The 57,671-nt window shown below is 69.4% G+C and carries 47 protein-coding genes (1 of these 47 running past the window's edge); 15 read left to right on the plus strand and 32 right to left on the minus strand.

The window, feature by feature from the left end:
* Positions 1 to 499: 499 nt before the first annotated feature.
* From H293_RS0135765 to thyX, 3 genes are all read right to left on the minus strand, one after another.
* Positions 500 to 2,185 (minus strand): ribonuclease J, encoded by a 1,686-nt coding sequence (locus tag H293_RS0135765; RefSeq protein ID WP_020122620.1) that lies wholly within the window; start codon positions 2,183 to 2,185, stop codon positions 500 to 502.
* Positions 2,186 to 2,338: 153 nt separating this feature from the next.
* Positions 2,339 to 3,238, minus strand: a complete 900-nt coding sequence (gene dapA, locus H293_RS0135770) for a 4-hydroxy-tetrahydrodipicolinate synthase (protein ID WP_020122621.1) — start codon at positions 3,236 to 3,238, stop codon at positions 2,339 to 2,341.
* Positions 3,239 to 3,450: 212 nt separating this feature from the next.
* Entirely contained in the window at positions 3,451 to 4,191 is a 741-nt protein-coding gene (gene thyX / locus H293_RS0135775; protein WP_020122622.1) for an FAD-dependent thymidylate synthase, read from the minus strand.
* A 193-nt stretch (positions 4,192 to 4,384) separates the two neighbouring features.
* Between thyX and H293_RS0135780 the strand changes: the two genes are divergently transcribed.
* Both H293_RS0135780 and H293_RS0135785 read left to right on the plus strand, forming a co-directional pair.
* Complete coding sequence (locus H293_RS0135780) at positions 4,385 to 4,624, plus strand: hypothetical protein (protein WP_028808489.1); 240 nt, start codon at positions 4,385 to 4,387, stop codon at positions 4,622 to 4,624.
* Positions 4,625 to 4,760: 136 nt separating this feature from the next.
* Positions 4,761 to 5,315 carry a phage holin family protein gene (locus H293_RS0135785; protein ID WP_020122624.1) on the plus strand — a complete coding sequence of 185 codons (555 nt, stop codon included), beginning with the start codon at positions 4,761 to 4,763 and terminating at the stop codon, positions 5,313 to 5,315.
* Between the two features lie 69 nt (positions 5,316 to 5,384).
* Here H293_RS0135785 and H293_RS0135790 read toward each other — a convergent pair whose 3' ends face one another.
* The 6 genes from H293_RS0135790 to eccD all read right to left on the minus strand — a co-directional run bounded on the left by H293_RS0135790 (position 5,385) and on the right by eccD (position 12,545).
* Positions 5,385 to 5,840 (minus strand): tetratricopeptide repeat protein, encoded by a 456-nt coding sequence (locus H293_RS0135790; RefSeq protein WP_020122625.1) that lies wholly within the window; start codon positions 5,838 to 5,840, stop codon positions 5,385 to 5,387.
* Complete coding sequence (gene dapB, locus H293_RS0135795; RefSeq protein ID WP_020122626.1) at positions 5,840 to 6,592, minus strand: 4-hydroxy-tetrahydrodipicolinate reductase; 753 nt, start codon at positions 6,590 to 6,592, stop codon at positions 5,840 to 5,842. Before dapB ends, H293_RS0135790 begins: the two co-directional genes overlap by 1 nt.
* Positions 6,593 to 6,617: 25 nt before the next feature.
* Entirely contained in the window at positions 6,618 to 7,997 is a 1,380-nt protein-coding gene (locus H293_RS0135800; protein WP_020122627.1) for a M16 family metallopeptidase, read from the minus strand.
* Positions 7,994 to 10,216 carry a polyribonucleotide nucleotidyltransferase gene (locus H293_RS0135805; protein WP_020122628.1) on the minus strand — a complete coding sequence of 741 codons (2,223 nt, stop codon included), beginning with the start codon at positions 10,214 to 10,216 and terminating at the stop codon, positions 7,994 to 7,996. The genes H293_RS0135800 and H293_RS0135805 overlap by 4 nt, the downstream gene beginning before the upstream one ends.
* 324 nt (positions 10,217 to 10,540) lie before the next feature.
* A complete protein-coding gene (rpsO, locus tag H293_RS0135810; protein ID WP_007385095.1) occupies positions 10,541 to 10,828 on the minus strand; it encodes a 30S ribosomal protein S15 in 288 nt (95 codons plus the stop codon).
* A gap of 253 nt (positions 10,829 to 11,081) precedes the next feature.
* Entirely contained in the window at positions 11,082 to 12,545 is a 1,464-nt protein-coding gene (gene eccD / locus H293_RS0135815; RefSeq protein WP_028808490.1) for a type VII secretion integral membrane protein EccD, read from the minus strand.
* Between the two features lie 260 nt (positions 12,546 to 12,805).
* Here eccD and H293_RS0135820 point away from each other — a divergent pair, with 260 nt between their 5' ends.
* Both H293_RS0135820 and H293_RS50630 read left to right on the plus strand, forming a co-directional pair.
* Entirely contained in the window at positions 12,806 to 16,744 is a 3,939-nt protein-coding gene (locus tag H293_RS0135820; RefSeq protein WP_020122630.1) for a type VII secretion protein EccC, read from the plus strand.
* Positions 16,745 to 16,754: 10 nt separating this feature from the next.
* On the plus strand, positions 16,755 to 17,093 hold the full coding sequence (locus H293_RS50630) for a hypothetical protein (protein WP_020122631.1): 339 nt from the start codon (positions 16,755 to 16,757) through the stop codon (positions 17,091 to 17,093).
* Between the two features lie 78 nt (positions 17,094 to 17,171).
* Here H293_RS50630 and H293_RS0135830 read toward each other — a convergent pair whose 3' ends face one another.
* From H293_RS0135830 to H293_RS0135855, 6 genes are all read right to left on the minus strand, one after another.
* Positions 17,172 to 18,041 carry a hypothetical protein gene (locus H293_RS0135830; RefSeq protein ID WP_020122632.1) on the minus strand — a complete coding sequence of 290 codons (870 nt, stop codon included), beginning with the start codon at positions 18,039 to 18,041 and terminating at the stop codon, positions 17,172 to 17,174.
* 16 nt (positions 18,042 to 18,057) lie between these two features.
* Complete coding sequence (locus H293_RS0135835; protein WP_020122633.1) at positions 18,058 to 19,173, minus strand: hypothetical protein; 1,116 nt, start codon at positions 19,171 to 19,173, stop codon at positions 18,058 to 18,060.
* 5 nt (positions 19,174 to 19,178) lie between these two features.
* Positions 19,179 to 20,432, minus strand: a complete 1,254-nt coding sequence (locus H293_RS0135840) for a putative T7SS-secreted protein (RefSeq protein WP_020122634.1) — start codon at positions 20,430 to 20,432, stop codon at positions 19,179 to 19,181.
* A gap of 71 nt (positions 20,433 to 20,503) precedes the next feature.
* Positions 20,504 to 20,791, minus strand: a complete 288-nt coding sequence (locus H293_RS0135845; protein ID WP_020122635.1) for a hypothetical protein — start codon at positions 20,789 to 20,791, stop codon at positions 20,504 to 20,506.
* 111 nt (positions 20,792 to 20,902) lie between these two features.
* Positions 20,903 to 21,640, minus strand: a complete 738-nt coding sequence (locus H293_RS0135850) for a hypothetical protein (protein WP_020122636.1) — start codon at positions 21,638 to 21,640, stop codon at positions 20,903 to 20,905.
* 153 nt (positions 21,641 to 21,793) lie between these two features.
* Positions 21,794 to 22,516 (minus strand): DinB family protein, encoded by a 723-nt coding sequence (locus H293_RS0135855; RefSeq protein ID WP_020122637.1) that lies wholly within the window; start codon positions 22,514 to 22,516, stop codon positions 21,794 to 21,796.
* Positions 22,517 to 22,733: 217 nt separating this feature from the next.
* Between H293_RS0135855 and H293_RS54335 the strand changes: the two genes are divergently transcribed.
* From H293_RS54335 to H293_RS0135890, 7 genes are all read left to right on the plus strand, one after another.
* Positions 22,734 to 24,464: a nucleic acid/nucleotide deaminase domain-containing protein gene (locus H293_RS54335; RefSeq protein WP_063746958.1), complete on the plus strand. Its 1,731-nt coding sequence runs from the start codon at positions 22,734 to 22,736 to the stop codon at positions 24,462 to 24,464.
* Positions 24,465 to 24,473: 9 nt separating this feature from the next.
* A complete protein-coding gene (locus tag H293_RS0135865) occupies positions 24,474 to 25,106 on the plus strand; it encodes an SUKH-4 family immunity protein (protein ID WP_020122638.1) in 633 nt (210 codons plus the stop codon).
* A gap of 12 nt (positions 25,107 to 25,118) precedes the next feature.
* Positions 25,119 to 25,601, plus strand: coding sequence for an SUKH-4 family immunity protein (locus H293_RS0135870; protein ID WP_020122639.1), 483 nt, complete (start codon positions 25,119 to 25,121; stop codon positions 25,599 to 25,601).
* A gap of 5 nt (positions 25,602 to 25,606) precedes the next feature.
* Entirely contained in the window at positions 25,607 to 26,383 is a 777-nt protein-coding gene (locus tag H293_RS0135875) for a nucleic acid/nucleotide deaminase domain-containing protein (RefSeq protein WP_158694483.1), read from the plus strand.
* A 17-nt stretch (positions 26,384 to 26,400) separates the two neighbouring features.
* A complete protein-coding gene (locus H293_RS0135880; protein WP_259294597.1) occupies positions 26,401 to 28,227 on the plus strand; it encodes a WD40 repeat domain-containing protein in 1,827 nt (608 codons plus the stop codon).
* A gap of 389 nt (positions 28,228 to 28,616) precedes the next feature.
* The gene (locus H293_RS0135885; protein WP_020122641.1) at positions 28,617 to 30,143 is read left to right on the plus strand and encodes a hypothetical protein; all 1,527 of its coding nucleotides are present in this window, start codon (positions 28,617 to 28,619) and stop codon (positions 30,141 to 30,143) included.
* Positions 30,143 to 31,840 carry an outer membrane protein assembly factor BamB family protein gene (locus H293_RS0135890; protein WP_158694484.1) on the plus strand — a complete coding sequence of 566 codons (1,698 nt, stop codon included), beginning with the start codon at positions 30,143 to 30,145 and terminating at the stop codon, positions 31,838 to 31,840. The genes H293_RS0135885 and H293_RS0135890 overlap by 1 nt, the downstream gene beginning before the upstream one ends.
* Positions 31,841 to 32,048: 208 nt before the next feature.
* On the opposite strand, the gene H293_RS0135895 is transcribed toward H293_RS0135890, so the two are convergent.
* From H293_RS0135895 to eccB, 15 genes are all read right to left on the minus strand, one after another.
* Positions 32,049 to 33,401 carry a hypothetical protein gene (locus H293_RS0135895; protein ID WP_259294598.1) on the minus strand — a complete coding sequence of 451 codons (1,353 nt, stop codon included), beginning with the start codon at positions 33,399 to 33,401 and terminating at the stop codon, positions 32,049 to 32,051.
* Positions 33,402 to 33,511: 110 nt separating this feature from the next.
* Positions 33,512 to 33,829, minus strand: coding sequence for a hypothetical protein (locus tag H293_RS60560; RefSeq protein WP_259294599.1), 318 nt, complete (start codon positions 33,827 to 33,829; stop codon positions 33,512 to 33,514).
* Positions 33,830 to 34,642: a WXG100 family type VII secretion target gene (locus H293_RS53040; RefSeq protein WP_020122644.1), complete on the minus strand. Its 813-nt coding sequence runs from the start codon at positions 34,640 to 34,642 to the stop codon at positions 33,830 to 33,832.
* Positions 34,639 to 34,962: a hypothetical protein gene (locus H293_RS0135905; protein ID WP_020122645.1), complete on the minus strand. Its 324-nt coding sequence runs from the start codon at positions 34,960 to 34,962 to the stop codon at positions 34,639 to 34,641. The genes H293_RS53040 and H293_RS0135905 overlap by 4 nt, the downstream gene beginning before the upstream one ends.
* A 973-nt stretch (positions 34,963 to 35,935) precedes the next feature.
* Complete coding sequence (locus H293_RS0135915) at positions 35,936 to 36,865, minus strand: hypothetical protein (RefSeq protein WP_259294600.1); 930 nt, start codon at positions 36,863 to 36,865, stop codon at positions 35,936 to 35,938.
* A 140-nt stretch (positions 36,866 to 37,005) separates the two neighbouring features.
* Complete coding sequence (locus H293_RS0135920; RefSeq protein WP_158694485.1) at positions 37,006 to 37,680, minus strand: hypothetical protein; 675 nt, start codon at positions 37,678 to 37,680, stop codon at positions 37,006 to 37,008.
* A gap of 11 nt (positions 37,681 to 37,691) precedes the next feature.
* Positions 37,692 to 39,950, minus strand: coding sequence for a hypothetical protein (locus tag H293_RS0135925; protein WP_020122649.1), 2,259 nt, complete (start codon positions 39,948 to 39,950; stop codon positions 37,692 to 37,694).
* A 96-nt stretch (positions 39,951 to 40,046) separates the two neighbouring features.
* Positions 40,047 to 40,487 (minus strand): hypothetical protein, encoded by a 441-nt coding sequence (locus tag H293_RS0135930; protein WP_199790238.1) that lies wholly within the window; start codon positions 40,485 to 40,487, stop codon positions 40,047 to 40,049.
* Between the two features lie 719 nt (positions 40,488 to 41,206).
* Entirely contained in the window at positions 41,207 to 42,544 is a 1,338-nt protein-coding gene (locus H293_RS50645) for a S8 family serine peptidase (protein WP_078612766.1), read from the minus strand.
* A 94-nt stretch (positions 42,545 to 42,638) separates the two neighbouring features.
* Positions 42,639 to 44,048: a hypothetical protein gene (locus H293_RS0135950; RefSeq protein ID WP_028808493.1), complete on the minus strand. Its 1,410-nt coding sequence runs from the start codon at positions 44,046 to 44,048 to the stop codon at positions 42,639 to 42,641.
* Between the two features lie 39 nt (positions 44,049 to 44,087).
* Positions 44,088 to 44,402 carry a WXG100 family type VII secretion target gene (locus tag H293_RS0135955; protein WP_020122655.1) on the minus strand — a complete coding sequence of 105 codons (315 nt, stop codon included), beginning with the start codon at positions 44,400 to 44,402 and terminating at the stop codon, positions 44,088 to 44,090.
* Between the two features lie 5 nt (positions 44,403 to 44,407).
* Positions 44,408 to 45,703, minus strand: a complete 1,296-nt coding sequence (gene mycP, locus H293_RS0135960) for a type VII secretion-associated serine protease mycosin (RefSeq protein ID WP_028808494.1) — start codon at positions 45,701 to 45,703, stop codon at positions 44,408 to 44,410.
* A gap of 133 nt (positions 45,704 to 45,836) precedes the next feature.
* Positions 45,837 to 46,130: a WXG100 family type VII secretion target gene (locus H293_RS0135965; RefSeq protein WP_007385065.1), complete on the minus strand. Its 294-nt coding sequence runs from the start codon at positions 46,128 to 46,130 to the stop codon at positions 45,837 to 45,839.
* A gap of 67 nt (positions 46,131 to 46,197) precedes the next feature.
* Entirely contained in the window at positions 46,198 to 46,518 is a 321-nt protein-coding gene (locus H293_RS0135970; RefSeq protein WP_007385064.1) for a WXG100 family type VII secretion target, read from the minus strand.
* Between the two features lie 303 nt (positions 46,519 to 46,821).
* Entirely contained in the window at positions 46,822 to 48,387 is a 1,566-nt protein-coding gene (gene eccB / locus H293_RS0135975; RefSeq protein WP_020122657.1) for a type VII secretion protein EccB, read from the minus strand.
* Positions 48,388 to 48,582: 195 nt separating this feature from the next.
* On the opposite strand from eccB, the gene eccE reads away from it, so the two are divergent.
* From eccE to H293_RS0135995, 4 genes are all read left to right on the plus strand, one after another.
* A complete protein-coding gene (gene eccE / locus H293_RS0135980) occupies positions 48,583 to 49,914 on the plus strand; it encodes a type VII secretion protein EccE (RefSeq protein WP_028808495.1) in 1,332 nt (443 codons plus the stop codon).
* The gene (locus tag H293_RS0135985) at positions 49,914 to 50,741 is read left to right on the plus strand and encodes a hypothetical protein (RefSeq protein ID WP_020122659.1); all 828 of its coding nucleotides are present in this window, start codon (positions 49,914 to 49,916) and stop codon (positions 50,739 to 50,741) included. Before eccE ends, H293_RS0135985 begins: the two co-directional genes overlap by 1 nt.
* Positions 50,742 to 50,878: 137 nt before the next feature.
* On the plus strand, positions 50,879 to 51,172 hold the full coding sequence (locus H293_RS0135990) for a DUF397 domain-containing protein (protein ID WP_020122660.1): 294 nt from the start codon (positions 50,879 to 50,881) through the stop codon (positions 51,170 to 51,172).
* Positions 51,173 to 51,475: 303 nt separating this feature from the next.
* Positions 51,476 to 54,532 (plus strand): SCO5717 family growth-regulating ATPase, encoded by a 3,057-nt coding sequence (locus tag H293_RS0135995; RefSeq protein ID WP_020122661.1) that lies wholly within the window; start codon positions 51,476 to 51,478, stop codon positions 54,530 to 54,532.
* Positions 54,533 to 54,594: 62 nt separating this feature from the next.
* Here the strand turns inward: H293_RS0135995 and H293_RS0136000 are convergent, their stop codons facing one another.
* Positions 54,595 to 55,545, minus strand: a complete 951-nt coding sequence (locus H293_RS0136000; protein ID WP_020122662.1) for a bifunctional riboflavin kinase/FAD synthetase — start codon at positions 55,543 to 55,545, stop codon at positions 54,595 to 54,597.
* A 158-nt stretch (positions 55,546 to 55,703) separates the two neighbouring features.
* A protein-coding gene (locus H293_RS0136005; RefSeq protein ID WP_028808496.1) for a trypsin-like peptidase domain-containing protein crosses the window boundary here: on the minus strand, positions 55,704 to 57,671 show its 3' portion. The gene runs 1,383 nt beyond the window's last position; only the last 1,968 of its 3,351 coding nucleotides appear in the window; its start codon lies off the right edge, out of view; its stop codon occupies positions 55,704 to 55,706.

Below are 57,671 nucleotides of genomic sequence, written 5' to 3' on the forward strand. Positions count from 1 at the left end.
GTTTACCCGTAATCGGGTGCACACACACGAGAGCGGAACAACCACCGGAATAAGGCGGTCGTTCACAGCGTCCTCGCTGTGTTTATTTCAAAGGAACCTCGTCCCAGCAGATGCTGGAGACGGGGTATCAACATATCTGGCGTTGATTTTTGGCACGCTGTTGAGTTCTCAAGGAACGGACGCTTCCTTTGTACTCACCCTCTCGGGCTTTCCTCCGGGCAGTTTCCCTTCGGTCTTGCGTTTCCGACTCTATCAGACCGTTTCCGGTTCCGATTTCCTCGGTGCTTTCCAGGTTCCCGCTCTCGCGTTTCCCTTTCCGGCGGTTCCGACTTTATCAGAAGTTCTGAGCCGGAATTCCCGCCCCCTGGAGGCTGGCCCCGGAGCACGAAGCTGCCGGGTTCCCCCTCAGGCGGAGCCGTAAACGTACTGGAGCGGGGCGCCTCGATGCAAATCGAGGCGCCCCGCTCCAGGTTCGCTCGGACGGATGTCCGACGGTCCGTCAGACCTCCACCACCACAGGCAGGATCATCGGCCTGCGGCGATACGTGTCGGAGACCCACTTGCCCAGGGTCCGACGCACCAGCTGTTGCAGCTGGTGGGGTTCGACCACGCCGTCCTGCGCCGAGCGCTCGAGTACCTCGGTGACCCGCGGGATCACGTCGGCGAAGGCCGAGTCCTCGATGCCGGAGCCGCGCGCCTGGATGTGCGGGCCGCCCGTGATCTTGCCGGTGGACGAGTCCACGACCAGGAAGACCGAGATGATGCCCTCGTCGCCGAGGATCTTGCGGTCCTTGAGGGCCGGCTCGCCGACATCGCCGACCGAGAGGCCGTCGACGTAGACGTAACCCGCCTGGACCTTGCCCGCGATCTTCGCCTTGCCCTCGACTAGGTCGACGACCACGCCGTCCTCGGCGATGACGATGCGGTCGTGCGGGACGCCGGTCAGGGCACCGAGTTCGGCGTTGGCGCGAAGGTGGCGCCATTCGCCGTGGACCGGCATCAGGTTCTTCGGCCGGCAGATGTTGTAGAAGTACAGGAGCTCGCCCGCGGACGCGTGGCCCGAGACGTGCACCTTGGCGTTGCCCTTGTGGACGACGTTGGCGCCCCAGCGGGTCAGGCCGTTGATCACGCGGTAGACGGCGTTCTCGTTCCCGGGGATCAGCGAGGACGCGAGGATGACGGTGTCGCCCTGGACGATCCGGATCTGGTGGTCACGGTTGGCCATGCGGGACAGGGCGGCCATCGGTTCGCCCTGCGAGCCCGTGCAGACCAGGACGACCTCGTGGTCCGGGAGGTCGTCGAGCGTCTTGACGTCGACCACCAGGCCCGGGGGGACCTTCAGGTAGCCGAGGTCTCTCGCGATGCCCATGTTGCGGACCATCGAGCGGCCGACGAAGGCGACCCGGCGGCCGTACTCGTGGGCCGCGTCCAGGATCTGCTGGATGCGGTGGATGTGGCTGGCGAAGCTCGCCACGATGATCCGCTTGCGGGCGTTGCCGAAGACCTGCCGCAGGACGTTCGAGATGTCCTTCTCGGGCGGGACGAAGCCCGGTACCTCGGCGTTCGTCGAGTCGGAGAGGAGAAGGTCGATGCCCTCCTCGCTCAGCCGCGCGAACGCGTGCAGGTCGGTGAGCCGGCCGTCCAGCGGGAGCTGGTCCATCTTGAAGTCGCCCGTGTGGACCACCATGCCGGCGGGCGTGCGGATGGCGACCGCGAGGGCGTCGGGGATGGAGTGGTTGACCGCGACGAACTCGCAGTCGAAGGGGCCGATGCGCTCGCGGTGTCCCTCCGCCACCTCAAGGGTGTACGGACGGATGCGGTGCTCCTGGAGCTTGGCCTCGATGAGCGCGAGGGTCAGCTTGGAGCCGATCAGCGGAATGTCCGGCTTCTCGCGGAGGAGGTAGGGGACGCCACCGATGTGGTCCTCGTGGCCATGGGTGAGGACGATGCCCTCGATGTCGTCGAGGCGGTCCCTGACGGACGAGAAATCCGGCAGGATCAGGTCGATTCCGGGCTGTTCCTCCTCGGGGAACAGCACTCCGCAGTCGACGATCAGCAGGCGGCCGCCGTATTCGAAGACCGTCATGTTTCGGCCGATCTCACCGAGACCGCCGAGTGGGGTGACCCGCAGGGCGCCCTCGGCAAGCGGCGGGGGCGGGGCCAGTTCGGGATGCGGATGACTCAAAAGACTCTCCTCACCACGCACGCCACGTACCGGTGGGGCACGTGGCGTGCGTGACGTTCGTGCGTGTAGCAGTTGTCGTTGTGGTGCGGGCACCGGTGGCCCGCCTATTCAGTTGTTGAGTCCATTTGCGCGCCGGGCGCGCGAAGTCTGGTGCTAGAGCTGTACCCCGCCGGCTGCAAGATCGATCTTGAGCTGCCGGATCTCTTCGGGCGAGAGCTCGACCATGGGGGCGCGCAGGGGTCCCGCGGGGAGCCCCTGGAGGGTGAGCGCCGCCTTGGTGGTCATCACGCCCTGGGTACGGAACATGCCCGTGTAGACGGGAAGCAGCTTCTGGTGGATCTCGGTGGCCTTCTGTACGTCACCCGACACGAACGCCTCGACCAGGGCGCGCAGGTCCGGGGTGACGACGTGGCCGACGACCGAGACGAAGCCGACCGCGCCCACGGAGAGCAGCGGGAGGTTCAGCATGTCGTCGCCGGAGTACCAGGCGAGGCCGGAGCGGGCGATGGCCCAGCTGGCGCGGCCGAGGTCGCCCTTGGCGTCCTTGTTGGCGACGATCCGCGGGTGCTCGGCGAGCCGGACCAGCGTCTCGGTGCTGATCGGGACGCCGCTGCGGCCCGGGATGTCGTAGAGCATGACGGGCAGCTCCGCGGCGTCGGCGACGGCCTTGAAGTGCCGGTACAGGCCCTCCTGCGGGGGCTTGTTGTAGTACGGCGTCACGATCAGGAGGCCGTGTGCGCCGACCTTCTCCGCGGCCTGGGCCAGCTCGATGCTGTGGCGGGTGTCGTTGGTGCCGACGCCGGCGATGACGTGGGCGCGGTCGCCGACCGCCTCCAGCACGGCTCGTACCAGGTCCGATTTCTCCGCGTTACCGGTGGTGGGCGACTCGCCGGTGGTGCCGTTGATGATCAGGCCGTCGTTGCCTGCGTCCACCAGGTGGGTGGCGAGCCGCTGTGCGCCGTCGAGGTCGAGTGCGCCGTCCGCCGTGAAGGGCGTGACCATGGCGGTGAGGACCCGCCCGAAGGGGGTCTGCGGAGTGGAGGTCGGAGCCATGGGGAACACGCTACTCGTTGCGCAGGGCGGGGTCTGCCCTAGGGGGGCCGGGAAAAGTCAGGACAAATGCGGAGCCCGGCACTGCCTGCTCGGGGGTTCAAGCAGTGCCGGGTCCGTTTGATCAGGCTAGATGAACTTCTCTAAATGCCGCAATACGGACACTTCGCGAGGCGGACCCGCACATGTGTGCCCTGCGGGGAAACAGGCGTCCGTTACGGCGCCACACGGCCGTTCGCGTTGAAGGCCGCGTAGGTGAGCGGCATGAGCTTGGCCCACTCCGCCTCCATCTTCTCGCCGACCATCTCGATCTCCCGCTGCGGGAAGGACGGCACCTTCGCCTGCTCGTGCTGGGTGCGCAGACCGAGGAAGTGCATGAGCGAGCGGGCATTGCAGGTGGCGTACATCGAGGAGAACAGTCCGACGGGCAGGACCGAACGGGCGACCTCGCGGGCGACGCCCTGCGCGAGCATGTCCTGGTAGGCCCGGTACGCCTGGCGGTACGACTCGTTCATGGCGTTCGCGACGGACTCGTGCTGCTCCGGGGTGCCCTCGACGAAGACGTACTTGCCCGGGCGGCCCTGCTGGACGAGCTTGCGGTCGGGGCCGGGGATGTAGAAGACGGGCTGGAGCTCCCGGTAGCGGCCGGACTCCTCGTTGTACGACCAGCCCACGCGGTGCCGCATGAACTCGCGGAAGACGAGGATCGGGGCGCTGATGAAGAAGGTCATGGAGTTGTGCTCGAACGGGCTGCCGTGCCGGTCCCGCATGAGGTAGTTGATCAGGCCCTTGGAGCGCTCCGGGTCCTTGTTCAGCTCGTCCAGGGACTGCTCTCCGACGGTCGACACCCTGGCGGCGAACAGCACGTCGGAGTCGGCCGCGCTGTGCTTGACCAGTTCGACGGTGACGTCGTCGCGCAGCTCGATCTTGAAATCGTCGTCGGGGGTGGGGGTCACGGTTCGGGGGGTCCTTCCCAGCTCGTTCGGTGGCGACGCCACTCTACGGCCCGCCAAACAGGACTTTCAGTGGCGTGACCGAGTTAAGTCGGCGAAACCGGGCACCTTCTGCGGCAACCGCTCGTCTGTACAGACAGCAGCGATTCGTTCGATCCCCGAAGTTCCATCCCCTGAAGGGAGAAGTACCCCCATGCTGTTGCGTCGGCGCGAACCCGTTCCGTTCGCCTTTGTCGCCGAAGCCGACAGGTTCCGCAGCAATGTCACTCCTCCGCCCCGTGAGCGGGCGTCCGCCGGTGAGGTGGCCGGGCGCTGGCTGGTGGGGCTCACCATCGTCGCCGGACTCGTGGGATCCCTGGTCCTCGGGATGCCGGCCCTGTCGCAGGATCAGGCGCCCTCGCAGACACAGCAGTCCCAGGCATCTCAGGGACACTGACGCGGACACTGACTCCCCCCCCACTGCCCGAATGGCGTGGGAGGCTCCCCCCATTGGCCCCCGAAGGTGGCTCGCGGGGACAGCTGCGGATAGCCTCACCGGCACAGCCCACGCATGGATCGAGTGAGGACCCGCCGTGCCCCTGCCCTTCCTGACGGCCGACCGCGCATTCGAGACGACGGACGACGTCGCTCTGCCGTTCGACAACCGTGACCACTGGCGGCGCCCCTACCGGCCCGGTCCGTGGCGGGTGGGCGTGGCGGCGGTCCTTCTTCTGCTCGCCTCGTACGTGCTGTTCGCCGCGGTGATCATCGCGCTGACCGACTCGCCGTCCGAGGCCGCGGTGGTGTTCGGCATCGCGGTGCTCGTCATCGTCGGCGCGCTGCGGCTGCTGCGCATGGGCGTGTGGGTGTGCGGCCGCGGAGTGCGCCGGGTGGGCTTCCTGTTCACTCGTACGGTGCTCTGGGAGCAGGTCGTCGCCGTGCGGACGGCACAGCAGCCGGTGCGCTGGCTCGGACTGCCGCGCACGGTCCAGGGCCAGGCCCTGACCCTCGTACGGCAGGGCCGGGGACCGCAGGACCCGCAGCCGCTGCTCACCACGCACAACGCGGACTTCCTCGCGCGCGGCCAGGCGTTCGACCGGGCCGCGGACGCGGTGGAGGCCTGGGCCGCGGAGTACGCGCGGGGCTGACCCGACAGGGGCACACGAAGAAGGGGGCCGGTCCGCACCAGGACCGGCCCCCTTCGACGTGCCGGGATCTCAGAGCTGCTGGACGGGCCTGCCGTCGTGCAGTGCTATCGCGCGCTGCATGGCCTTGCGGGCGCGTGGGGTGTCGCGGGCGTCGTGGTAGGCCACGGCGAGCCGGAACCAGCTGCGCCAGTCGTCGGGGGCCGTCTCCGTCTCGGCCTTGCGCTGGGCGAAGACCTCGTCGGCGGAGTCGCGGTCGATCCGGCCGGCGGGCGTGCGCTTGAGCTCGTCGACGGGCAGGCCGCCCTCGGCGTCGAGCTCGGCGGCCAGCGCGTTGGCCCTGCGGACGAACTGGGTGTTCTTCCACAGGAACCACAGGCCGATCACCGGCAGGATCAGCACCGCGACGCCGAACGTGACGGTGATGAGCGTGCCGGACTGGATCAGCATGACGCCACGGCTGCCGACCAGGACGAAGTAGAAGACCAGGACGGCGGCCGTGACGGCGTAGGACAGCTTGGCGCGCATCAGCCCAGGTCCAGGAAGTTCTCCAGGCCGAAGGTCAGGCCCGGGGTCGTGACCACTCGGCGGGCGCCGAGCAGGATGCCCGGCATGAAGCTGCTGTGGTGCAGGGAGTCGTGGCGGATGGTCAGCGTCTCGCCCTCGCCGCCCAGCAGGACTTCCTGATGGGCCAGCAGACCGCGCAGACGGACGGAGTGCACGGGGATGCCGTCGACGTCCGCGCCGCGCGCGCCGTCCAGGGCCGTCTCGGTGGCGTCCGGCGCCGGGGTCGTGCCCGCCGCGCGCCGGGCCTCGGCGATGAGCTGGGCGGTGCGCGTGGCGGTGCCGGACGGGGCGTCCACCTTCTTCGGGTGGTGAAGCTCGACGACCTCGACCGACTCGAAGTAGGGCGCGGCGATCTGCGCGAACTTCATGTTCAGAACGGCCCCGATGGAGAAGTTGGGCGCGATGAGGACGCCGGTCTCCGGGGACTTCGACAGCCAGTCCTTCAGCTGCGCGAGACGCTCGTCGGTCCAGCCGGTGGTGCCGACGACCGCGTGGATGCCGTGACTCAGGCAGTAATCCAGGTTCTCCATCACGGAGGCAGGCGTGGTCAGTTCGACCGCGACCTGGGCGCCCGTCTCGGCGAGGGTCTCCAGCTTGTCGCCCCGGCCGAGAGCGGCGACCAGTTCCATGTCCTCGGCGGCCTCGACGGCCTTGACCGCCTCGGAACCGATGCGGCCCTTGGCACCGAGGACCGCCACGCGCAGCTTGCTCATCTTCTTGCTTCCTTAAGGGGAGGGCTTACGCGACCGCTTCGTGCAGTCGGGCCGCCTGCTTGTCCTTCAGCGGGCCGATGACCGACAGCGACGGGCGCCGTCCCAGGATCTCGCGGGCGACCGCGCGGACGTCGTCCGGGGTGACCGACGCGATGCGGGCCAGCATGTCGTCGACGGACATCTGCTCGCCCCAGCACAGCTCGCTCTTGCCGATGCGGTTCATCAGCGCGCCGGTGTCCTCCAGACCCAGGACCGTGGAGCCCCTCAGCTGGCCGATGGCGCGGCCGATCTCATCGTCCGAGAGACCGTGTTCGGCGACCTGGTCGAGCTCGTCCCGGCAGATCTTCAGCACGTCGTGGACCTGCGAGGGCCGGCAGCCGGCGTACACCCCGAACAGGCCGCAGTCGGCGAAGCCTGAGGTGTACGAGTAGACGCTGTACGCCAGTCCGCGCTTCTCCCTGACCTCCTGGAAGAGGCGGGAGGACATGCCGCCGCCGAGCGCGGTGTTCAGCACGCCGAGGGCCCAGCGGCGGTCGTCCGTGCGGGCGAGGCCGGGCATGCCGAGGACGACGTGGGCCTGCTCGGTCTTGCGGCCGATCAGCTCGACGCGGCCCGCGGTGCGCAGGGCGCGCCGACCGTCGCGCGGGGCGATGGGCGTGGCGTCCGGGCTCTTGAGGGCGCCGGCCTTCTCGAAGGCGGCGCGGACCTGTCGTACGACCTTGTCGTGGTCGACGTTGCCCGCGGCCGCGACGACGAGATGCGTCGGGTCGTAGTGCTTCTTGTAGAAGCGGCGGATGCGGTCGGCGGTCAGGGCGTTGACGGTGTCGACGGTGCCGAGGACCGGGCGGCCGAGGGGGTTGTCGCCGAACATGGTGTGCGCGAACAGGTCGTGCACGCAGTCGCCCGGGTCGTCCTCGGTCATCGCGATCTCTTCGAGGATCGCGCCGCGCTCGACGTTGACGTCCTCTTCGAGGATGAGGGAGCCGGTGAGCATGTCGCAGACCACGTCGATGGCGAGCGGCAGGTCGGCGTCGAGCACGCGCGCGTAGTAGCACGTGTACTCCTTCGCGGTGAACGCGTTCATCTCGCCGCCGACCGCGTCGATGGCGGAGGAGATGTCCAGCGCGCTGCGCTTGGAGGTGCCCTTGAAGAGGAGGTGCTCCAGGTAGTGCGTGGCGCCGTTCAGTGACGGTGTCTCGTCGCGGGAGCCGACGTGCGCCCAGATGCCGAAGGTCGCGGAGCGGACCGAGGGGAGGGTCTCGGTGACGATGCGCAGGCCACCGGGGAGGGTGGTCTTGCGGACGGTGCCGATGCCGTTCTCGCCCTTGATCAGGGTTTGGGTACGGGCGACGGCCCGCGCCTCCGAAGAGGTGCGGGCCGTCGCCTTGGAGCTAGGGGACGTCACTGGTCGGCGTCGTCCTTCTTCTCGTCGGAGGAGCCTTCCTCGCCCTCGATCACGGGGATCAGGGAGAGCTTGCCGCGGGAGTCGATCTCGGCGATCTCGACCTGGACCTTGGCGCCCACGCCGAGCACGTCCTCGACGTTCTCGACGCGCTTGCCGCCGGCCAGCTTGCGGATCTGCGAGATGTGCAGCAGACCGTCCTTGCCCGGGAGCAGGGACACGAACGCACCGAAGGTGGTGGTCTTGACGACCGTACCCAGGTAGCGCTCGCCGACCTCCGGCATGGTCGGGTTGGCGATCGAGTTGATCGTGGTGCGGGCCGCCTCGGCGGAGGGGCCGTCGACCGCACCGATGTAGATGGTGCCGTCGTCCTCGATCGTGATGTCGGCGCCGGTGTCCTCCTGGATCTGGTTGATCATCTTGCCCTTGGGGCCGATGACCTCACCGATCTTGTCCACGGGGATCTTCACGGTGATGATCCGCGGGGCGTTCGGGGACATCTCGTCCGGCGTGTCGATCGCTTCCATCATCACGTCGAGGATGTGGAGGCGGGCGTCACGGGCCTGCTTGAGAGCGGCGGCCAGGACGGAGGCGGGGATGCCGTCCAGCTTGGTGTCGAGCTGGAGGGCGGTGACGAACTCCTTGGTGCCGGCGACCTTGAAGTCCATGTCGCCGAAGGCGTCCTCCGCACCGAGGATGTCGGTGAGGGTGACGTAGTGCGTCTCGCCTTCGATGTCCTGGGAGATCAGGCCCATGGCGATACCGGCGACGGGGGCCTTGAGCGGCACACCGGCGTTCAGCAGCGACATGGTGGAGGCGCAGACCGAGCCCATGGACGTCGAGCCGTTGGAGCTCAGCGCCTCGGAGACCTGGCGGATCGCGTAGGGGAATTCCTCGCGGGTCGGCAGGACCGGGACGAGGGCGCGCTCGGCGAGGGCGCCGTGGCCGATCTCGCGGCGCTTCGGGGAGCCGACGCGGCCGGTCTCGCCGGTGGAGTACGGCGGGAAGTTGTAGTTGTGCATGTAGCGCTTGCGGGTCACCGGGGAGAGGGTGTCCAGCTGCTGCTCCATGCGGAGCATGTTGAGGGTGGTGACGCCCAGGATCTGGGTCTCGCCACGCTCGAACACCGCGGAGCCGTGCACGCGCGGGATGGCCTCGACCTCGGCGGCGAGCGTACGGATGTCCGTGACGCCCCGGCCGTCGATGCGCTTCTTCTCCTTGATCACGCGCTCGCGGACGAGCTGCTTGGTCAGGGAGCGGTACGCGGCGGAGATCTCCTTCTCGCGGCCCTCGAACTCCGGCAGGAGCTTCTCGGCGGCGAGCGCCTTGACGCGGTCCAGCTCGGACTCGCGCTCCTGCTTGCCGGCGATGGTCAGCGCGGAGGCGAGCTCCGGGCGGACGGCGGCGGAGAGCGCCTCCAGGATGTCGTCCTGGTAGTCGAGGAAGATCGGGAACTCGCCGGTCGGCTTGGCGGCCTTCGAGGCGAGGTCGGCCTGGGCCCGGCAGAGCACCTTGATAAAGGGCTTCGCGGCTTCCAGACCGGCGGCGACGACCTCCTCGGTCGGGGCCTCGGCGCCGCCCTTGACCAGCTGGATGGTCTTCTCGGTGGCCTCGGCCTCGACCATCATGATCGCGACGTCGCCGTCCTCCAGGGTGCGGCCCGCGACGACCATGTCGAAGACGGCGTCCTCGAGCTCGGAGTGCGTCGGGAAGGCCACCCACTGGCCGTTGATCAGCGCGACGCGGACGCCGCCGATCGGGCCGGAGAAGGGCAGGCCGGCCAGCTGCGTGGACGCGGAGGCCGCGTTGATCGCGACGACGTCGTACAGGTGGTCGGGGTTGAGGGCCATGATCGTGGCGACGACCTGGATCTCGTTGCGCAGGCCCTTCTTGAAGGAGGGGCGCAGCGGGCGGTCGATCAGCCGGCAGGTGAGGATCGCGTCCTCGGAGGGGCGGCCCTCACGGCGGAAGAAGCTGCCGGGGATCTTGCCGGCGGCGTACATCCGCTCCTCGACGTCCACCGTCAGGGGGAAGAAGTCGAGCTGGTCCTTGGGGTTCTTGGAGGCGGTGGTGGCCGACAGCACCATGGTGTCGTCGTCCAGGTACGCCACGGCGGAGCCGGCGGCCTGCTTGGCGAGGCGGCCCGTCTCGAAGCGGATGGTGCGGGTGCCGAAGGAGCCGTTGTCGATGACGGCCTCGGCGTAGTGGGTCTCGTTCTCCACTAGCGTGTTCTCCGTTACTTTCGTCTGCGTATCGTCTTTTGTCCCGATCCGCCCGTGTGGCGGGGGGACGTGCGCGGAGAAGCGCTCCGTCTGGTGCGGGCCGGTCTTCGATCGAAGCACCCGGGTTCGCAAGGCCCGGGGGCCACTACCGAGGACCGGCGGCGGCGAGGTGCACTTCTCCTCGTGGTACTGCGTTGTGCTACCACACTACAAAGCGGGTGTGACACCGCGCACGTTTCCGCATGCGGTGAGCACGTCGCTGAGCACGTACGGCAAAGGGGAGCGGCCCCCGATCGCTTCGGGAACCGCTCCCCTCACGGCGTCCTACTTGGCGCCCGCCGCACCGCGGCGGATGCCGAGGCGGTCGACCAGCGCACGGAAGCGCTGGATGTCCTTCTTCGCCAGGTACTGGAGAAGGCGACGGCGCTGACCGACCAGGATCAGCAGACCACGACGGGAGTGGTGGTCGTGCTTGTGGGTCTTGAGGTGCTCGGTCAGGTCCGAGATACGGCGCGAGAGCATCGCGACCTGGACCTCGGGGGAGCCGGTGTCGCCCTCCTTCTGGCCGAACTCGGTCATGATCTGCTTCTTCGTAGCGGCGTCGAGCGACACGCGTACTCCTCGTAGTCTCTTGGGTAGCCACCGAGTGCCCCTGGTCCACTTCTCAGGGGAGCTTCCGTAACTCGGGAGGCGGGGATCCGCTGGGCGCGGCCTCCAGGGCGATCAGCTCCGGGGGTGCGTACACAAACGGCCGTCAGCCAGGGTATCAGCCCGACGGCAGTGCCCCGGCCCCCGCCCCTGTCGTACAGATGACGCGGCGGCTGCCACCCGAGTGGGTGACAGCCGCCGCGAGGTGTGAGGACGGTCAGCTGGTCATGCCGCGGGCCGCCGCGTACAGGTCGAGGACCGCGAGGCACAGCGGGACGAGGGAGAGAAGCACCGCGCCCTCGCTCAGGTCGAGCATCCGGCCCCAGAACGGGGTGACACCCTTGCGCGGCACGATCAGGGCGAGGGCCACGAGGAGGGTGGCGCCCAGGGCGACCGCGGCGGAGAGCCAGACGGTGCGGATGTCGAGCGGGGCGCTGTTGTGGTCGTAGACGAGCTCCTTGATGATGTCGGCCGGCGGGTTCAGGGCGAGGCCGAGGACCAGCAGGCTGACGGTGATGATGCCCGAGATCATCAGGGTCACGACCTGGGACGTGTACAGGAAGAGCCGGGCGCGCATCATCATGGAGAGGCCGGCCGCCAGCGACAGCAGCTGGGCCCAGCCGCTGCTGGAGAAGCCGAGCACCGCACCGGCCGAGGCGACGCCGGTGACGGCGCAGCCGCCGACGAGACCGAGCAGCAGTTCGTGGCCGCGGCGGGCCTGGTCGGTGATGAGCCGGTAGTCGACCGGCTCCTGCTCCTGCTGGTCCTCGGCGCGGCCGCGCTTGGCGATCTGGTCGGGCGAGCGGAACCCGATGGGCAGCCGGGAGAAGCGGGCGGACCAGCCGGGCAGGAAGCCGATGACGGCGATCATGACGACGGCGGTGACGGCGGCCGTCTCGCGCGGCTCGGCCTCGGAGACGATCGCGGCGAAGGTGGCGAGGACTCCGATGCCGGCGCCGAACGCGGCGGCGATGAAGGGCGCGTCCTTCTGCGGGAGCAGCAGCACGAGCAGCACCGCGGCGACGAGGACGACGGCGAAGCCGACGAGCAGGTTCAGCCGGCCGGGGCCCTCGCCCGCGTCGAGGGCCATGACGCCCGAGCCGCCCACCATCAGGTGCGGCAGCGAGGCGAGACCCAGGGCGACGGCCGCGTGGTGGTCGTCGTAGACCCGCGCGCGTACGGAGGCGAGCGCGACGAGGACGACACCGGTGACACCGGCGATGACGCCGGGCAGGCCGTGCATGTCGTGGCGCAGCGGCTCGGAGAACCACAGCGCCAGCGCCATCATGGTCAGCAGCAGCGCGCCGGCGGTGAGGCCGACGACCCGCATCATGCCGTCGTTCCAGCTGCGCCGGTCGGCCTCGACGGCGGCGGCCACGGCGTCGACGACGTCGTCGAAGACGGCGGGCGGCAGCGAGTCCGCGAACGGCCGCAGGAGCAGCAATTCGCCATCGCGTATCTGCTGTTCGGAGAGCGAACGGCCGTCGTCGAGGACGGAGCCGTCCCTGCGCACGAGGTTGTACCCGGTGGGCGCGGCCTCTTCGGGTGTCTGGCCCGACAGCCGCAGGATCTCCGGGTAGACGTCAGAGAGCGGCACGTCCTCGGGAAGTGCCACATCGATCCGGCTGTTCGGTGCCGCCACCGTGACCCGGCAGAATCCGGTTGCTGAGACCGTACTCACCTGACGGTTCCCCCTAGTCCAGTACTCGGTGATTCGTCGCGGTTTGCCAGGGCGATTCCCGCTCCGCGCTTCGTTTGGAGCGTCACCCTACCGTCCCCTTGCGGCATCTCCCCATCCCCTCCCGGCTCAACGGGCCCGCAGAACAGTAGGATCAACGCCCGACTCATGAGTGGGCTGAGCCCCATGAGCCGACGAACATACGGGGGCCGTCACGACGGGGGCGGTTCGACATTGCGATTGCGTGAAGGACTGGTGGATCGGTGAGCGTTGTCATCGTCAAGCGCCCGCCGCGGGTTTACCCGCCGGAGGTGCCGAGTGAGGAGGTCAAGCTCGAGTCCCCTCCCGAACTTCCTCGCACCGAGGACGACAGCCTGATGATGAACCTGCTGCCCATGCTGGGCATGGGTTCGTCGGCGGCCTTCTTCTTCATGCCAGGCGCCCAGGGCTTCATGAAGATCATGGGCGGCCTGATGATGGTCTCCACGGTCGCGATGCTCGTCGCGCAGATCACGCGGGCCAGGAAGGGGCCGTCCGGCCAGATGGCCGAGGCCCGGCGCGACTACCTCAAGTACCTGGCGCAGAAGCGGCGCGAGGTGCGGCGCACGGTGCACAAGCAGCGTGACGCGCAGTACTACCTGCACCCGGCGCCGGAGCAGCTGTGGGCGCTGATCGCCGAGGGTTCCCGGCTGTGGGAGCGGCGTTCGACGGACCAGGACTTCGTCCAGGTGCGGATCGGCCTGGGCCCGCAGCAGTTGGCGACGCCGCTGGTGGCGCCCGACACCGCGCCGGTGGACGAGCTGGAGCCGCTGACCGCGCACTCGATGCAGCAGTTCATCGCGAGCTACGGCACGCTCGGTGACCTCCCGCTGGCCATCGGGCTGCGCTCCTTCTACCACGTGACGATCTCCGGCGACCCGGAGACGGTCTACGGCCAGACCCGCGCCGTGATCGGACAGTTGGCCTCGCTGCACTCCCCCGAGGACGTGGTGATCGCGGTCGTGGCCGCGCCCGGTGCCGCGGTGGACTGGGAGTGGACCAAGTGGCTGCCGCACATGCAGCACAAGGAGTCCGACGGCGCCGGTTCGCGCCGGCTGCTCTGCTACGACCTCGGCGAGCTGGAGGAGATGATCACCCACCAGCTGGAGGGCCGCCCACGCTGGAGCCGGGACGGCTCACCGGTGCTCGACCAGCCGCACGTGGTCGTCGTCCTCGACGGCGGCGGGGTGCCTCCGGACTCGGTCCTCGCCTCGGCGGAGGGCCTTCAGGGCGTGACCATCCTCGAGGTGGTGCCCGGTGAACTCGACGAGGCGCGCGGCTCGTTGTCGGTGCGGGTGTGGCCCGACGCCATGGAGCTGGAAGCGGGCACGGGTGTCTTCACCGGTGTCCCCGACGTGCTGTCGCAGGCGCAGGCCGAGTCGCTCGGCCGGCAGCTCGCGCCGCTGCGTCTCGGTGCCGCCGACGCGGACGAACCGCTGCTCGCGAACCTGGACTTCACGGATCTCATGCAGATCGGTGACGCGGCGAGCGTGGACGTCTCGCGCACCTGGCGGCCGCGCACGCTGCACGAGCGGCTGCGGGTGCCGATCGGTCTCGGCGAGAGCGGCGACCCGGTCATGCTGGACCTCAAGGAGGCCTCGCAGGAGGGCATGGGCCCGCACGGCCTGTGCGTCGGCGCCACCGGTTCCGGAAAGTCGGAGCTGCTGCGCACCCTGGTGCTCGGCCTCGCGGTCACGCACTCCTCCGAGACGCTCAACTTCGTCCTCGCGGACTTCAAGGGTGGTGCGACCTTCACCGGCATGGGTTCGATGCCGCACGTCTCCGCGGTCATCACCAACCTGGCCGACGAGCTCACCCTCGTCGACCGCATGCGCGACTCCATCACCGGTGAGCTGACCCGCCGCCAGGAACTCCTGCGCACGGCGGGCAACTACGCCAACATCACCGACTACGAGAAGGCGCGCGCCGCCGGTGCCGCGCTCGACCCGCTGCCCTCACTCGTCCTGATCATCGACGAGTTCAGCGAACTCCTCGCCGCCAAGCCGGACTTCATCGAGATGTTCATCCAGATCGGCCGGATCGGCCGTTCGCTGGGTGTGCACATGCTGCTCGCCTCGCAGCGCCTGGAGGAGGGCAAGCTGCGCGGCCTCGACACCTTCCTGTCGTACCGCATCGGTCTGCGCACGTTCTCGGCGGCCGAGTCCCGCACGGCGATCGGTGTGCCCGACGCCTACCACCTGCCGAACGTCCCCGGCGCGGGCATCCTCAAGTACGACACCGAGACGATGGTGCAGTTCAAGGCCGCGTACGTGTCGGGCACCTACCGGGCGAACGGGCCGATGGCGCAGGGCGGCGGACGGATCGACCGCTCCCCCGTGCTGTTCACCGCGGCGCCGGTGCCGGTGCGCATCCTCGCCGATCCGGAGCCGGAGACGCGGACCCACCAGGTCGACGACGCGCTCGCCGACACCGTCCTCGACGTCATCGTCAGCCGCCTGGACGGTCAGGGTCCGCCCGCCCACCAGGTGTGGCTGCCGCCGCTGGACGAGCCGTTCAGTCTCGACCAGGTGCTGCCGGCGCTGGGCATCAGTCCGGAGCGCGGTCTGCACGCCGAGGGCTACCACCTGCAGAGCAAGCTGACCGTGCCGGTCGGCCTGGTCGACAAGCCCTTCGAGCAGCGCCGTGACGTGATGTACGCGGACCTGTCGGGTGCCGCCGGTCACGCCCTGATCGTGGGGGGTCCGCAGTCCGGCAAGTCGACGCTCGTGCGCACGATGATCACGTCGTTCGCGCTCACGCACACGCCGGCCGAAGTGCAGTTCTACGCCCTCGACTTCGGCGGCGGCGGCATGCTCGCGCTGGAGAACCTGGCCCATGTGGGCGGCGCCGCCTCCCGTCTTGACCAGGAGAAGGTGCGCCGTACGGTCGCGGAGGTGCACGGCATCCTCAACGCCCGTGAGGAGTTCTTCCGCTCCAAGAGCATCGACTCCATGGGCACCTTCCGCAACCGCCGGGCGCAGGGGCACTACCCCGACCAGCAGTGGGGCGACGTCTTCCTCATCATCGACGGCTGGGCGACGTTCAAGAACGACTACGAGATGCTCGACCCGGTCATCGCGGACATCGCGACCCGCGGTCTCGGTTTCGGTGTCCACCTGATCATCACCGCGACCCGGTACACCGAGATGCGTCCCGCGCTGCGCGACCAGATCCTCAGCCGGCTCGAACTGCGGCTCGGTGACGCGATGGAGTCGGAGTTCGACCGCAAGCGGGCCGAGAACGTGCCGATGGGCAAGCCCGGCCGCGGTCTGTCCCCGGACAAGCTGGACTACCTGGCCGCCACGCCCCGGATCGACGGGTCGACGCAGGTGGAGGACCTCGCCGACGGCATGGCGAACCTCGTGCAGAGCGTCAACAGCGCCTGGCAGGGCCCGACGGCGCCCAAGGTGCGGATGCTGCCGACGCTGCTGCCCGCGACCGAGCTGCCCGGCGGCGGGGACTTCGGCAGCCGCGGTATCGCGGTCGGCGTCGACGAGCTCACCCTCTCGCCGGTCTTCGTGGACTTCGAGACCGACCCGCTGTTCGTCATCTACGGCGAGAGCGAGTCCGGCAAGTCCTCGCTGCTGCGGTTCATGGCCAAGCAGATCTCCGAGCGGTACGCCCCCAACAAGGCGCTGTTCGTGGTCTCGGACTTCCGGCGCGCGCTGCTCGGCCAGGTGCCGGAGAGCCACATGTACAAGTACTGCGCCTCGGGTCCGCAGCTCCAGGAGGTCATGGAGTCGCTGGCCGGCTCGATGAGCCGCCGTATGCCCGGCCCGGACGTGACGCCGGACCAGCTGCGCAACCGCTCCTGGTACAACGAGCCCGACGCGTTCATCTTCATCGACGACTACGACCTCGTCGCCACGTCGATGGGCAACCCGATGTCGGTGCTCCTGGAGTACCTGCCGTTCGCGCGTGACCTGGGTCTGCGCATCATCCTGGCCCGCAGCACCTCCGGTGCCTCGCGCTCCTCCTTCGAGCCGGTCCTCACCCGGATCAAGGAGCTCGGCGCCCAGGGCATCGTGCTGTCCGGCGACCCGTCGGAGGGCCCGGTGTTCAACAACATCAAGGCCACTCCGCAGCCGCAGGGCCGTGGCCAGTTCATCTCGCGCCGCTCCAGCGGGCAGCTCGTCCAGACGGGTTACCTGCCGGAGAGCTGAGTCTGTCCGTGTGGGTGGAGGGGCGAGCCGTGTCTGCGGCCCGCCCCTCGTCCGGGCCCGCGCTTTCACGGACCCCGAGCGCCCGGACAGGTCCGTCTCCCTCGGTTACGGCGGTTTCCTGGGCAGCGGTCGCACGTTCTGGGTCCGGAAGGTCAGGTCCGGTGAGGTCGGCGAGGTCTGGTTCGCCGGCGATCCCCGCTTCCTGGGCGTCGTCGCCGTACCGGGCCCGCGCCGGCTGTTCGGCGCCGCTCAGCGCACGGCGGTGGACGACCGGATGCCGGCCCGCACCCGCGGTGTCAGCCACGAGGCTCGGGAGCGCGCCAAGGCTGCGGGGGCGCGGGTCGGTTGAGGGACTGGTCATCCGTCGCGGATACGGCGGTGGCGGCGCCCGGGGAGGGTGCCGCCACCGCCGTATGCGTGCTGTCTGTCAGAGCCGGGTGTCCAGGAGCTTGCGCAAGGGGGGTGAGAGTTCGTGCACGGGGGCTCCGGCGGACTGGGCCCGGGTCAGCTCGTCGAGGTAGCGCAGGGCCTCGCCGGACAGCTCCTGCTGTCGTCTGCCGAGGCGGTGCCCGGCGATCCAGGTCCAGATGCCCAGGCCGACGAGCAGTACCGAGGCGTACGCCGCCGGCAGGTCCTTGACCACGGCATAGCCGACGCCGACGGCTCCCGCGACGAGGAGGATCCAGCCCGCCTCGTCGTGCCAGCCGCCGTGCTCGGCGATCCGCTCGTACTCCTCGACCTCGGCCGGTTTGGGCGGCGGAGCCACCGGAGTGGCTCGTACGCCGGTGGCCGGCGCCCCGGCCGGTGTGGTGTACGACGGCAGCGGGGCCATGTCGAGTTGACCACCGCCCCGGCCGGTCAGCCAAGTGGGCACGTAGGTCACGGGCGCGCCGTGCGCCAGTGCCGCCGCGAGGACGTGGCGGTATCCCTCCAGGAAGGGGTGGCGGAGCTTGCGCCTGCCCCGGAGGTTGACCTGGACGAAGGCGGCGAGGGCCAGGATCAGTACGGCGGCCGGGGGCGCGACCGCGACGACCATGTTCTCCGGCTTGCCGGAGGCGGCCCACACGAGCCAGACGATCCCGACGGCGGTTGCCAGGGAGCCGGCCCAGACGAGCCCGCCGCGAGCGACCCGGCGCAGGGAGGCCTCGTGTTCGGCAAGGGTGCGCCCGACCGTCTCGTCGTCGAAGTAGTCGTAGCCGTATGTGCGACCGAACTCCCGTACGGCGGCGGCGAGTCGGGGATCCGCGGACAGGGAGTGGGCGCCGATCGGCAGAAGGCTGCCGGTGGTGTCGTTCATGCTGCAGCCGCCTCCCCTATCCGAACACGGAGTCGCCCGGCCCGCGCACCGTGCGGGTGCAGGGGGCGACCACCTCGACGACGAGCCGCTGCCGGCCGTGGATCAGTGTGACGTTGACACGGTGGCCCGAGCCGCTGTCCGCGGCCAGGGACACGCTCTCCCCCGGTGTCCCCGCCAGCTTGAGCCAGCCCTGGCTCTGGAAGGTCGTGTCCAGTCGGCCGACGGCGGCGGTGAGTTGCTCCTCCGCCACGCCGTCGATCTGCCAGAGATGGCGGGCCGTGCACACCGTCGTCAGGCCCTTGGACCAGCAGTCGGCACAGGTCACCGAGGACACCGCGTTGCCCTCGTCCATCCGGCCGCGCACGGCGAGACCGTCCAGGACCCGGCTGGAGAGGGAGTAGAGCTCCTGGATCACGGCCGGATCGGGAGCCACGTCCGGGACCGGCTGGGCGAGCGAGAGGGCGGCCTCCATCTCGGCCTGCTCCTCCGTCGCCCAGTCCAGCGTCCGCACGATGGTCGCGAAGAGCTCCGAGTAGAAGTCCCAGTCCTCCATGCAGGGCGTGGAGAGCTCGAACGCCAGCAGGTCCGCGTTGTTGGGCAGCGGGATGTAGACCTGGATCTGGCCGCGTGGCACTTCCAGGGGCTCCCCGGTGGGCGAGGCCTCGGCGGTGAGCGTGAAGGGGGCCTGGCCGATCCGTACGACAGCCTCGGCGTCGCCCTTGCCGGAGGGCAGCGTGCTGATCCGGACGTCGTCCTCGGGGTAGGCCCGCCGCAGGCCGGTGAGGGCCTCCGACAGGACGTCCTCGGCGGTGATGTCGTGCAGCGGCATGCGGTAGACGGCGACGGTGGCGGTGCTCGGGCGGCCGTCGAAGTCGAGGTTGCAGAAGCCCGCGTACACGGCTCCGGCGTTGCGCAGGTCGTCGATGATGCTCGCGTAGGTGACGAACATCCGGAACCGGTCCTGGTCCGTGCCGCCCGGCATGACCTTGTGGACGGTCTCGTAGAGCTGCTCGGCCGCCTCGTCGGCGTCGTCGGTGCCCAGCGGGAGTTCGTGGAAGAACGGCGGGACCACCCAGCCGACGTGCAGCGCGAACGGCTCCGTGGCCGGAGCGGCAGTGGTGAGTTCGCTCATGCTGCTCAGGCCGCCAGGGTCTGGTGGAACTTGTCACCCGAGGCCGGCCAGGGCATCGTCGTGACCTGCGGGGCGGGCTGCGGCTGACCGGTCGCCGGGGCCGGCTGGGTCGAGACCGCGGGCGCGCTGCCGCCGCCCTCGTTGCCGCCGGAGATCAGGTGGCCGATGCCGAAGCCGGTGGAGAAGCCCTTGACGGCGCCGGTGATGAGCGACGGGTCGACGGCCTTGCCGAACTTGCCGAGGCCCCAGTTGATCATCTTGGTGCTCATGGGGTTCTTGATCTGGTTCATCATGACCTTGGCGCCGGACGCGAGTGCCCCCGCTTCGCGGGCTCCGGTGAACAGCGCCTTGCCGCCGGAGATGAGCGCCTTGCCCGCGCCGCCGACACCGGGAATCACACCGAGCGCGTCGAGCCCGACCTTCCACATCGGGGCGCCGCCCATCCAGTGACCGGCCATCGCCGCACCCGCGAACGCGACCGAACCCGCGCCCAGGATGGCCGAGGCGACCTGGCCGCCGATCGGGATGACGTTGACGACGATGGCGGCGGCGGCGAGCGCGGCGGAGATCGTGGAGAACAGGTCCGCGTTGTCGATCAGGAAGTTCTTGAAACCGTCCCAGGCGCCCTTCAGGCCGTCCGTGATCTTGTCCCAGACGCTGATGTCCGGCGGCCGGTTGTTCGCGGCCTCGCGAATGGCGTTCTCGGCCTTCGCGGCCTGTTCCTCCCAGTACTTGCGCAGCGCCTCGGCGTCCTGGATGAGGAGCGTGAGGTCGGTCGCGGCGTCCTGGGCCGCCCGCGAGGCGGAGTCGGCCTCCTCGGAGAGGGCCTTGGCCTGCTGCTCGGTGAGCTGCTGGAACTGCGCGCCCTCGATCTTGACGTTGACCTTGTCGACGTCGGCGTTCTTCTGGTCCAGCCGCTTGCGGGCCTCGACCGCGCGCTCCTCCAGGTTCTTGGCCTGGCGCTGCATGGTCTCGAGTTCGTCGTGCCAGCCCTTGAGCGCCCTGGAGCAGGCGTTCATCGACTCGTGGCCCTGCTGAAGGTACTTGGGCAGTTCGCCGACCTTCTCCTGGAACTTCTTGGCGGCCTCGCCGTCCCAGATGCCGTCGGTCTTACCGATGCCGACGAGCATCTCGCGCATCTCGTCGAGTTCGTCACCGACGGTCTTGACGTCGTACGCCAGCGACTCGATCGTGTGCAGGTCACCCTTGGCCGGGTTGAACTTCAGTCCGGGCCAGCTGGGATCGTCGAACATCCCCATCGTCTTCTCCCCGTTGTGTGCGTGTGCGGTTTCTCAGCCGCGTGTGCGAGGCGTCTCAGCGGTGGTGCGGGCTACTTCTGGCTGAAGCCCTTCTGCAAATCCTGGTCGGTCGTCTGGTACGCGTCGAGCGTCTTCTGCAGTCCCTCGTGCAGCTGCTTTGCGCCATCGGCGATCCGCTTGATGCCGTCGCCCCAGGCGTCCTGGAAGTCGTCGCAGGCGTTGTCGAGACCGTCTGTGCCCAGACCCTTGGGACCGACCTTGTTCAGCCGCTCCTGGGCGCCGCGCATGCGGTCGTCGACCTGGTCCAACCTGTTGATCAGGGTCTTCATACGATCGACATCGATCTGGAAGTCCGCCATCGCCGTGTGCCTCCCCGTAGCGTGATCAGTGATCGCCGGTCAGACTATCGGAGCAGCAACTTCCGGCCTACCTGGCGATGTTCGCTGTCGCCAATTTGTGGCATGCGCATGCTAGGCGCGATCCCAGACGTGCAGGACGGCCTGCGCATAGGCCAGCCGGTGGTCCAACCGGGGTGCGGCGAGACGGTACTTACGGCCTGTCTGGTACTCGATGGCCACCTCGGGCCCATCGGCCGACCGCCACCGTGTCCACGTCGGCGGCTCCATCTCCCAGGCGGCTTCCTTCTTCGCCTCGCCCTTCTCGCCGAGCAGCAGCCAGAGCGCTCCCTGCGCCGACATGACCGCCCAGCACACGAAGTAGAGGGGGGAGATCAGAACGAACACCGTCCACGCCTTGCGGGTGCCGACCTCGCCGGTCAGCGGTGCCCCTCCTTGGGCGGGTTGCACGCTCCAGCGCACGCGGCGCGGCCACGGCAGGGTCCGTCCGCCGCGGCGGGTGATCCGGCCGATCGGGGCGCCGTCAGCGCCGTAGACCTCGTACACTCCGTCGCCGACGGACCGTACGGAGCTGAGCGGTTCGCCGTTCGGGCCGCTCAGGGTGAACGGCGGCCGGGTCCGGCGGCCGCCTTGCGGGGCGTCCTGGGGGACGTGGACGTAGGCCAGGGGTTGGCCCTGGGCGGCGGGGCCGGCCTGCTGGACGGTGGTGGTCGGCTCGCCCGGCGCGGTCCTGTCGTACCTGCGCAGTTGCTTGTTGGGGACGTGGATCACGGTCTCCGCGGGAGCGGGCGCCTGGCCGTACGGCCCCGGTTGCCGAGCCTGCGGGGCCCGTTCCTGACTGCTGTGGTTCATTGCCGCCCAACTGTCGCTCCGGTTGACGTGACGGTCGACAGACTCTCAAAAGTGGGTCGGCGATGTCGCGGGGTGGTCGGCGTCGGCGGGGCCGCGGGAAACTTGTCCACAGAACCTCCACACCATGTCCCGAGGACCAACAGCCCTCCCGGCTCAGGCCCTGCCCTCGCCGCGGCGGGCCCGCCACAGGTCCCGCAGCAGAGCGATCTCCGCCATGTGATGGATGAGCTCCAGGTTGGACCCCCACAGCACGGAGATGTACGGCTCGTCGGGCGCGGAGCCGTACGGGTACTGGGAGAAGCCGATCGTGTCGAGCTGTTCCTCGGTGACCCGGCCGACGGCTTCGCGCCAGCGGTCGAGCAGGGACCAGAACCGCTCCTGGGCCAGGGCCGCGGAGGGGGTGAAGTCGACCAACCGGTGGGGATCGGTGCGGCGTTCGCCGAAGGTCCACTCCCACTCGCCCGCGAAGCAGGAGTGGAGGTGTCCGAGTCGCCAGGCGATGGTCGTGACCGGGGAGATGTCGGGCTCCACCGGGCCGGTGCGGGCGAGGACCTCCTCGACCCGTTCGACGCTCACGCTCCAGTCCTCGGCGATCTTGGCGACGCTCATGCCGTCGGCGGCCTGCCGGGCGACCTCGGCGTACTCGCCCGCGGGGATGTCCGGGGCGCCCCTGTCGATCACCCACTCGCCGGGACCGTACGCCCTGGGGGTCACCGCCTCGCTCCGGCGCCGGATCGACCAGGAGTCGGGTACCGGCTCCCAGAGGAATTCCTCGTCGCCGAGGCCTTCGAGCCGTACCTGCGCCCGCTCCCTGACGCAGTCGAACTGGTCCAGCAGCACGCCCAGCCGGTCGGTCCGTACGCGTCCGGTCTCCATGGCCCCGCTCTCCTCGCGCCGACGCGTCTCGCCGCGCTCACGCGGAGGCTAGCGACCGCCCCGCGCAGGGCGCGACGGATTTCCGAGCCCGCCGGTTCCGTTCGGAAAAGTCTGCGCCAACTGAGCCTCAGATCAAGTCATGTGACGTCGGATCAACTTGTTTCCAGGATTCGATCAAAGTTACGTTGCCCAGAGAAACTTTCGAACGGGGGCCCTTGTGGGTGTAGTCCTGCCGAGCGAGCTGGATGCGGCCCTGGACCTGATAGGCATCAGCTGGCCCAACGTCGACGAGGACGACTACCGCGACATGGCCCAGGCCATGCGGGAGTTGGCCGACGACATCGAGGACGGCGCCGCGGACGCGCACCGGGCGATCACCGATCTGATCGGGACGAACGAGGGGCTGGCGATCCAGGCGCTGGAGAGGCACTGGGATGTCGTCAAGGGCAAGCATCTGACCAACCTCTCCGAAGCGGGCCGGGTGGCGGCGACCGCGCTGGACGCCGTCGCCGTACTGATCGAGGGCGCGAAGATCGCCGCGATCGCCCAACTCGGCATCCTCGCCGCGGAGATCGCGGCCGCCCTCGCCGCCGCCCCGCTCACCTTCGGCCTGTCCACCCTGGGCGGTATCGCGGGGACGCAGGTCACCCGGATCGCGGTGAAGCGCATCTTCGAGGAGGTGTGCGAGGAGATCGCCGGGCGGATCATGGAGGTCGCCATGGGCCCGGTCTTCCAGGCCCTCGGCGCTATGGCGGGCGACCTGGTCCTCCAGCTGGGCGGCAACGCCCTGGGGACGCAGAACGGCGTCGACCTCGGCCAGACCGCGAAGGCGGGCGAGAAGGGGCTCGGCGAGGGCGTCGACAGTCTCAAGTCGGGCGGGATGCAGCTGGCCAGCGCGGGCGGCGGCGCGGGCGGTTCGATGCAACTGGCCGGTGCGGGCGGGGACGGCGGGTCGAGCAGTGGCGGCGGCGGTGGCGGTGGCGGTGGCGGCGGTCAGTTCAGCATGGACCTGGAGTCCTACGACCGGGCGGGCAACGGCCTCAAGAGCGCGGGCGGCAAGATCCGCGACGGCGCCGGCAGCAAGCTGACCCGCGCGAAGTCCTCGCACGGCCGCGCCCGGGGCAAGGACCCGCTCACCAATCTCCTCGACCCCATGGTCGACGAGGTCATGGAGGGGATCGGCAAGGGCGTCAAGCGCTCCGCCGCCCACCTCGACGAGAGCATGACCAGCGGCCTGAGCAAGATGGCCAAGCGGCACAAGGGCAACGACGACGACATCGCGACCCAGCTCCAGGGCATCACCAAGTCGCCGGGACGCGACATTCCCGTCTACCACCTCGACGACAAGGGCAAGGTCACCCGCATCACCTCGGAGGGGCACCACGACCTCACCCCCGACGACCGCACCCGTCTGACCTCGCTGAACCTCCAGGGCGACAGCGTCCCCGAGCGCAAGGCGGGCAACTACCCGCTGCCCGCCAAGGGCAAGCGGGAGAGCAAATCCTCGCAGCAGGTAGCCTTCGGAAGCACTGATCTCTCGCAGGCCACCAAGACGGCCCGGCAGGCCAACAGTGACTACGGAAGGACGTCGAAGGGGAAGTTCTCCAGCCGGAACTACGCCGCCGGCCGGTACGGGAAGCAGGGCGCCGATGACGAGTTCATCATCGTCGGCCGCAGCAAATGGCCTGCCTCGCATTCGGAGCGCCAGGTGGGCATACCGTTCCTCAACGCCGGGACCAAGGACGGGCTGACCGAGCTCTACACCGAACGAGAACCGTGCACGACCGGAAAGGGCGCTCAGAACTGCAGCGCCTGGATGTCGGAGTACCTCCCGAAGGACGTACGCGTCTCCCATACCGTCGAATACGGCGACACACCGGATTCGAAGCAGAAGGGCAACGACGCGATGGAGAAGTACCTGAACGGCATGAACCCGAAGAAGAGGTAGCAACAGCACATGCCCCCGCTCGTCGACCACGCGATGATGGAGTCGGTCTTTCCCGCTGAGGAGATCGAGACGTGGGAGGAGGAGAAACTCCCCGCCGGACTGCACGCCTCGGCCCGTACGGTCCTGACCGAGGTCGGGCTTCCGCACGACCGCAGCTCCTTCTTCCTCCTGGACGGCGCGCTGTTCGAGGGCGAGGACACCCCGGCCGGGTTCCGCCGGTGCGCGGAACTGGACCACTTCTCCGCGTACGAGGACATGCCGAAGGGCTGGGAGAACTGGCTCGTCATCGGTGAGATCTTCTACGACGTCGTCGTCCTGGATCCCGAGTCCGGAAAGGTGTATTGCCTCCCGGACGGCGAGTACCGGGCCCTTCCGCTCAACCGCGACCTCGATTCCTTCGCCTATTTCACCTATCTGCTCCAGGTCGAGCGCCCGAACTACGACTACTCGGTGTCCGAGGACGTCGACGATTCGGAGGCCGTGGCGATCTCGCTGCGGGAACGGATGACCGAGGCCGATCCGCTTCCCTTCGAAGGCGTGGAGCCCGCCTGGTCGGAGGATTTCGACTGGGATGACGAAGACGCTCCCCGTCTGCCCCCGTGGGATGCTGTGCTCTCGAACGTGTACGAGTCCATCGACTAGGCGGAACCATCCATGACAGCACCGAGTGCGGACCTTCTTCGCGATGTCGGCATTCCCGCCCGTCCGAATCCCTGGTTCGATTTCGTGGACGGTTCTCCGGAGCAGGCCAGGACGCTCGGCGACGCCTACGACGACCTGCGCGAGCGGTGGGCGGACCTGCCCGAAGGGGCTGAGGGCTGGCTTCTGCTGGGCACGGTGCCCTATGACGACATCGCCCTGGACGGTGTCTCCGGAGTCGTGTACTGCCTTCCGGGCGACGAATCCGAGATCTATCCGCTGAACAAGGATCTCCCCTCCTTCTCCCGCTTTCTCCATCTGCTGGAGAAGGAGCGCCCGAACTACGACTTCGAGTCGGAACTCGACCATGTCGACCCGGAGAGCGCTGCGACCCGTCTCACCGAACAGATGCGGGAAATCGACCCGGCCGCGCTTGCGGTGCCCCATTCCCGTTGGCACGACATCCTTGAACATGTCGCCGAACCCGAGGCGAGGTAATGGCGATGAATGACAGCGATATCCGGCGCATCGGGGAGATCACTCTCCCCCTGAGCGTCGGCCCGTACTTCGTGACGGCCGGGTCCGACCCCGTACGGCTGCAGGAGTTCGCCGAATCCGTCGACCGTACGGTCGTGCTGGAGGAGTGCCGGGAGTGGGCGCGGTTCGGGTCGGACCGCGGGTTCGAGATCTGTGCCGACCAGGAGGGCGTCGTACGCGCCGTGCTCCTCGACTGGACCGAGGACGCGCGGTTCGTGAACGCGACGGCGGAGGCCTTCGCCCAGTCGCTCGCCGCGCTGGACCAGGCCCTCGCCCAGATCCTCGGCACCGAGGTGCCGCAGGAGGCCGCCGCCGCGTACGCGGAGTTGGAGCAGCGGCTGCGGAATCTCGACCCGCGGGCGTTCGAGGGACGGGAGCACTGGTGGCCCCTCGTCCTCGACGACATCCGGGACACCGCGAGCGCGGAGTGGTTCACCGCCTTCGAGATCCTCAACGACCAGGGCGAGAAGCAGATCGTCACGCAGGCCGGTGACATCGGCGTCCACCCGGAGGAAAGGCTGTGGGCCCGGCTGCGGGCCGCGGGCGTGCAGCCGGAGCAAGTGCTGCGGGTCCACACCGAGTTGGAGGCCTGCTTCATGCCGGGCCACTACTGCTCCCTGTGGCTCGGACAGGTCTTCCCCGAGGCGCAGCTGACCCACAACTTCCCCTACGGGGAGACCGCCGAGTCCCGCGCCGAGGGCATCCGGCAACTGCGTGAGGCAGCGGCCGAGCAGCCGCAGTAGAGGGGATGCAGCACATCATGACCGTCGGTACCGTCACGCCGGACATAGCCTCCTGGCCGCCGCTGGACGACGACAAGCGGGGTCCGGGACAGCAGTTGCTCGACTGGGCCGCCGACGGCGACGGGCCGCGGCTGTGTCTGGTGCGGGGCGCGGAGGGCAGCGGCAAGAGCGCCCTGCTCGCCTGGCTCCTGGCCGGGACCGTCGGCCGGCCGGGCCTCACCGTCCATGCCACCGTGCCCTCCGAGGGGCTGACAACCGAGACCTTCGCCTGGGAGTTGGGGCGCCAGCTCGGCTACGGCCCCCTTTCCCCCGACCGTCTGCTCGACCAAGTCGGCGCGGACGAGCGGCCCTTGCTGCTGCTCGTGCCAGATCTGCACCGGGCCGGGGCGGGCCCCGCCGATCTGCCGTCGGCGGCTCCGGAGACCCTGGTCGCCGAGCTGCTGGAGCCGTTGCTGACCGTCCCCCACCTGCGCGCGGCCGTTGAGGTCGGGACGTCGGGGTTGCTGGCCACACACGGCGACGTCGAGGTCGTCGAGGTCGTCGAGGCCGTGGGCCGGGGGGAAGGCGGCAGCCAAGGCACCGCACAGGCCTCGTACGCCGAGCTCGTCGCCGCCGTCCCGCGCACGGCCGACGGCCGCCCCGACTGGTCCCGGGCTCCTGACGCGGTGCGCCGCCGCATCCTCGACACCGCGCTGCGCACCGACGACCAAGGAGCCGCCGTACGCGGCCTGTTGGCGGACCCCGGATTCCTGGTGCACGGCTCGGCCACCGCGCTCACGGCCGCCCTCGCCGACCCGCGCATCCCCGCGCCCGGGCGGCTGCGCGAGGTGTGGAGGCGTGCCGCGCCGGAACTGACGGCGTATCACACCGACAGCGCCGAACGCGCCGCCCTGCTGCACGCCGCAGCGGTCGACACGGACCCGGACCTCACGGAGTACCTGCGGCCGCTCGCCGGGCAGCACTGGTGGTCGACGGTGTGGGCGCGGCGGGCCCTCCCCGTGAGCGCGTTGGCCCTGGTGCCGGGCGGCGAGGAGAGAAAGCTGCTGGCCTCGGATCCGACGGGGCGGCTGCGGACGTACGACGTGGGGAGCGGGGCGCCCGACGAGGGCGCGTCCGGCCTCGGCACGGTCGGCGCGAGCGCGTCCGACGGAACCGCGTCGGCGATCGTCCGCCCGGCCTCCGTACGCCCGCGCTCCATAGCCCCCCGTGACGCCCGGTCGGCGCTGCTGCTCGACCGGTCCGACGCGCTGCTGCCGCTCGTGACCGAGGACGACCCGACCGCCGCGTTCGCGCTCGAGCGCATCGCCGAGCACCACGGTTCGGCCGCGCTCGCCGAGGAGGAGTCGCTGGTCACCGCGCTCGGCAGCGGCGGCACTCAGAGGCCGTACGCGGTCGTCGGCGACCGGGGCGGCACGGTCCACGTGTGGTCCCTGGGCGAGTACCAGGACGTCCCGCACTCCTGCCGCGTGCACCAGCAGCCGGTCACGGCCGTCACCTGCGTCGACACCGCCGACGGGCTGACGCTCACCTTCAGTGCCGGGGCGGACGGCTCGGTACGGCTGTGGGAGACCTCGGCCGAGCCGATGCCGGTGCCGGTGCAGCAGCGCCACTACCGGGCCACCGCGCTCGCCTCGGCGGACACTTCCGCCGGTCCGGTGCTCGCCGTGGCCTGGAGCGACGGCGAGGTGCATCTGTGGCACGTCTTCTCGGGCAGGGTGCGGGTGCTGCCCTGGCTGCGGGGCTGCGACGGCCTCGCGCTCACCCCCGAGGGTCTGCTGGTCATCGCCGGCTCCGAGGGCCTGTCTGCCGTACGGCTGCGGCTGGATGTGCTCTGGGAGCGGTGAGGTGCGGCCGGCGCCTTCTCCCTGTTCCAGTCCGGTGCGTCAGTCACGCAGCCGCCCGGCCGGAGCCTGCGTGGCGGCGCGACGACCACGCCACACCACCCCCATCGGCCTGCGCCGGACCGAAACCGACGAGCTTGTAGGCTGTCATGAGCATTTCGGGGGAGCTGCTGATCACTTGACTGTGATCAGTTGAGCGTCGTGTTCCATTTCGTCGTGTTCCATTTCTCTGTGGACTCCCGCGCATCATCGAGACTCATGGGGAGAGGGAGTTCATGTCGTACCCTCCGCCGCCCGGAGGACCGGGCGGCGCGTATCCGCAGGGGCAGGGAGGGTGGACACCACCCCCACCTCCTCCACAGCAGCCGCAGCCGCAGCCGCAGCCAGGTGGCGTGCCCTATCCGCCCCAGGCCAGGCCGGGGCCGGGGCCGAGCCACTACGGCTATCCACCGCAACCGCCCACCACGGCGCCCGGTTGGCACACGGCACCCCACCCGCCGTATCCGCAGCAGCATCACCCCGGCGGAGGCGGCGGCGGCGGTGGCCAGGGTGGCGGTGACCGGGACAGCGGAAGCGGCCTGAAGAAGGTCGTCATCGGTGTCGTAGTCCTCGCCGTGCTCGCCGTACTCGGCATAGGTGGCCTCGCCGCCTACCAGGCCCTCGGGGACGACGCGTTGCCCACCGCGGCCGGCGGTGCACAAGGCGAGCAACTGCTCAGCCCGCACGACATCGAGGAGCTGCTCGACGGCCGTAGCCAGGCGTTGAAGAGCGGTGACGAGGACACGTATCTCGCGCCCTTCGCCGGTGACGCCAAGGACACGCAGAAGAACCTCTTCGAGAACCTGCGCAAGATCCCCTTCGCCCAGGCCGAGTACTCCGTCCTCAAGACGACGGGCACAGGCACCGACGAGTACGGCGACGGAGCCACGGTCGCCCTCGACGTCGCCTTCGTCCACAAGATCCAGGACGTGGACGTCCGGCCGGTGTCCGAGTGGTACCGGTGGATCATCAAGCGGGAGTCGAAGGACGCCGAGCCGCGCATCACCAGGGTCGGTCCCGCCCCCGGCGCCTACGGCGCCAAGAGCTATGTGTTCTACCCGGCTCCCTGGGACCTCTACGAGGACATGCACGTCGTCAAGAAGGCCCACACGCTGACGATCTCGGACAAGAAGTACGCCGGCGACACCGACCGCTACGCGCCGTACATCGAGAAGGCGGCGAAGGACGACATCGAGCTGTGGAAGGCGAACGGTCCCGAGGGCACCGAGACACCCACGGGATTCGTCACGGTCCTCGAACCCGGCCGCAAGACCTACTCCTCCCTGTACGGCTCGCAGTCCGTCGCGTGGGAGGCCGGCCAGAGCGTGGCGATGCCCACCTTCGACGCCGGGTTCGGCGGTGACGAGAAGGACCTGCAATACGGCGGCGCCCGGGTCAAGATGGACATGTCCGGCAGCCGCTTCACCAACGCGGCGTACTGGCCGAAGCTCGTCCAGGAGATCTCCCACCACGAGTTCGCGCACGCCATCGTGCAGCCGCTGGAGGCCGCCTCCGGGGGTTTCGCCGCCGACTCCTCCACGCGCTGGTGGGTCGTGGAGGGTTTCGCCGACTACGTGGCCTTCCGCTTCGACAGCGAACTCGGCGCGTGGACCGTCCGCAACGACGTCACCGGCAAGGACTTCAGCGGCGAGCTGCCCACTGATCCCGGGGCCGGGGACGAGGTCTCCACGAACTACACGGTCAGTTACCTGGCCATCCGGTTCATGGCCGAGAAGAACGGCGAGGCCGCGGCTCTTCGGTTCGTCACCGACCAGTACCGCCACCCGGGGCAGCTCGACCGGCAATTGCGCACGGCCACGGGCATGGGCGAGAACGACTTCCAGGCCGCCTGGGCGAGTTACGTGAGGAGCCACAGCTGATGAGCGCAGACGGCACGCAGGACCCGGCCGGCCCGTACGGCCGGCAGCCACCGCCGGTCCCCCCGCCGGGATATGGGTACGGGGGCCCGCAGCAGCCCCCGGCACCGCAGCAGCCCTCGGCACCGCCGCAGGGCCCGCCACCGCAAGGCCCGGCGCCGCAGAGTCCGCCACCGCAGCCGTACGGCTATGGGTACGGCGGCCCGCAGCAGGCGCCCCCGCCGGGGTACGGGACCCCGCAGGGCTACGGTCCACCCCAGCAGCAGGGCTACGGATTCCCGCAGCAGCCCCCGCAGGCGTACGGCTACCCCGGACCGGGCGGCCCCTTCGGACCTGTCGGACCCGGCGGACCTGCCGGCGCACCTCAGCCGGGAAGTACACGCGGGAAGCCGGTCGGGTTGATCGTGCTGCTCGTCGTGGCCGTGCTCGTGCTGGGCGGGGCCGGTTTCGGGGCCTGGTACATGCTCGTCGGCTCGGCGAGCAACAACGTGCTGTGGAGCGTGGCCTCCCGGCAGCAGGGCGAGGACGTCGACGCGGTTCTCGGGGCGAAGACGCGGGGCACCTGGTTCACCGACAAGGCGGTGGTCCAGACGCTGCCGAACGGTGTGAAGGCGTACGCCCTCGACACCGGCAAGCAGCTGTGGGCCACGGCGCTGCCCGGCGACAGCAGCGAGGCGTGCGTCGCGCCCGAGAACTCCTCCGGCGACATCGGGATCGTCGCCTACGGCGAGGGGAAGGCCTGCGACCACCTCGTGGCCTACGACCTCGGCACCGGCAAGGAGCTCTGGGACAAGGACCTCAAGCCCGGTGGCACCACGTCGAAGGACGAGGTGTCGGTCGCCCGGGCCGGCGATGTGGTCGTCGTCCACGCGGCGAAGGTGACGCTGGCCCTCAAGGCGTCCGACGGCACGACGGCCTGGGACCCGAAGAAGTTCGCGACGGAGGACTGCCCCAGTGGTGAGTTCACCGGCGGCAAGGCCCTGATCCGAGTCCGCGGCTGCCATGTCAGCGACTTCGACGACCCCGACTGGGGCCAGAACTGGGACGAGGTCTCGCTGGTCGACCCGGCCACCGGGCAGGCCCGCTGGACCTACCACCACAAGGTTCCCAAGGACAGCTTCGGCGAGATCGAGGGCCGCGACGTCATCTCGACCTCTCCGGTCGTCCTGATCCGGCACGGCGACGACGGGGACGCCCTCTTCTCCCTCGACGACGAGACGGGCAAGGTGCGCAGCCAGTTCTCCCCCGCCACACCGTCCGAGTACGTCAGGAGCGACGACTCGCTGGGCGGCCCCTGGTCGGAGGCGGGCGTCTTCGGTGACACCTTCGTCATCGGGACGAGCGGCGCGAAGAGCAAGGAACTGCTGGCGGCCTACGACCTCGACAGCGGCCGACAGCTGTGGAAGACCGACGCGGCCGAGTTCAGGTCCTTCTATCCGTTGCCCGCTGCCGGTGGCGATCGGATCCTGGCCTACCGGACCGGCTACGGCGGCGACAAGGGTCCCGAACTGGTGGAGTTCGACGCGAAGGACGGTGCGATGAAGACCGTCGTCGAGTACCCGACGGACATCCGCAAGGGCATGTCGATATCGGCCCGCCCCTACTGGCACGAGAACCGCCTCTACGTCTCCGAACCGAACCCGTCCGTGAGTTATGGGGAGACTCCGTACACGCTGGTGGCTCTTCCGGTCACGGATTGACCGGGGGGCCGCCGTCCAGGAGGCTCCCGTTCAACGGTAGGCGGGCGAACGGGAGCCTCGAGCTGCGCGGGGCAGGTCCGCGCGGCGCCCCCCAGTCAGCCGCTAACAGGCAGCCCCACCAACCGGATCCGGCTCGGTCATTCGACGAGGACGACGGCCGGGACCGGCAGCGACGAGCGCCGAGTGTGCCTCCGGTGTCCTCGCTGGCTCATCCACCGGAGTTTTCTGGACTGGCTTCGTCGCCGTCACCGTGGTCCATCCTCGCCATTGCCTGCACGGTGAAGCCGACGAGCGGGGCCAGTACTCCCGCCACGGCCGTCCAGACCCGCCAAGCACCACAGTCCGGGACGAGCAGCAGGGCGGCGAGGCACCCCAGGGCCACCGCGAACCCCACGACCACCGGCGCGGACGCGGTCATGAGCCAACCAGAGCCGAGATCCAGGGCCCGGGTTCGCCGGTCGGGGTCCGGCCGGGCCGGTTCCATGACCCCCGCTTCCTCTACCTGCTCAACCACCTGGACCGGGACGGCGCCCGGTAGTTGCCAGCCATCGTCGCCCACCAGCTCGGCCAGGACGTCCCGGCCGCGGCTCTCCTGCGGGTGCCAGAGCAGCCAGCCCTGTGCGCCGCTCAGGACAGCCCCCGCGACCTCGCCGGCCATCTGGGAGTGGAAGGGAACCTGCCGGCCACGGCCCTCCAGCACCAGGCATCGCAGCGTGCGGGTGTTCTCCCGACGCTTCTTCTCGTCGGCCGCCTCCGGACTGCCGGGCGGGGGCGCGTCGATGTGCTTGCAGGATCCGGTGACGGAGACGCGCAGCGCCTTCCAGCCGGGGCCGACCGTGCGCTTGGGGCGACGCGGGCTCTCGTTCTTCCACCAGTAGCCGAGCGGACCGAGAGTCGCCAGCGCCCAAAAACCACCGATCGTCCAGGAGTCGCCGACCTGCACGGCCCGCCCGGCGAGTTGACGCTCGACCTCCCCACGCTGGTCGTCACCGATGGCACCCAGTTCGGGGTGTTCGGGGACGTGGGCCACGTAGAGGTCGCTGCCGACTTCCCGGCGGAAGTTCGTGGTCGCTTCGAACCTCACGGGCACACCCTCACCTGTCGACGAAGGCAGCAGTACGGTGAAGTCCGCCGTGGCATCTGCAGTCGTGTGAGCGCTGTCGGCAACCTCGTTCTCGATCTTCACGATGGCATGCTGCTCGATCACCGCACCGGTCTCGGCCAGTACCGCACTGGTGCCGGTCCCCCGCGTGTCGACGACGGCGAGTGTCACCCAGAGAGCCAGCATCGCCGGAACGGCGACCATCACACCGGCGAGGCGGGCCGACATCCAGCGCGTGCCGCCAAGCAGCAACGGCACGGCGCCCCCACCGCGGCCCGGGGTGGTCGAAGCGATCCGCACAGCCCATCGGTAGGTGTCAGCACGGGTCTGGCCGCCCGCACGCACCACCGCCACACCCAGGAGCACTAGGCAGGTGGCCAGCAGCACCAGCGAACACCACAGGACAGCCGCCCGCAGGTGCGTGGCTCCCAGGCAGAGCCACGCTGCTGTCAACGCCACGAGGGCGAGCGGAGCAGCTGCGGCAACAAATCTCCCGCAGCGAAGGGAGAGACTCGTAGGGCTGACGTCGGCTGCACTGTTCGCGCCCTTGTCCAGGGTCCATTCACTGCTCACCCGAACGCTCCATACCTCTGCGGATCAGGCCGTCTCCGCAGGTCGCCGGCGTCCTCTCCCGCGTCCCTCTTTGCGTCAGCGACCGTGCCGGGCCTGTCCTTTCCCTCTTCGGCGTTGGGGTTGCCGTTGACCACCCCGTCGACGTCCTTGGAGATGTTGCCTCCTGCTCCCAGTCCGAAGCTGATGGGAGCATTCATGGCCACGTCCCCTACGAGTTGGTGCGCCGAGGAGAGCGTTCGGCCGTCCACGGCTCGGTGGACGGCAACGCTCCCGGAGCCCCCCGTGAGTCCTCCGGCCACAGCTCCGAGGGCCATCTAAGAGGCATCGAACCGGTCCCGACTGTGCAAATTGTTCAGGGTGTCGCCGACGACGGACGAGAGGGCCCCCACGGCCGCGCCGTCGGCGGCGTTCGCCCACACACCTCCACCCAGCCGCTGTGCCAACAAGCCGGCCCCGAACGTCCCGCCCAGCGCTCCCACCGCTCCGTTGACGGCGTTGTTGGTTAGCTCGGCGTCCTTGCCCATGGCCAGGTTGGTCGCGATCCCCGTGCCAGTCCCCGCACCCCACTGCACGCCCAGCTCGACGGCGAGCCGCAACGGCCCGCTGCCCCTCACCAGCCCTCGCATGTACCGGAACAAACGAGCGGCACTGCCAAGCAGCCGCCCCAACCTCGACGCGGCAGTCCCCGCCTGCGCAGCCAGCCGTACGGCATTGGCGGCCCCGGCCGCCGCCGAGAAACCAACCGTGACGAAGGAAAGCGCGACGGACGCAGCGATCGATACGCCGATCTCAAGGTAGATCTGATGAATCTCGTCATTGATCTCCTCGATATGGTCGGCAGCCTCCTCAAGCCCTCGCGCCGCCTGCTCGAAAAGGGGCACGGTCTCCTCGACCGCTCGTCCGACCTTCTCCCAATACTCATGGAAGGCCTGGGCCGACTCCCCCCGCCAATGCTCACCGAGAACGCCCCGCACCCTCCGGTCGAGCCCCCCGTACGCCTCCTCCAGCTCCTCCCCCATCGTGCGCCACCCCTTGGCCGCCGCACGCAGCACATCGGGACGGCCGCCGGGATTCACCACCTCGATCCCGGCTTCGTAGACCTTCTCGGCGACGCTCTCCTCGCTCAACTCCTGCCACCCTTGAACAGCTCGGCGAGAGCGTCGTCCGCCGCAGCGGAATTCCTCGCGTTGTGCTTGACGGCCCGGCTCAACCCGTCGAAGTGCCGAGCCAGGTTCCCCAACGATTCGACCATCCCCGCGGCCAACTCGACGTAGGCCGAGGTGACCTCTTCGGACTCCGTCAGAACCCCGAACCCGTCATGGATCTGCTCCGCCCCCGTCGTCCCCTCAAATGCCCTGACCGCACTCGCCAGGTCATAGGCCCGCGTCTCGAACGCGCCGGCCAGTTTCGTCATTTCCTGCGGATCTAAGTAGAAGTCACCAGACATGCGCCACTCCGTACACCCATCCCTCGCGGCCTTTGACGTGCACTTCCGCAACCTCGCGCAGGCCGAAGAGTCACGTACCAGCACCCGATGGAGGGACGGCGTCAACTTGCGTGCTGGAATCGCCAGGTGATCAGCGTTGCGGCGTCTGCCCGGCCGAGCCCGATACTGGTCGCGCCCGTCCGGCACACCTCCACCGGATGCCACCCTCACCTCCGCCCGCGCCCGATGGACGGACCCGATGAAGGGCTACCCGGTACCCGCACGTTTCGACGCCCTCGCCCACAACGGCACCCGACACGTGGTGGCGGCCGACGGGGGCGACCGCTTCGACGCACTGGTCAAGGTCCGCGAGCAGATCGAACGGCAGGCTGGCTCCTCGGCGTCAGGGCTCTCGCCACGACGCCTGGCTCTCCGGCGCATGCCGTGGCATGGGCGGCTTCCTCGTCTGCCATCTCACACCCGGCGTCCTCCCCACCCGAGCCGACCTCATCCAAACCTTCCCTGCGGCGGCGATCGACCCGTACTTCGACGCGGACGGCGCTGTCCCGCCGTACGGAATCGTGGGCGGCTGGTCCGTCGACGAAGCCGGTCAGCTCGACGCCTTCCGGCACAGCCTGAACTGTCGCCCCTCCCGGTGGCGTTGGACTTCCCCGCTCCCCCCACGTCCTTGGACGCCGCCATGCAGAAGGCCGTCACCGGCTACGCGGGCGAGGAGAAACCACCGTCCGCCCAGGCTCATGCTCTTCGCCCAGGAGGGACCGCAGGGCCTGTACACGGTCACCGTGAACGACGGCAGCCGATACGTCCCCGCCCGCACCCACTCCACCCACGCCCCGACTCCTGGCACCAGCTGCTTCACGCGCCAGGCCACCAACTGGCCGCCGCAGGCGTTCCGGTGCGGCTCAATCCGGGGCATCGCATCAGCCTGGCGATTCCTGCGGAGGCGTTCAGGCAATTGAGCTCGCGCTGACGCCTACGGCCTTGTCTGTCCAGTGAACGCCGCCGGCTTCCGGCACCCGTGACGGGTGGCCGACTGCTCGGCGAAGTGCTCCAGATCCGCCTGCTCCTCCTTGGTGAGCGGATCCGAGGTGAACTCGCGGTCGCTGCCCTCGATCGGTGAAGCGTGGTAGTAGCCGACGCCCGAGGCACCCTGGCAAGTGGAGGAGGTCCAGACGGTGTACGTGTCGGTTCCCGAAGGGGTGGCGTGGCCGCCGTACCTGCCATTGACCACAGCCTGGGAAGCGTCACTGAAGGGCCCGTATGCGGCGGCCAGTTGGAGTCCGCCGACAAGCACGCACTCTTCGGCCGGTGACGTTCCGGCGGCGGTTTCGATCACCGTCACCGCTGATGTCATCCCCTTGCAGGTCCCTGTGGCATCGTTCGCCGGCACGGACCTGGCGGCAGCAGCGGGTGCGGTGAGCTTGCTCGAATCTCCCGGTTCCGTCGAACAACCCGTCTTCTCTGCGGCGCGCTGGGCCGCTCCGGTGACCGCACGGGCAAGCTCGAGCCGGACATCCTGCGTCACCTCGCCGCCGTAGGGCGACTCGGCGGCCACGAGGATTCCGCTGCCCCGTTCCGGCGTCCAGTTCTTGCAACTGAGCAGAACCGATGCGGTGGCCTCTTTCTCCTCAGTGACCATGAAACCTTGCCACCCCGCGTCCAGAGGGACGGGGAGGGCGTCCTGGTCCCGTTGGAAGGAATAGAAGCCGTATGCGTTGTGGGCGCCGGACGCTGTCCCGATCGAGACGACGACACCGTTGACATCGCACGTCGTCGCCAGGCCGGACGGCTCTGTCACATCGCTGGAGACGTCGAACTGCCTGCTGGAGGTGTGGAATCCCAGACCGAGCAGAGAGAGTTTCGACTTCCCCGCGAGGTCCAGCACCGGGTCGACCACGAGCATCCCGGCGCACGCCCGCGCGGTCTTGGCGGCCGGGTACTGAAGCTGGAATCCGTAGTACCCGGCTCCCAGAACCGCCAGCGTCAGCACGGAGCGGAGCAGCCGACGTCGCCCGTGCCTTCGGAGCCACGCAGGCTGATCGGTCACGAGCCGAAGGAGGGCGACTGATCGACCGTGGTGAGGGGCTTCAGACACCCGGCATCGAGGACGGAGTGGTTGGCCAGGCGGGAGGCGATGGCCGCGATGGTGAGGCGTTGGCTGTCCGTGTCGCCGCCCGAGGCGCCAGGAGACGTGACCGAGACGCTGAGGTGGGCGGTCGCACCGCCCTCCAACTTGCAGGGGATGTAGAGGGCCGCGCTTGAGTCACCGGACAGCGCCGCAGCCTCTTGGCCACCGGCGGCCGTGATACTCAGGGGCTTCGTCTTCCCCGACAGACGGCCTCGCTCCTTGAGGTCGTCTTGCCATGCCTGGGCGCCGACGGTGGTGAGCCGGACCCGTGCGTCGAGTTGCGTCTTCTCGTCGCCGTCGATCGCGCAGTCCAACCGGTAGGCGTCGCCCGCTCCGGACTCGGTGAACTCGGTAGCGGTGACCCGTCTGCCGGTGAAGGTGGTCTGCTCGATGAAGCCCATGTCGACGGTGGAGAGAATGCCACCGCAGTCAGCGGCGACACCCGTACCGCGGAACGGGATGAAGCGGTCACCGATGACTGTTCCCGCGGCCAGGCAGAGCACCGCGAGCAAGCCGACGGTCAGGCGTTTCCGAAGAGCGGAGCTCGTGCGCACGGGGACCTCGGGTGTGGGGTGAGTAGGGTCGGTCACGGGCTGGCCTCTCAATTTCCCAGGCCGGACGTATCGGCATCCAGGTCACCGGCGAAGTCGTCCAGGTTGTCCTTGGCGTTTCCGTGGCCGCTGTTGAGCCCCTTGCTCACCGCGGTGTCCACCTGTTCCTGGTTCAGTCCGGTCTCGGCACGCTCGTTCGCGAGCATCGCGGCGTCGCTGGTGACCGCCATGAAGGACCTCTTGCGATCCTCGACCTCGCCACCCGTGCTGTAGACGACTTCCCCGAGCGAGTCCCTGGAGGCACCGGAAACCATCGAGTCGATCACCTGACCGCTGACCCATTCGGCTGCGGCGCCAGCCACGGCACCGCCTGCCGGAGAGGCGATGGTGGCGGTACCCGCGCCGATACCTATACCGACACCGGTCTTCGCCCAGTCCCCCGCTGCCTCGATACGACTGTTGAACACCGCGTCGTCCGCGACCTTTTCGTGGATGACCGCGTCCTTGCGGGCGGTGCCGATGATGCCCTCGATCTCCGCCGAGTTCGTGCTGATCTTCTCGATTTTCTCGGTCGCCGAGATGTCGTAGGCATCCGGATGCTCAAGGTGATACTGCATCAGTGAGCTGGTGTACTGCGTCTGCCCGTAGTTGATCGCCGCGTATCCGTCCGGATCCTGGCCGACCGTGTAGAGGAACCGCGTGACGTCACGTTCGCTCTTGTCGCTGATGGTCGCCGGTGCGCTGTCACCCTCGGGGTAGAGCTTGTCCAGGCCCTTCTCGTCGTTGGCCAGGGCGCGATTGATGTCGGGCATGTACTCGGCGGACATGCGGCCGAGGCTGTCGTTCATTCCCTCGTGGGCGAGATCGGGATGCTGGGACACATCCGAGATGATCTTCGAGGTGAGTTCGGCCTGATCGGTGGTGTGCTTCGGAAGCGGGTTCGGGATCGGGGCGTCGTACGCGTGGCCGGTCGTGGCCGATTCCAAGGCGTGACCGAGGTTGTTGTAGCCGTTCGGGTTCTTGTCGTCGCCCGTGTAGCCGGCGCCCTCGGGCCAGTGCCGGTCCTTCATCAAGTAGTCGTAGTGGTCGACCTTTTCGCCGTTGACGGTGGTTTCCGAGCCGAAGAACTCGGTGGACGCCTCCGGGTTGTGTCCCAACGCGTCCATGTACCCCGCCATCGGGTCGAGCGCCCCGATATTGGTCGTGCCCAGCGTCCGCGGGTACCCCCAGTAGGCGTCGGGGTTCTGACCGGCGTTGGCGCCGTTCTTCTCCGCCGTGATCAGGGCGTCGCCGTAGTCCTGGAGGAAGTCCTTGTCCCACTTGCCCTCGCTCATCAGGCTGCTGGTGAGCTGGTAGCCGCTGAGGCCGTACGGCGACTCGGTGGGATTGGCGTTGAAGTCGCGCTGGCCGGCCTTGAGCAGGTCGTTCTGGAACTTGGTGATCTCGGGGGCGGGGCCGCCCTTGCGGTGGTCGTCCGAGGTGGTCGCCGTACCGATAGTGGTGCCCAAGTTCGCCTTGAGCTGCTTGAGTTGGGCCAGCTGCTCCTTGGAGAGCGTGGTACCGGCCGGCGGGCTCACGAGCTCGTTGTACTTGCTCAGCATGTTCTCGCCGCCGGTCTTGACCGCGAAGTCCCTTGAGAACTCCGGGTCGTTCTTGTTGGCGGAGAGAAGCATGTTGAGCTTGGTGATCTCGGCGTCGGAGAGCCGGCCCTTCTTGTTCATCAGGGCGGCCGCCTGGTCGGCTTCGACGGAGTCGAGCGTGGTGTAGACGCTGGTGTTGAAGGACTGGCTGTCGCCGTTGGCGTCGCGTTCCAGGGCCGAACTGGCGGCCTCGTCGGCGGCGGTGGCCACCTCCAGGACACGCGTCAGCCGGGAGACGAGCGAGTCCAGCTTCTTCTTGCGTTCCTCGGCCAGGCCCGGCGAGGCGGAGGCCGTGGGGCTGTCCTGTCGCGGGTCCACGTCCTCGACGCGGCCGTCGTCGTAGACCTTGTAATGGTCGTTGCGGGCCTCGTCCAGCAGGGCGTGCAACTGCTTTTGGGAGGCCCCGAATTCACCGTGCGCGTCCAGCAGCAGCTTGGCTATGCGCTCCGCCTCGGTGGCGGCGTTCTCGTACTCCGTACGGGCCTTGCCCATCGTGACGAAGGCGGCATCGGCCGCCTCCCCGTCCCAGTGACCCTTCAGGTGGTTGACGACCCGCTGCTCGAACTCCCGCTGCAACGACTCGTACTTGGCAGGCAGGGCCTTCCAGGAAGCGGCGGCATCAGCCAGCGGGGCGAGATCGGCCTTGTCGAGGTAGGGGATGGACACCATGTGCGACTGCTCCTTGTGAGGGGGTTCAGGTCCGACTGTCCGACTCGACGGGCTCACCCGGGCACGGCGCTACGGCGGCGGCCCGGTGGGCCCGACTCACCCAAAGGGGGTGATCGAGTGCTGGCGGGCCTGTTCCTCCTGCTCGGTGCGGGTGTAGTGACCGGTGGTGGTGTGGAGCTTGTCGCTGATCTCCTGGAGCAGGCTCTTGAGGTTGATGACCTGCGACCCCCAGCGGACGTCCATCGTCACCAGGGAACCGGCGGTGGCCCAGGAGCCCGCCTCGGCCATACCCCCGGCACTGTGCTTGTTCAGCCCACGGGAAGCGCTCAGGCAGTCGTCGTCGGCACCCTTGTCGACGTTCTCGGTGTCACCACGCAGCTCGACGAGCGCGTTGGCGGCCTCGTCGAGGCGCTGGGTGTCGACGTTGGTACCGCCGCCCCCTCCGCCGCCCCCTCCGCCGCCGCCGTCCGCGGGCACGGAGTTCAGCCGCGTCCGAGTGGATCCGCTGTGCTGCGGCGCATCGAAGGGAGTACTCATCCCTTGTCCCATCCCCGTGGTGAAAGTGGTGGGCATGCCCGGTCCGTTCACTCGCCTACGGCTTCCCTTGCTTCCGTACGACGTGCGGTGCCCACTTCGGCCAGGTCGTGCGCCCGGCACCGTAGGCAAGGACATGCCAATCAAGCAGGCCGAACATACCGGATCTTCCTTTGCGTGGACCACTGTTCACCGCACCGTGAGACGCGAGGAGGAGGCGGCGGACGCGAACGCGGACGGCTCGACGGGCAGTTGCCATTTCGGCTGACTCGACGAACTTGTACCCACGGTAGGCCGCCTCGGCACCGCGCGAGACCCACGAGGTGGGGTCGATGAACGTCTTGCCGTTCTCACCCAGCTTCACGGCGTCGGCCAGACCCGGGATCTTTCCCAGCGGAGTGTGGTCGATGATCTTCGGAAAGACCCGCATTCGCCGAGTTGCGCGCTCAGCCGAGCAGGCGAATTTTGCCCGTTGGCCTCCCGGGCCGTACCCAGGGATGCATATCTTCAATTCCACGAAAACAGTTGCCTGAGCGCCGCCGAGCAAATTACCGTACGCCGAAATCGCTGCTCTGGCTCTACGGGAGACGGAAGAGACCGCTCACACCGGATATCTGGGTCCGGTTTTCTATCGGTAGCCAACAATGGGGGGCGCAACGACAGTCGCGGTCGTTGCGCCCCCACAGTTCCCGTTCAGATCTACTCCGGAGCGGGCCTTCGAATTACTGCTGCGGCGGCCACTGGCCGTGAGGAGGCGTGGACTGCTGCTGGTACGGGTTTTGCTGCGGTGCAATCTGCTGCTGGTACGGGTTCTGGTGCGGTGGTGCGGGCTGCTGGCCATAGTTCGGATAGCTGCCCGGCCCGCCAGGACCGCCGTTGTTGTTCTTGTTGCGTCGAGACAGCTTCACGATCAGAAGAACGATGAGACCGATCACGATCAGGGCGACAACGCCGAGGACGGCGAAGAAGAGCATTTGCTTCTGGTCTGCCTTTTTCTGTTCAGTAGCGGAACCGGAGTCGGACGTGTTGGCACTTGCAGCAGCAGAAGGGCTATCAGACCCCTGAACCGCAAGCGGTCCGAACTTCGAGCCTGCCGGAATGTCCCCAGTTAGCGCGGCAAGCGGACGGATGGCGCCGTAGCCGTACTTTTCATCAGGGACGGAGAGTCCCTTGGCGGAGGCGGGCAGAACCGCGGTCTTGACGAGCCGGTTCGCGACCTGACCCGCCGTGAGATCAGGGAACTTCGACCGCAGCAACGCCGCCGCAGCGGAGACAAACGCCGTCGAGTCCGACGTACCGTCACCGATCCGTAGCCTGTTTCCGGGGGCTCCCGCCGTCACGATACGCGTAGCAGGAGCGGTAAGCATAACCTCAGGGCCATAGTTCGAATTTACCCAGTACTTACCAGACTTATCCACGCCACCGACGGCCACGACACCAGAAGCATTTGCGGGAAATGGAAGGTCAGGCCCAATTCCATCATTCCCTGCCCCTGCCACAATCAACACGTTCTTGTTGAGTGCATAATTGATCGCCGAAAGGTCCGCAGGCGACGCGCTATTCTCATACTGCGTATTCACGAGCGTCATGGAGATGTTGATGATCATCGCTCCGTGATCAACCGCATAGCGGATCTCATCGGAAAAGCCAGATCCGTCGTCAAGATTCACGCGAATAGGAAGGATTTTAGCCTCTGGCGCAAGGCCCATTACGCCATCGGCCCCGCCTGCACCGTGGCCATGCCCAGCGATAATGGAGGCCATTCCCGTGCCATGATCGTCATCCACCGGAGACGCATCATTGTCGCCATCGATAAAGTCCTTGCCTTGGAGCACATTGCCCGCAAGGTCTTGATGCTCGGCGTTCACTCCGTCGTCGATGACTGCGACCGTTACGCCTTTACCCTTCGAGATCTTCCAGACGGATTCGGCTTGAAGCGCGTCCAGTGCCCACTGATCACGTCTCGTCTGGTCGGCGGAAGCAGCAGGGGCTGCAGCAAGGATCAGCGCGACAGTCAGCGCCATGGCACCCAATGCGTGCGCCGTTCGCTTCAAGACCATTCCGTCTTCCTTATCCCGTTACTGAACGTGGGCGTGGCTCAGAAGCCACGCCCACGCATCCTGTCACGTGCCGGTGAGCACCGACTGTAGGCGACTACTCAATGACTCGAGGAGCCACGTTCGTCTGCGGAGTCCAGGTTTCCTCGTCCTCGACCAGGTAGTCGGGACGCTCGCCCTCGTGCTGCTCGTCTTCCTTGCGACGGCCAGTGCGCGAACCGGGGGCGCCTGCGATGCCGCCCTTACGGACAGCGCTGGCTCCCTTTCCTGCGGCACCGCGGCTGCTGTGCAGCCCTGAGCCACCAGCAGTGCCCCTGCCCGCGCCCGCACCGGACTTGGGTGTGCCACCGACTACACCTCCACGAGCCGTACCTCCGACGCGGCCAGCTACGCCCTTGGCGGCCCCCGCGCCACCCACGCCGCCAGCACCAGCGCCCGCACGACCACCTGCCATACCCGCGGTGCCGCTGGCGCGGCCGACAATGCCACCACGAGCGGCGCCAGCTCCTGCCGCCCCGCCTACCGCGCCGCCGACGAAGCCTGCACCACCGCCCACGCCGCCACCGCCAGCAGTTCCGCCACCGACCGTCCCAATGCCGCCAGTAGAAGGTGCACCGGTTCGGCCACCGGCAACCCCGTCAATCGCAGTACCAACCTGAGGTTGCGGGGTGGTGGGCTTGTGCGCGCCACCCGTAATACCCGAGGGTGGCGCCACAGACTTCGACGCGGCAATCGAGCTGACCTGGCCCGTGCGAGCCATACCTGTCGTAGCCGGCCGCGGACTTCCAGTCGCGGTTGCAGCAGGTACGACTACGGGCGCCGGCGCGACGCCACCCGGCTCGCCGGGGTAATCCTCCCTGTCATTGATTACGTTGCCCTTGCGCCACGACCCCATCTCCGCAGCCCGACTGTTATAAGCCGCCCCCAACGCCTCCATCTTCACAGCCATCCGCAGCTGCGCCTCGCGCCCCTCGGACAGGCTGCCCGCGTTGCCGTCGAGGGCCTCCTGGGAGCCGGCGCCGCTCTTGAGGGCGTTGTTCGCGCCCGAGTCGTCGCGGTCGCCCATGTTGCCGATGTAGTCGAGCGCGCTGGAGACCTTGCCCGGCTTCTCCATGGCGAGGACCTCGGGCTTGATCTTCTCAAGCTGTACGGCGGCGCCCTTCAGGGACGTCGACGTGTGCGTGGCGTACTTGGAGCTGTCGGTGATCTTCTTGCTGATCACCTGGGCCCGCTCCCTGAACAGGTCCGCGCTCTGTCCTTCCCAGTGGGCCAGAACGTGCTCTACCGCGGCGTCAAGGCTTTCCTTGATGCCGCCGGGCCCGACCAGATCCTTGCTGAGCGCTTCCCAGGCCGTTGCGACCCTGTGCACGGTCGTCGGGTCGGCGTCACGGACCATGTCCTTCATCTGGTCCATGTCGTAGTTGAGCCCGAACGGCGTGGTGTGCTTCGCCGCGATGCACTGGTTCGTCTCGACGTACTCGAAGTCGTCGATGCCCTTGTCGCCCATGTCTACAGCCCCCTCGATTCCCCGTAGCAGGACATCCCGTTACTTCCTGTTGAACGCCGCATAGTTCTCCGCCTCAGCGTCGCTGAACGCGTCATGCGTCCTCTTCGTCTTCTTCCCGAAGTCGTCCAGCACGTCTTCCAGGTGCGCGACGATCTCGTAGAGACGCTCCTTCATCGCTTCGTGGGCGTCGTACAGCGCCTTCGCCTCACCGAAGCCCGTCCCCAACGCGCCCTGTGGCAGGTACGTGTTGCCCATGCAGCTCGACTTCGACGTCGTCATGTCCCTGATGACGCCGTTGAGCTTGGTGATCGTCCCCTCGATCTCACTCAGATCGACCTTGTACTGCTCAGCCATAATGCTCAGCTCCCCGTTGACTCCACGTTGTTACCCACACCCTGCTTGCGCCGCCAGTCGCTCAGGACCCGGCCGCCCCCGAACAGAAGCAACACCAACGCGAACCCGGCCGCGAGGACGTACAGCGCGTACCGTTCCGTCCGTTGCTGCTCGGACTCGCCGAGGACCAGTGTCGCGGCCTGGACGTTGGCGGAGTCGCCCGCGGGGCCCGCCGTGTCCGGCTTCGGACCGTCGGCCGAGGGCGTCGTCGTGTCGTCGTTGACCGCGGCTGCCGGGTCGATGACACCCCAGCCCACGAAGTCGTCGCGGCCCGCCTTGGTCCGGTCCGCCGTCTGCTCGATCTGGGTGATGACCTGCTTGTAGTTCCAGTCCGGGTGCTTGGCGCGGATCAGGGCCGCGACACCCGAGACGTACGGCGCCGCGAAACTCGTGCCCTGGTCGACGCAGTTGCCACCCACCGGCACGGTCGAGACCATGTCGATGCCAGGCGCCGCGACGCCCACGAACGGGCCGGACTGGGAGAAGGGGGCGCGGGCGTTGTTGCGGTCGGAAGCGGCGACCGCGAGCACGCCCGGATACGCCGCCGGGAACGTCTCCTTGACCTTGCCGTCCGCCCCGTCGTTGCCGGCCGCGGCGACGATCAGGGCGTCCTGGTCCTGCGCATACTTGACGGCCTGCCGGAAGGCGGCGTCGACGACCGGGTCCATCTTCGAGGCGGTGTCCTGCGAGATGTTGATGACCTTGGCGCCGGCGTCGGCCGCGTACTTGATCGCCTTCATCATCGTGCCGACGTTGCCGCTGCCCTTGTCGTCGTTCTGCCGGATCGGGATGATCGTCGCTTCGGGCGCGAGGCCGACGAAACCGGTGCCGTCGAGCTTCCTGGCCGCGATGATCCCCGCGACCTTGGTGCCGTGGCCCACCGTGGGGTCGGTCTTGCCGGTGCCGCCCTTGTGCAGGTAGTCCGTGCCGTTGGCGACCGCGCCCTTGAGCTGCGCGTTGACGGTGTCGACGCCGGTGTCGATCACGGCGACCTTGACGCCCTTGCCCTTGGTGTCCTGCCACAGCTGGTCCAGGACCACACGCTGCAGCGACCAGGGCGTTCCCTTGATGATGTCGGACGGGAACGAGCAGCTGGTGTCGTCGACCTGGAAGCGCACGTCGTCGTCGGTCAAGGTGGTCCGCACGCGCTCGGCGGCGGCGCTCGGTGTGGCCCCCGCCAAGGGCAGCCCACAGGCCAGAACCGCCACGACGGCGGTGCCTGCGGCGCTCCGACGCGCGACGCGCGATGCCCCGGATCCCACTGTCTTACGTCCTCCCGTTTTGTTCCTGCGTGGGACGCGTGAACCCGCTATGAGCGGAAAAGTCCATACGTCCCGTGAACCGCCGATGGGGGCGGATGCGCGACAGCGCATCCGCCCCCATCAAGCGGTCACGTCAGCCGCCCCAGATCTGGGCGTTCTTCGACTCGGTCGCCTGGTAGTTCTGGGCGGCGCTGTCGAGCGCCTTGGCGATGGCCTCCAGCGTCTGCTGCATGGAGGCGGCACGCTGGTCCCACTCGGCCTGCTTGGCGCGGTAGGACTCCTGCGCCGAGCCTTCCCAGCTGGCGGAGATGCGCTTGACGCCGCTCTCCAGCTCGTCAAGCTGCGTACGGATCTTGCCCGCAGTGCTGCGGACGTCCTGCGCGGCCTGGGAGATCGTGGCGAAATTTACAAGAATCTGCCCGGACATCTCTTCTATGTCTCCTCAGATGTTTGGATGGTCGGTCACGGACGTGCGCCGCGGCGCACGGGTCCGATCATCCGAAGGGGGACGAGGCCGCGATGTTCTGGATGGACGCGCGCTGCTCCTCTTCCGAAGCCGCATAGGCCTTGGTGCTCTGGTCGATCGCTTCCTTGATGTCGTTCAAGATCTGGTTGATCTTGTTGGCATCCTGGTTCACCTGCGACTGCAGGTTGTTGTACGCGGTGGCCGCCGAGCCCTTCCAGCCGCCCGTGATCGTGTCGATCACGGTCTGCAGGCGGGAGATTTCGCCCTGGATCGAGGAGTTGACCGAGGAGATCTTGCCGCTGAACGCGACCATCTCCTCCTCGGTCATGGTGAACTGCTGTCCAGCCATGTTGTGTCCCCCATGAGACGTAGGAGTTCTAGGTAGACCCGCACATGCCACACCGCCGCCGAAGGGCGGCAGGCGTAGCCAGTCTGGTCTGCCACCACTCTAGACGCATCCGCTGACAGAACGAACATCCGAAGGGTTCTGTAGCGAGATCGCGATGAACTCAACTCACCTTTTTCACAAGTTATTTGCTATACGCGCGCGACGCGCGCGCCCAAAAAAGCTGAGGTGAGTGAACGCCACGAAGCTCTCCCCCCGGCCCCAACAGCCTGGAGGAGAGCCCTCGTTGCGAAGCAGGAGCCTGGCTTACGACCCCTGCGCCTGCTCCGCGTTGCCGCTGCTGAGCTCCGGTCCCGCCGCCAGCAGGTCCGCCCACGCCGCCGGGACCGCGACCGGCTTGATCTTGCCGTAACCGAGCCTGACCTGGGCGGCGTTGGTCTGCTGGGTGTCGGCCTTCTCGCCGCCGGTGACCGCGCTGTCGTTGCGTGCGGGGACCGAGTAGCGCAGACCGGTGTCGGTGACGAGGAAGGTGCTGCCGCCGCCGGCGTCGGTGCCCGTGATCCTCTTGAACAGCAGGCCGCTGCCGGGCGAGACATAGGTGCGGGAACCGCTCTGGGAGAGGTCCTTCGGATAGTCCCGGCCGCTCCAGACCGTCATCAGCTGCCGGTTGTTGTTCTCGTTGATCGCCCCGCCGTGCCAGACACTGCACGAGACCTTGTCGCCGCCCGGCTTCCAGAACATGTTGGCCTGCACCACCGGCTCTTCGGGCCACGTCTTCTCCGCCATCCACTCACCGTTCTCCGGGTGGATGTCGTTGAACCCGACCTGTGCCGGCGCCGGGGTCGTGCCCGCGTACACGGCGTTGATGAACGGGCTGCTGAGCCACATCTCCGCCGTGAAGTCGGAGATGGGCCGCACCTCGTCCTTCAGCACGATGTACTTCTGCTGCCTGGCCCCGGTACCGGTCATGAGGACCATGCCCACCTTGGCGACGCGGGTGGGAAGCCCCTCGACATTCGCCGGCGCCCCGGCGTCCGAACCCAGCGAGGGGAACTCCAGGTCGCCGACGACGTTCAGCGTCTTGAGGAAGTCCGCGCTGACGGGCTGCGGCTGCACCCCTTCACCGAACACGGCACGCTGGATGTCCTGCAGCGTGTTCTCGGTCGAGAGCCGCCACCCCTTGCCGCCCACCAGGTAGGCGCTCCCGTCCGGGGTGACCATGTACCGCACACCGTTGCCGCTGAGCGAGCCGGGATCCTTCGGTCCCTCGACGTACAGGACCTTGTTCCGGTTCAGCTCCCCCTGGTTCTGCAGGAGCTTCCGGTAGTCGCTCTTGTTCAGCACGTACGTCGCGCTGACGGGCTGCCCGTCCTGCCCCGGGGACTGGCACAGCGCCCAGTTCTTGACCGTCTCGGCGTCCTTCGCGGACGGCAACCGGTCCGGAGCGAACGGAATGCCGACGGTGGCGCCCATCGGGTACTTGCTGTTGTCGAGCACCGACTCCTTGATCTTCATGACCTGGGGGTTCTCGCCGTTCAGCAGAAGCCGGGCGGAGGCGAGGTTGAGGACGGGGTGCAGGCTGAGCTTGTCCTCGCCCTTGGTCTTCACCAGCACGTAGCGCGTCGTCGACTCGCTGCCGACGAGGATGTTCTTGCCCTGGCTGTCCCAGCCCTTCGGCGCGGTCGGGCTGAGCATGCCCCAGGCCCCGAATCCGATGAGCACCAGAGCCGCCACACCGAGACTCGGCAGGACCGTCTTGAGGGGGCGCGGCGCGGCCTCTTCCGAACCGTGCGGAGACGGCTGAAGAAACGCCGCCACCGTGCGCCTGCGCGCGAAGGAGTAAGCGTTCAGCTCATCCCGACGTGTCGCCATCGATGGGTCAACTCCCCGTTATTTCGCTTTGTTGCCGAATGCGGAACTCCCCAGGGCCGCCCGGTACTCCGTGGCGTTTGCTCCTGCAGGGGCCTCTACTATGCCGTGTGACGATCGCACCGTACGGTACGGGGTACGGTGATCCGCCGCCAGCTCGAGTCGCGGCCAGACAATGCAAAGGGGTTGTACCGGGGGATGAGCACTGCGACCAGGTCCCGGCGCCGTAACGGCAGCCGTCGTACCCAGGAGAACCAGGGGCCGGGGCAGGTGCCGGAACCGGCACAGCCATCCACGCCGCCGAGTCCGGCCTCGCCGTCGCTCGCCCGGCGCCCCGGCAGCATCGGCCCCATCCGCGTCCAGCAGCTGATCGGCTTCGAGCTGGCCGCCGCGGTCCTGCTGATCGGCTGGCTGCTGCGCCCCATCGGTCTCACCGTCGGCATGGTGCTGGCCGTACCGCTGGTCCTCGCCGGACTGCTGCGCCGGCGCGGCCGCCCGCTGCCCGAGTGGTTCAGCACCGCCCGCGCGCTCCAGGACCGCCGCAGGCGCAACGCCGAGCCCGTACCGCCCGGCACCGACCCCGGTTTCGCCCCGGCCGTCGAGTGCGACCCGGCGCTGCGCACCTACAGCTTCCAGGACCGCGAGCAGCGCGAGATCGGCATGCTCGGCGACGGCACCTTCCTGACCGCGCTGGTTCAGGTGCAGGCCGCGGACACCCCGCTGCGTCCTTCGCACGGCACCGGCAACATCCCCCTCGATCTGCTGCAGGGCCTGCTGGAGGTCGACGACATCCGTCTCGCCTCGGTCCAGATCGTTCAGCACACCCAGCCCGCGCCCGCCCCGCACCTGCCCCCGCAGGCCATGGCGGTCCGCTCCTACGGGCCGCTGCAGGCCCAGAGCATGACGCCGGGGCTGCGTATCACCTGGGTCGCGCTCAAGCTCGACCCGGAGCTGTGCCCGGAGGCCGTGGAGGCCCGCGGCGGCGGTATGCAGGGCGCACGGCGTGCGCTGCTGCGGGTCGCCGACCAGCTGGCCAGCCGGCTCATGGGGGCCGGCATGCAGGCCAAGGTGCTGAGCGAGTCGGACATCTGCGGGGCCATCGCGACGTCCAGCTGTGTCAACCCGATGGCCACCACCGGCGGTGCCGCGATGGACGGCAGCCGCTCGGGCCGCCGTACGGCCGAGACCACCCGCACCTGGCGCTGCGACGACCGGCTGCACACCACGTACTGGGTCTCGAAGTGGCCGCAGTTCGGGGGCGGCGGACCGGCGTTCCCCCGGCTGGTCGGTGCGCTGACCTCCGCGCCCACCCTCGCGAGCACCTTCTCGCTCACCATCAGCAGGCAGCGCGGCAAGGTCCTGGCCCTGTCCGGACACGTCCGCCTCACCGGCCGCGGTGAGAACGAACTGGGCGAGGCCGCCGAGCACTTGGAGCGGGCGGCGTCCGCGTTCAAGGTCGGTCTCGTACGGCTCGACCGTGAGCAGCTGCCCGGAGTTCTGGCCACCCTGCCGCTGGGAGGTACCCGCTGATGTCCACTCCCACCATGCGTCCCTCGGGCCGACCCGGCTTCGGAACCTCCACCCCGGGCTTCCCCGGCCAGCGTCCCGGACATCTGCCGCGCTCCCCCGAGCCCGCCCGGCTCGGCCCCGAGCGGCGTCTGCGGGCGGCCTTCGGTCTGCTCGGCCCCCGGCGTGAGCGTCACCTCGTCGACGCCGACGTGCTGTCGCAGCTGACCCTGCCGGTCGGCGACGACGGTCTGATCCTCGGCATCGACCCCGACAACCAGCCCGCCGTACTGGGCCTGTGCCGCCCCACCCGCCTGGACATGGTGCTGGTCGGCGGTACTTGGCTGGCCCAGGTCATCGCCCTGCGGGCGGCGGCGATCGGCGCCCGCGTGGCCGTCGAGACGGCCCGTCCGCAGCTGTGGGCGCCTATGGCGCAGGCGGCCGGCGGCGGCCAGCAGTGCGTGACGGTGCACCAGGTGGGGCGGATCGCCCCGCAGGGACCGTCCCCGGCCAGCCCGGTGCTCATCATCCGCGACCTCGGCATCCGTCCGCCGCGCAGCCGTCTCACCACGGCGCCCTGGCAGTCGGTGCTGACCCTGCTCCCCTATCTCGGCCCCACCGCGCCGCGGCTGCTGGCCAACGCGGACATCGTCGGCGTCCAGCGGATCTCCCCGCAGGAGTCCGAAGTCGTGGGCAGGTCGATGCGGTTGCCCCAGGGCGACGCGTCCTCCCTGCCGTCCCTCTCCGACAACGTCGCCCTGTGGTGCACGCAGAAGCACCGTCAGTACGTGATGACCCAGCCCACCGACGCGGAGACCGGTCTCCTCGGGGCGCCCCGCCGCATGGACTGACGGGCTGGCCCGTGGCGCGGCCAAGGTCCGGGCCCCTCACACGAGTTCGTGACCGAACCGTTGCGCCGTGTGAGGGGGCCCAGGCCAAGTAGGGTGCTCCTGCACGAGGTTCGCTCATGAGAAAGGGCCCGCCGACCATGACTGACGCGGACGACATCGCCGCAAAGACGCCGGACGAGGACGTCAAGGCGCGAAAGGCGAGGGAACGGGACGAGCTGTACAGCCTCGACATCTCCGGCGTCGAGTGGCACAGCGCACCCGGCACCGAGGAGCACGAGGAACGCGTCGAGATCGCCTACCTCCCCGAGGGCGCGGTGGCCATGCGGTCCTCCCTGGACCCGGACACCGTGCTGCGCTACACGGAGGCGGAGTGGCGGGCCTTCGTACTGGGCGCGCGCGACGGCGAGTTCGACCTGGAGCAGGCCGAGTAGCGCGGCGGCCGAGTAACGCGGTGGCCGAGCAGGCACGGCGGCCCGGGCTCAAGAGACAGACAACCGTCACAAGCACGACATCACGGCAGGCGTCGCTCGGTCGCGCGCGAGCGCACAGCGGACGGGCCTGCCCCGCCGACGCGTGTGGCGTTTACGCTTGATGCGGGTGCGACGTAGGAACCCACGGGTGGGATGTTCGCGTCCAGGGGACTTCAGTCGGATCGGACCACAGGAACGGTCGCCCCCAGCCCGGCACATGAGTGCCCACACGGCACGAGGGTGCTCGACCAACCAGGAGGAATTGTGCAGAGCGATCGGGACGGGCTGCGCGCGGGCTGGACCACGCCCAGCGACGACCAGTCCGACGCGGAGTCCGCCACCGAGATGACGGGCGAGTTCACCATCGACTACGCCGCTCCTGCCTGGTACACGCAGAGCGCGGCGCCCGAGGCCGAGGCGGTGCCTCCCGCGCCCGCCCCTGCTCCCGCCGCGCCCGCACCGCACCCCGGTTACCCCGATACGTCCGGTTCCGCGCCGTCGGCTCCCGTCCCCGGCCCGCAGTTCGGCCCGTCCGCGGGTGCGGCCGGCGCGACTCCGCCGCCCCCGCCGCCGTGGGCGGGAAACCCCGCGGCCCCCCAGCCACCGGTTCCCCCGAACCCGCAGAGCGGCTACGGCTATCCGCAGCCGCCGGTTCCCCCGAACCCCCAGGGCGGCTACGGCTATCCGCAGCCGCCGGCTCCTCCGCACCCCCAGGGCGGCTACGGCTACCCGCAGCCGCCCGCACCCCCGAACCCGCAGAGCGGTTACGGCTACCCGCAGCCCCCCGCTCCCCCGGCGCCCGCGCAGCCCGTGGCCCCGGCGGCGCCCGCGCCTCCCATGGCGTCGCCTGCGCCCGCCGCTCCTCCGGCCGCTCCCACGCCTCCCGCCGCTCCCGTGGCTCCGGCGCCTCCGGGACCCCCCGGCGCCCAGAACAGCACCGACGCCGCCGCGCCTTCGACCGGCGCCGACGCGGAAGGCCGTACCGACATCCCGGCCGCCGCCGCTACGACGCCGGGCGCCCCGCAGCCCCCCGCCGCCCCGGCGGCCGACGCGCCCACCGCACCCGAGCCGCCGACCTCCGGCGAGGCTCCGCAGGTGTCCGCAGAGGCGGGAGACACCGCACCGGCCGCCCCTGCCGCTGCCCCTGCCCCTGCCCCTGCCCCGAGCGAGGCAGCACCCGCATCCGGCTCGGACGACGAGGGCGCGGACACCCCGCAGCCCCCGCCCGGCGCCGAGGCCGCGCCCGCAGCACCGGAGTCCCCGGCCGACACCTCCGCCGGTGACTCCGAGACCGGCGCGGAACCACAGCCCGCCGCGCCGGACACCCCGGTGGCTCAACCGGCCGTACCGGAGCAGCCCCCGGCCGCCCCGAGCGCCGCCCCGGAGCAGCCCGAGGCGGCACCGTCGCCCGTATCCGAGCAGCCCGCAGCGCAGCCGGAGGGCTGGCGACCCCCGCCCGCGCCGCAGGGTGCCGTCCCGCCGCTCCCGCCGCAGTTCGCTTCGGTGGACTCCGGCACAGCCCCGCCGGCGGCCCCGGAGTGGACGACGGGCGGACAGCCGCAGCCGCCCGCCGCGCAGCCGGGCACCCCGCCTCCGCCCGCCCAGCCGGCGGCCGCCGCCGCCCCGCCCCAGGCACCGCAGCCCGCGCCCTCCGGCTGGCCGGCCACCCCGCCGCAGCCCGACGGCCCGGCGGGTCAGGGCGGTTACGGTTACCCGCAGCCGCCCGCGCCGCAGAACCCGCAGAGCGGCTACGGCTTCCCTCAGACCCCCCAGCCTCCGGCGCCGCAGCCCCCGCAGAGCGGCTACGGCTACCCGCAGCCGCCCGCTCCCCCCAACCCGCAGCCCGGTTACGGGTTCCCGCAGCCCCCCGCGCCGCAGAACCCGCAGAGCGGCTACGGCTTCCCGCAGGCACCCCCGCCCGCCCCGGGCGGTTACGGGTACCCGCAGCAGCCCGCCCCGGGCCAGCCCCAGCAGCAGGCCCCGGCGCAGCCCGGTCAGCCCGTGCCCCCGGCCCAGCCGGGACAGCAGCCGCAGCCGCCGCAGGCCCAGCCCAACCCCTACGCGGGCGCTCCCGGCCAGCCGGGCGTGGACCCCCGTACCGGTGCCGCCTGGCCCGCCGCCGTCCAGCACGACCAACGGCAGCAGGTCGCGGGCGCAGGTGCGCCGCTCGGCTACAACGCCGCGGTCGAGCTGACCTCGGACCGGCTGGTCAACAGCAAGAAGCAGAAGGCGAAGAGCAGCCGTCCCACTCCCGGTGGGTCGAAGTTCAAGCTCGGCGGCAAGAAGGAGGAGCAGGAGAGGCAGCGCAAGCTCGACCTCATCCGCACCCCGGTGCTGTCCTGCTACCGGATCGCGGTGATCAGCCTCAAGGGCGGCGTGGGCAAGACGACCACGACCACCGCCCTCGGCTCCACTCTCGCCACCGAGCGGCAGGACAAGATCCTCGCCATCGACGCCAACCCGGACGCCGGCACGCTCGGCCGCCGGGTGCGGCGCGAGACCGGCGCGACCATCCGCGACCTGGTCCAGGCGATCCCGTACCTCAACTCGTACATGGACATCCGGCGGTTCACGTCCCAGGCGGCCTCCGGCCTGGAGATCATCGCCAACGACGTCGACCCGGCCGTGTCCACGACGTTCAACGACGAGGACTACCGGCGCGCGATCGACGTGCTGGGGCGCCAGTACCCGATCATCCTCACGGACTCGGGCACGGGCCTGCTCTACAGCGCCATGCGCGGGGTCCTGGACCTCGCCGACCAGCTGATCATCATCTCGACGCCGTCGGTGGACGGCGCGAGCAGCGCCAGCACGACGCTCGACTGGCTGTCGGCGCACGGGTACGCGTCCCTGGTCTCGCGGTCCATCACCGTGATCTCCGGGGTCCGCGAGACCGGCAAGATGATCAAGGTGGAGGACATCGTCACCCACTTCGAGCAGCGCTGCCGTGGCGTCATCGTCGTGCCGTTCGACGAGCACCTGGCGGCCGGTGCCGAGGTCGACCTCGACATGATGCGGCCGAAGGTCCGGGAGGCGTACTTCGACCTCGCCGCGATGGTGGCCGAGGACTTCGTGCGGGCCCAGCAGGAGCAGGGCCTGTGGACGGGGCAGGGCGGCCACCAGCCGCCGACCATGGCTCCCCCGATGCCGGGCCAGCAGCAGGCCCAGCCGCCGGCCGCGCAGCCGCCGTTCCAGGGCTTCCCCGGCGCCCAGCCCGGCCAGCCGTGGCAGACGGGCCAGCCCGGTCAGCCCGGTCAGCCGCAGCCCGGATTCCCGCAGCCGCCGTACGACCCGAACGCGGGTCAGCCGCCGCAGCAGTAGCCGAAGGAAAGAGGGCCGGCACCTTGAAGGTGCCGGCCCTCTTTGCTTTGTCCCTACGGCCTTCAGCCGCCGACGCCCTCGATCAGCTCACGGCACCGCTGCACGTCGACGGCCATCGCCTTGAGCAGCGCGTCCAGCGACTCGAACTTCTGCTGCCCGCGCACATACGCGAGGAAGTCCACCGCCACGTGCAGCCCGTACAGGTCGAGCCCGACGCGGTCGATGGCGTACGCCTCCACCGTGCGCTCGGTGCCGTCGAACTGAGGATTGGTGCCGACGGAGATCGCGGCCGGCATCGCCTCGCCCTGCGTGTGCAGCCAGCCGGCGTAGACGCCGTCGGCCGGGATGGCGGTGTGCGGCAGGGTCTCGACGTTGGCGGTCGGGAAGCCGAGTTCACGGCCGCGCTGGGCACCGCGGACCACCACGCCCTCCACCCGGTGCGGACGGCCCAGGATCTCCCCGGCGCCCTCCACGTCGCCCTCGGCGACCAGGCGCCGGGTCAGGGTGGAGGAGAACGGCTCGCCGCCGCCCGCCGTGCCCGACACGTACAGGTCGACGACCTCGACCTCGAAGTCGTACGTCTTGCCCTGCTCGACGAGGAAGTCGACGTTACCCGCGGCCTTGTGGCCGAAGCGGAAGTTGGGGCCTTCGACGACCGCCTTGGCGTGCAGCTTGTCGACGAGGACCTTGACGACGAAGTCGGCGGGGGAGAGCTTCGAGAACTCCGTGGTGAAGGGGAGGATCAGCAGCGCGTCCACGCCCAGCTCGGCCATAAGCTCGGCGCGGCGGTGGTGCGGGGCGAGCAGCGGCGGGTGACTGCCGGGGCGAACGACCTCGCTGGGGTGCGGGTCGAAGGTGACGACCACGGAGGGGACGCCCAGCTCGCGCGCCCGGTCCACGGCATGCCGGATGATCAGCTGGTGCCCGCGGTGGACCCCGTCGTAGGAACCGATGGTGACGACGCTGCGCCCCCAGTCCTCGGGGATGTCCTCCAAGCCACGCCAGCGCTGCACTGTGACCGCTCCTCGTCGAACCCGTGTCCGTATTGACTCTTAAGGCTTACGCAGGTCTAAGGGTGCCATGCCGCGTGCTCGTCGCTCGCATCGGCATGGGGGTGTGACCCGACGCACGCGGACACGGGTGCGCCACGCACCCGCCGGATCCCGCGGAGTCAGGCGGGAATCCTCACCCCCGCCAGGTTCTCGATCATCCGCCGGGTGCCGGGGCCGACCACCGCCGCCCACTCCTGCGGGCGGTCGGTGAGCCAGCCGGCCACCAGCGCGGCGAACCCGGGGACGTGCCGACCGAGGTCGACGAGGCCGTGGTCGAAGCGGGTCGCGCCGTCCGGAGTGCGGACGAGGAGGAGACCGATGCGGTGGACGAGCTCGCGGATGTCGGTGTCGGCCCGGGCGGCGGCCGCCGGAAGCAGGGCGACCAGGACCGCGGGCTCGCGTTCGTGGTCCAGGAGGAGGGCGAGGAGTTCCTGGCGCAGCGGGCGGGAGGCGGGCGCGCCCGGCCCGGCCAGCACGGCAGCGAGCGCGGCCCGCACGCCTTCAGGCCCGCCGTCCAGCAGGCCGGTGACCAGCGGCAGGAGCACGGCCCGGGCGGCGGGGCCCTGATCGAGGCGCCGGTCGACGTACGCGGCCAGGTCCCCGGCCGTCTCCGGGCGCCGCTCCACCGCCTCCCGCACCAGCTCGGCCACCCGGCGGGCCAGGGCGGGCGTGGTGACGTCGGCGAGCGCGCGCAGCGCCTCCCCGGCGTCCGGTCGCCGCAGCCGCTCACGGAAGGCGTCCAGGACCGGTTCGGGGTCGGTGGCGAGGGCGGGGACCAGCGCGCTCGGCGGGAACTGCGGGTCGCCGGCCGCGAAGTGCCCGAGTGCCTGCGGGAGATGACGGGCACGCGTGCGGGGATCGTGGACCAGCAGGGCGAGCGCGCCTCCATGCAGAGTGCAGTCCTCGGGGCGGGCCAGCAGGGCGAGGGCCGCGTAGCGCAGGAGCTCGCGGTCGGCGTCGGTGCGCACGTGCGGGGCGGCGCGCAGTCCGTACGCCACGGCCGCCACCCGCCGGGCCGGCCGCTCGTCGTGCGCCCACCGGTCCACGGCCCGGCACACCGCCGGCGGCTCCTCCTCGGCCAGCACGGCGAGCAGTTCGTCGGCCCGCCGGTGCGCGCATCCGACGAGTTCCTCGGCGAGGTCGTCGAGGGCCCGCGTCCGGTGCGTGTGCAGCAGCGCCTGCGCGGCCGTCGCCACGGTCGCGTGCGGGGTCGCGGGCAGCGGCCGCTCGTCGTCGAACCAGCGGGTGAGATGCGGCTGTACGGCGGTGGGGTCGGCGGCGAGCAGCTCCGCGACGGCGTCCAGGAACCGGGCGCCGGATTCGTGCGGCGGCCCATCGGCGAGGACGAGACGGCGGAGCAGGTCGAAGCGGGTGCCCGGCGGGAGCCGCAGGGCGGTCCAGAAGGCGGGCCCGAACGCGGCCGGGACCGGTTCCCGCCGGTGGCGCCCGGCCACGAGACGGTCGGCGAGCTGCCGCAGGACATCGGTGTAAGGCGTCGCGTCAGGCACCCGCAGAAGGGTCTCGGTGAGCAGCCGGGCCGCCCACCAGGAGTGCGGGTCGGCGTCGAGGGCGTGCAGCAACTCCTCCAGCCTGTAAGCCAGTCGAGGTGTGCCGTGCTGGCGGGCGACGAGGAGCAGGGCCTGCACGACGGGCCCGACGCGGTGGTGCGGGACGGGGAGAGGGTGCTGTCGGCCGGTGTGACGGCGGTGGACCAGGGCGCGCAGAGCCTCGTCCAGGTCCAGGTGCATGCCCTGGATCCAGTCGGCGAGCTCCTCGTGGGCGAAGCGGTAGCCGCTGCCGGCGGGGACGATGAGGCCCTCGGCGAGCACGGCGGAGGCCCAGCCGGTGCCGCCGAGCCGCTTCGGGGCCTGACCCCAGGGGAACACCGCCTCGAACGAGGCCCGGTCCAGTTCGCCCTGGCCAGGCCCGAGGCTGCGGCGGGCGGCCTCGTGGACCTGACCGGAGACCTTCGCGGCGAGCCGGCGCACGGCGGCACCGCGCAGACCGCTCGGGGTGGCCAGCCGCACCGCGATGCGCAGGCACATGAGGTCGAGGTGGGCCTCGATGACCTGGTCGCGGTCCACGGG

It is taken from the genome of Streptomyces canus 299MFChir4.1, from assembly GCF_000383615.1.
Lineage (GTDB): Bacteria > Actinomycetota > Actinomycetes > Streptomycetales > Streptomycetaceae > Streptomyces > Streptomyces canus_C.

Coding starts and splice junctions, on each gene's coding strand:
- eccB (WP_020122657.1), bottom strand. CDS start 48,387: ATGGCGACACGTCGGGATGAGCTGAACGCTTACTCCTTCGCGCGCAGG.
- dapA (WP_020122621.1), bottom strand. CDS start 3,238: ATGGCTCCGACCTCCACTCCGCAGACCCCCTTCGGGCGGGTCCTCACC.
- H293_RS0135970 (WP_007385064.1), bottom strand. CDS start 46,518: ATGGCTGGACAGCAGTTCACCATGACCGAGGAGGAGATGGTCGCGTTC.
- H293_RS0135870 (WP_020122639.1), top strand. CDS start 25,119: ATGACAGCACCGAGTGCGGACCTTCTTCGCGATGTCGGCATTCCCGCC.
- H293_RS0135875 (WP_158694483.1), top strand. CDS start 25,607: ATGAATGACAGCGATATCCGGCGCATCGGGGAGATCACTCTCCCCCTG.
- H293_RS0135850 (WP_020122636.1), bottom strand. CDS start 21,640: ATGAACCACAGCAGTCAGGAACGGGCCCCGCAGGCTCGGCAACCGGGG.
- H293_RS0135840 (WP_020122634.1), bottom strand. CDS start 20,432: ATGGGGATGTTCGACGATCCCAGCTGGCCCGGACTGAAGTTCAACCCG.
- H293_RS0135905 (WP_020122645.1), bottom strand. CDS start 34,962: ATGTCTGGTGACTTCTACTTAGATCCGCAGGAAATGACGAAACTGGCC.
- H293_RS0135880 (WP_259294597.1), top strand. CDS start 26,401: ATGACCGTCGGTACCGTCACGCCGGACATAGCCTCCTGGCCGCCGCTG.
- H293_RS0135855 (WP_020122637.1), bottom strand. CDS start 22,516: ATGGAGACCGGACGCGTACGGACCGACCGGCTGGGCGTGCTGCTGGAC.
- eccE (WP_028808495.1), top strand. CDS start 48,583: ATGAGCACTGCGACCAGGTCCCGGCGCCGTAACGGCAGCCGTCGTACC.
- H293_RS0135790 (WP_020122625.1), bottom strand. CDS start 5,840: ATGCGCGCCAAGCTGTCCTACGCCGTCACGGCCGCCGTCCTGGTCTTC.
- H293_RS0135915 (WP_259294600.1), bottom strand. CDS start 36,865: ATGCTCGTGGTCGACCCGGTGCTGGACCTCGCGGGGAAGTCGAAACTC.
- H293_RS0135845 (WP_020122635.1), bottom strand. CDS start 20,791: ATGGCGGACTTCCAGATCGATGTCGATCGTATGAAGACCCTGATCAAC.
- H293_RS0135830 (WP_020122632.1), bottom strand. CDS start 18,041: ATGAACGACACCACCGGCAGCCTTCTGCCGATCGGCGCCCACTCCCTG.
- H293_RS0135890 (WP_158694484.1), top strand. CDS start 30,143: ATGAGCGCAGACGGCACGCAGGACCCGGCCGGCCCGTACGGCCGGCAG.
- H293_RS0135955 (WP_020122655.1), bottom strand. CDS start 44,402: ATGGCTGAGCAGTACAAGGTCGATCTGAGTGAGATCGAGGGGACGATC.
- H293_RS0135930 (WP_199790238.1), bottom strand. CDS start 40,487: ATGAGTACTCCCTTCGATGCGCCGCAGCACAGCGGATCCACTCGGACG.
- H293_RS0135985 (WP_020122659.1), top strand. CDS start 49,914: ATGTCCACTCCCACCATGCGTCCCTCGGGCCGACCCGGCTTCGGAACC.
- H293_RS0135965 (WP_007385065.1), bottom strand. CDS start 46,130: ATGTCCGGGCAGATTCTTGTAAATTTCGCCACGATCTCCCAGGCCGCG.
- H293_RS0135950 (WP_028808493.1), bottom strand. CDS start 44,048: ATGGGCGACAAGGGCATCGACGACTTCGAGTACGTCGAGACGAACCAG.
- H293_RS60560 (WP_259294599.1), bottom strand. CDS start 33,829: ATGGCCCTCGGAGCTGTGGCCGGAGGACTCACGGGGGGCTCCGGGAGC.
- H293_RS0135925 (WP_020122649.1), bottom strand. CDS start 39,950: ATGGTGTCCATCCCCTACCTCGACAAGGCCGATCTCGCCCCGCTGGCT.
- dapB (WP_020122626.1), bottom strand. CDS start 6,592: ATGAGCAAGCTGCGCGTGGCGGTCCTCGGTGCCAAGGGCCGCATCGGT.
- H293_RS0135990 (WP_020122660.1), top strand. CDS start 50,879: ATGACTGACGCGGACGACATCGCCGCAAAGACGCCGGACGAGGACGTC.
- H293_RS0135865 (WP_020122638.1), top strand. CDS start 24,474: ATGCCCCCGCTCGTCGACCACGCGATGATGGAGTCGGTCTTTCCCGCT.
- H293_RS0135835 (WP_020122633.1), bottom strand. CDS start 19,173: ATGAGCGAACTCACCACTGCCGCTCCGGCCACGGAGCCGTTCGCGCTG.
- H293_RS50645 (WP_078612766.1), bottom strand. CDS start 42,544: ATGGTCTTGAAGCGAACGGCGCACGCATTGGGTGCCATGGCGCTGACT.